Annotated in this window: 54 protein-coding genes and 1 tRNA gene (2 of these 55 running past the window's edge); 40 read left to right on the top strand and 15 right to left on the bottom strand. The window is 64.3% G+C overall.

Annotation, left to right across the window (positions count from 1 at the left end; genetic code table 11):
- Together NMB41_RS07445 and NMB41_RS07450 are read right to left on the bottom strand one after the other, a co-directional pair.
- Positions 1–452 carry the 5' end (the start) of a GGDEF domain-containing protein gene (locus NMB41_RS07445; RefSeq protein ID WP_494381836.1) on the bottom strand. 604 nt of this gene lie to the left of the window's left edge, so the window shows 452 of its 1,056 coding nt (coding positions 1–452); its start codon is at positions 450–452; its stop codon lies off the left edge, out of view.
- 88 nt (positions 453–540) lie between these two features.
- Positions 541–777 carry a hypothetical protein gene (locus NMB41_RS07450; RefSeq protein ID WP_494381837.1) on the bottom strand — a complete coding sequence of 79 codons (237 nt, stop codon included), beginning with the start codon at positions 775–777 and terminating at the stop codon, positions 541–543.
- A gap of 295 nt (positions 778–1,072) precedes the next feature.
- Here NMB41_RS07450 and NMB41_RS07455 point away from each other — a divergent pair, with 295 nt between their 5' ends.
- The 3 genes from NMB41_RS07455 (at position 1,073) to NMB41_RS07465 (ending at position 5,362) form a co-directional block, all read left to right on the top strand.
- Complete coding sequence (locus NMB41_RS07455) at positions 1,073–3,529, top strand: ligase-associated DNA damage response DEXH box helicase (RefSeq protein ID WP_494381838.1); 2,457 nt, start codon at positions 1,073–1,075, stop codon at positions 3,527–3,529.
- Complete coding sequence (gene pdeM / locus NMB41_RS07460) at positions 3,526–4,176, top strand: ligase-associated DNA damage response endonuclease PdeM (protein ID WP_494381839.1); 651 nt, start codon at positions 3,526–3,528, stop codon at positions 4,174–4,176. Before NMB41_RS07455 ends, pdeM begins: the two co-directional genes overlap by 4 nt.
- 73 nt (positions 4,177–4,249) lie before the next feature.
- Positions 4,250–5,362 carry a glycine zipper 2TM domain-containing protein gene (locus tag NMB41_RS07465; RefSeq protein WP_494381840.1) on the top strand — a complete coding sequence of 371 codons (1,113 nt, stop codon included), beginning with the start codon at positions 4,250–4,252 and terminating at the stop codon, positions 5,360–5,362.
- A 142-nt stretch (positions 5,363–5,504) separates the two neighbouring features.
- Here the strand turns inward: NMB41_RS07465 and NMB41_RS07470 are convergent, their stop codons facing one another.
- The 3 genes from NMB41_RS07470 to NMB41_RS07480 all read right to left on the bottom strand — a co-directional run bounded on the left by NMB41_RS07470 (position 5,505) and on the right by NMB41_RS07480 (position 7,939).
- On the bottom strand, positions 5,505–6,302 hold the full coding sequence (locus tag NMB41_RS07470; protein ID WP_494382807.1) for a Crp/Fnr family transcriptional regulator: 798 nt from the start codon (positions 6,300–6,302) through the stop codon (positions 5,505–5,507).
- Positions 6,303–6,749: 447 nt separating this feature from the next.
- Positions 6,750–7,394, bottom strand: coding sequence for a response regulator (locus NMB41_RS07475; RefSeq protein WP_056332929.1), 645 nt, complete (start codon positions 7,392–7,394; stop codon positions 6,750–6,752).
- A 77-nt stretch (positions 7,395–7,471) separates the two neighbouring features.
- Positions 7,472–7,939, bottom strand: coding sequence for a universal stress protein (locus NMB41_RS07480; protein ID WP_494381841.1), 468 nt, complete (start codon positions 7,937–7,939; stop codon positions 7,472–7,474).
- Between the two features lie 387 nt (positions 7,940–8,326).
- Between NMB41_RS07480 and NMB41_RS07485 the strand changes: the two genes are divergently transcribed.
- The 20 genes from NMB41_RS07485 to NMB41_RS07580 all read left to right on the top strand — a co-directional run bounded on the left by NMB41_RS07485 (position 8,327) and on the right by NMB41_RS07580 (position 30,680).
- Positions 8,327–9,199 (top strand): protein phosphatase CheZ, encoded by an 873-nt coding sequence (locus tag NMB41_RS07485; RefSeq protein WP_494381842.1) that lies wholly within the window; start codon positions 8,327–8,329, stop codon positions 9,197–9,199.
- Positions 9,199–11,061, top strand: a complete 1,863-nt coding sequence (locus NMB41_RS07490) for a chemotaxis protein CheA (protein ID WP_494381843.1) — start codon at positions 9,199–9,201, stop codon at positions 11,059–11,061. Before NMB41_RS07485 ends, NMB41_RS07490 begins: the two co-directional genes overlap by 1 nt.
- Positions 11,062–11,289: 228 nt before the next feature.
- Complete coding sequence (gene leuC / locus NMB41_RS07495) at positions 11,290–12,696, top strand: 3-isopropylmalate dehydratase large subunit (RefSeq protein WP_494381844.1); 1,407 nt, start codon at positions 11,290–11,292, stop codon at positions 12,694–12,696.
- A gap of 20 nt (positions 12,697–12,716) precedes the next feature.
- Positions 12,717–12,839: an entericidin A/B family lipoprotein gene (locus NMB41_RS07500; protein ID WP_494381845.1), complete on the top strand. Its 123-nt coding sequence runs from the start codon at positions 12,717–12,719 to the stop codon at positions 12,837–12,839.
- 13 nt (positions 12,840–12,852) lie between these two features.
- Positions 12,853–13,500, top strand: a complete 648-nt coding sequence (gene leuD / locus NMB41_RS07505) for a 3-isopropylmalate dehydratase small subunit (protein WP_494381846.1) — start codon at positions 12,853–12,855, stop codon at positions 13,498–13,500.
- 11 nt (positions 13,501–13,511) lie between these two features.
- Positions 13,512–14,588: a 3-isopropylmalate dehydrogenase gene (gene leuB / locus NMB41_RS07510; protein WP_494381847.1), complete on the top strand. Its 1,077-nt coding sequence runs from the start codon at positions 13,512–13,514 to the stop codon at positions 14,586–14,588.
- Between the two features lie 25 nt (positions 14,589–14,613).
- Complete coding sequence (gene asd / locus NMB41_RS07515; RefSeq protein ID WP_494381848.1) at positions 14,614–15,756, top strand: aspartate-semialdehyde dehydrogenase; 1,143 nt, start codon at positions 14,614–14,616, stop codon at positions 15,754–15,756.
- 287 nt (positions 15,757–16,043) lie between these two features.
- Positions 16,044–19,145, top strand: a complete 3,102-nt coding sequence (locus NMB41_RS07520) for a motility hub landmark protein FimV (protein WP_494381849.1) — start codon at positions 16,044–16,046, stop codon at positions 19,143–19,145.
- Positions 19,142–19,939, top strand: coding sequence for a tRNA pseudouridine(38-40) synthase TruA (gene truA, locus NMB41_RS07525; protein ID WP_494381850.1), 798 nt, complete (start codon positions 19,142–19,144; stop codon positions 19,937–19,939). The genes NMB41_RS07520 and truA overlap by 4 nt, the downstream gene beginning before the upstream one ends.
- A gap of 11 nt (positions 19,940–19,950) precedes the next feature.
- Entirely contained in the window at positions 19,951–20,676 is a 726-nt protein-coding gene (locus NMB41_RS07530; protein ID WP_494381851.1) for a phosphoribosylanthranilate isomerase, read from the top strand.
- Positions 20,627–21,904 (top strand): tryptophan synthase subunit beta, encoded by a 1,278-nt coding sequence (gene trpB / locus NMB41_RS07535; RefSeq protein WP_494381852.1) that lies wholly within the window; start codon positions 20,627–20,629, stop codon positions 21,902–21,904. Before NMB41_RS07530 ends, trpB begins: the two co-directional genes overlap by 50 nt.
- A 70-nt stretch (positions 21,905–21,974) precedes the next feature.
- Entirely contained in the window at positions 21,975–22,772 is a 798-nt protein-coding gene (gene trpA, locus NMB41_RS07540) for a tryptophan synthase subunit alpha (RefSeq protein ID WP_494381853.1), read from the top strand.
- Positions 22,773–22,896: 124 nt separating this feature from the next.
- The gene (locus tag NMB41_RS07545; protein WP_494381854.1) at positions 22,897–23,172 is read left to right on the top strand and encodes a hypothetical protein; all 276 of its coding nucleotides are present in this window, start codon (positions 22,897–22,899) and stop codon (positions 23,170–23,172) included.
- A gap of 84 nt (positions 23,173–23,256) precedes the next feature.
- Positions 23,257–24,129 carry an acetyl-CoA carboxylase, carboxyltransferase subunit beta gene (accD, locus tag NMB41_RS07550; protein WP_494381855.1) on the top strand — a complete coding sequence of 291 codons (873 nt, stop codon included), beginning with the start codon at positions 23,257–23,259 and terminating at the stop codon, positions 24,127–24,129.
- Positions 24,130–24,216: 87 nt separating this feature from the next.
- Positions 24,217–25,509 (top strand): bifunctional tetrahydrofolate synthase/dihydrofolate synthase, encoded by a 1,293-nt coding sequence (folC, locus tag NMB41_RS07555; protein ID WP_494381856.1) that lies wholly within the window; start codon positions 24,217–24,219, stop codon positions 25,507–25,509.
- Between the two features lie 11 nt (positions 25,510–25,520).
- Positions 25,521–26,486: an SPOR domain-containing protein gene (locus NMB41_RS07560; protein ID WP_494381857.1), complete on the top strand. Its 966-nt coding sequence runs from the start codon at positions 25,521–25,523 to the stop codon at positions 26,484–26,486.
- Between the two features lie 16 nt (positions 26,487–26,502).
- Positions 26,503–26,991, top strand: coding sequence for a CvpA family protein (locus tag NMB41_RS07565; RefSeq protein ID WP_494381858.1), 489 nt, complete (start codon positions 26,503–26,505; stop codon positions 26,989–26,991).
- Between the two features lie 69 nt (positions 26,992–27,060).
- Positions 27,061–28,584: an amidophosphoribosyltransferase gene (gene purF / locus NMB41_RS07570; protein ID WP_494381859.1), complete on the top strand. Its 1,524-nt coding sequence runs from the start codon at positions 27,061–27,063 to the stop codon at positions 28,582–28,584.
- Between the two features lie 15 nt (positions 28,585–28,599).
- A complete protein-coding gene (locus NMB41_RS07575) occupies positions 28,600–29,841 on the top strand; it encodes a cystathionine gamma-synthase family protein (protein WP_494381860.1) in 1,242 nt (413 codons plus the stop codon).
- 77 nt (positions 29,842–29,918) lie between these two features.
- On the top strand, positions 29,919–30,680 hold the full coding sequence (locus tag NMB41_RS07580) for a tetratricopeptide repeat protein (protein WP_494381861.1): 762 nt from the start codon (positions 29,919–29,921) through the stop codon (positions 30,678–30,680).
- A 57-nt stretch (positions 30,681–30,737) separates the two neighbouring features.
- Here the strand turns inward: NMB41_RS07580 and lexA are convergent, their stop codons facing one another.
- Positions 30,738–31,382: a transcriptional repressor LexA gene (gene lexA / locus NMB41_RS07585; protein WP_494381862.1), complete on the bottom strand. Its 645-nt coding sequence runs from the start codon at positions 31,380–31,382 to the stop codon at positions 30,738–30,740.
- Between the two features lie 244 nt (positions 31,383–31,626).
- On the opposite strand from lexA, the gene rpsF reads away from it, so the two are divergent.
- The 9 genes from rpsF to NMB41_RS07630 all read left to right on the top strand — a co-directional run bounded on the left by rpsF (position 31,627) and on the right by NMB41_RS07630 (position 38,667).
- Positions 31,627–32,031: a 30S ribosomal protein S6 gene (gene rpsF, locus NMB41_RS07590; RefSeq protein WP_494381863.1), complete on the top strand. Its 405-nt coding sequence runs from the start codon at positions 31,627–31,629 to the stop codon at positions 32,029–32,031.
- A gap of 30 nt (positions 32,032–32,061) precedes the next feature.
- Positions 32,062–32,355, top strand: a complete 294-nt coding sequence (priB, locus tag NMB41_RS07595) for a primosomal replication protein N (protein WP_494381864.1) — start codon at positions 32,062–32,064, stop codon at positions 32,353–32,355.
- Between the two features lie 34 nt (positions 32,356–32,389).
- Complete coding sequence (gene rpsR, locus NMB41_RS07600; RefSeq protein WP_091874943.1) at positions 32,390–32,680, top strand: 30S ribosomal protein S18; 291 nt, start codon at positions 32,390–32,392, stop codon at positions 32,678–32,680.
- Positions 32,681–32,716: 36 nt separating this feature from the next.
- Positions 32,717–33,169: a 50S ribosomal protein L9 gene (gene rplI, locus NMB41_RS07605; RefSeq protein ID WP_494381865.1), complete on the top strand. Its 453-nt coding sequence runs from the start codon at positions 32,717–32,719 to the stop codon at positions 33,167–33,169.
- A gap of 130 nt (positions 33,170–33,299) precedes the next feature.
- The gene (locus NMB41_RS07610) at positions 33,300–34,685 is read left to right on the top strand and encodes a replicative DNA helicase (protein ID WP_494381866.1); all 1,386 of its coding nucleotides are present in this window, start codon (positions 33,300–33,302) and stop codon (positions 34,683–34,685) included.
- 74 nt (positions 34,686–34,759) lie between these two features.
- On the top strand, positions 34,760–35,386 hold the full coding sequence (locus NMB41_RS07615) for a DUF47 domain-containing protein (protein ID WP_494381867.1): 627 nt from the start codon (positions 34,760–34,762) through the stop codon (positions 35,384–35,386).
- Positions 35,387–35,410: 24 nt separating this feature from the next.
- Complete coding sequence (locus NMB41_RS07620) at positions 35,411–36,421, top strand: inorganic phosphate transporter (protein WP_494381868.1); 1,011 nt, start codon at positions 35,411–35,413, stop codon at positions 36,419–36,421.
- Between the two features lie 99 nt (positions 36,422–36,520).
- Complete coding sequence (locus NMB41_RS07625) at positions 36,521–37,381, top strand: IS4 family transposase (RefSeq protein ID WP_494381869.1); 861 nt, start codon at positions 36,521–36,523, stop codon at positions 37,379–37,381.
- Between the two features lie 5 nt (positions 37,382–37,386).
- On the top strand, positions 37,387–38,667 hold the full coding sequence (locus NMB41_RS07630) for a putative bifunctional diguanylate cyclase/phosphodiesterase (protein WP_494381870.1): 1,281 nt from the start codon (positions 37,387–37,389) through the stop codon (positions 38,665–38,667).
- A 214-nt stretch (positions 38,668–38,881) separates the two neighbouring features.
- Here NMB41_RS07630 and NMB41_RS07635 read toward each other — a convergent pair whose 3' ends face one another.
- From NMB41_RS07635 to NMB41_RS07645, 3 genes are all read right to left on the bottom strand, one after another.
- Positions 38,882–40,660, bottom strand: a complete 1,779-nt coding sequence (locus NMB41_RS07635) for a PhoH family protein (protein WP_494381871.1) — start codon at positions 40,658–40,660, stop codon at positions 38,882–38,884.
- A 231-nt stretch (positions 40,661–40,891) separates the two neighbouring features.
- The gene (locus NMB41_RS07640; protein ID WP_494382808.1) at positions 40,892–41,314 is read right to left on the bottom strand and encodes a peroxiredoxin; all 423 of its coding nucleotides are present in this window, start codon (positions 41,312–41,314) and stop codon (positions 40,892–40,894) included.
- A gap of 317 nt (positions 41,315–41,631) precedes the next feature.
- A complete protein-coding gene (locus NMB41_RS07645; protein WP_494381872.1) occupies positions 41,632–42,009 on the bottom strand; it encodes an Mth938-like domain-containing protein in 378 nt (125 codons plus the stop codon).
- A 170-nt stretch (positions 42,010–42,179) separates the two neighbouring features.
- On the opposite strand from NMB41_RS07645, the gene NMB41_RS07650 reads away from it, so the two are divergent.
- Positions 42,180–43,406: a pyridoxal phosphate-dependent aminotransferase gene (locus NMB41_RS07650; RefSeq protein ID WP_494381873.1), complete on the top strand. Its 1,227-nt coding sequence runs from the start codon at positions 42,180–42,182 to the stop codon at positions 43,404–43,406.
- 17 nt (positions 43,407–43,423) lie between these two features.
- Entirely contained in the window at positions 43,424–44,743 is a 1,320-nt protein-coding gene (locus NMB41_RS07655) for a homoserine dehydrogenase (protein WP_494381874.1), read from the top strand.
- Here the strand turns inward: NMB41_RS07655 and NMB41_RS07660 are convergent.
- Positions 44,740–44,946 (bottom strand): hypothetical protein, encoded by a 207-nt coding sequence (locus tag NMB41_RS07660; protein WP_494381875.1) that lies wholly within the window; start codon positions 44,944–44,946, stop codon positions 44,740–44,742. The genes NMB41_RS07655 and NMB41_RS07660 overlap by 4 nt on opposite strands.
- Before the next feature lie 274 nt (positions 44,947–45,220).
- On the opposite strand from NMB41_RS07660, the gene NMB41_RS07665 reads away from it, so the two are divergent.
- The 3 genes from NMB41_RS07665 to NMB41_RS07675 all read left to right on the top strand — a co-directional run bounded on the left by NMB41_RS07665 (position 45,221) and on the right by NMB41_RS07675 (position 49,603).
- The gene (locus tag NMB41_RS07665) at positions 45,221–47,107 is read left to right on the top strand and encodes an MFS transporter (protein WP_494381876.1); all 1,887 of its coding nucleotides are present in this window, start codon (positions 45,221–45,223) and stop codon (positions 47,105–47,107) included.
- Positions 47,108–47,212: 105 nt separating this feature from the next.
- Positions 47,213–47,289: transfer RNA gene (locus NMB41_RS07670), tRNA-Pro, on the top strand.
- 121 nt (positions 47,290–47,410) lie between these two features.
- Positions 47,411–49,603 carry a patatin-like phospholipase family protein gene (locus tag NMB41_RS07675; protein ID WP_494381877.1) on the top strand — a complete coding sequence of 731 codons (2,193 nt, stop codon included), beginning with the start codon at positions 47,411–47,413 and terminating at the stop codon, positions 49,601–49,603.
- Here the strand turns inward: NMB41_RS07675 and NMB41_RS07680 are convergent.
- The 5 genes from NMB41_RS07680 to NMB41_RS07700 all read right to left on the bottom strand — a co-directional run bounded on the left by NMB41_RS07680 (position 49,579) and on the right by NMB41_RS07700 (position 54,661).
- Positions 49,579–50,625: a glycosyltransferase family 9 protein gene (locus NMB41_RS07680; RefSeq protein ID WP_494381878.1), complete on the bottom strand. Its 1,047-nt coding sequence runs from the start codon at positions 50,623–50,625 to the stop codon at positions 49,579–49,581. The two genes, NMB41_RS07675 and NMB41_RS07680, sit on opposite strands and share 25 nt — an antisense overlap.
- The gene (locus NMB41_RS07685; RefSeq protein WP_494381879.1) at positions 50,609–51,187 is read right to left on the bottom strand and encodes a D-glycero-alpha-D-manno-heptose-1,7-bisphosphate 7-phosphatase; all 579 of its coding nucleotides are present in this window, start codon (positions 51,185–51,187) and stop codon (positions 50,609–50,611) included. The genes NMB41_RS07680 and NMB41_RS07685 overlap by 17 nt, the downstream gene beginning before the upstream one ends.
- A gap of 17 nt (positions 51,188–51,204) precedes the next feature.
- Positions 51,205–52,482 (bottom strand): glycosyltransferase, encoded by a 1,278-nt coding sequence (locus NMB41_RS07690; RefSeq protein ID WP_494381880.1) that lies wholly within the window; start codon positions 52,480–52,482, stop codon positions 51,205–51,207.
- 7 nt (positions 52,483–52,489) lie between these two features.
- Positions 52,490–53,488 carry a glycosyltransferase family 2 protein gene (locus NMB41_RS07695; protein WP_494381881.1) on the bottom strand — a complete coding sequence of 333 codons (999 nt, stop codon included), beginning with the start codon at positions 53,486–53,488 and terminating at the stop codon, positions 52,490–52,492.
- 315 nt (positions 53,489–53,803) lie between these two features.
- Positions 53,804–54,661, bottom strand: a complete 858-nt coding sequence (locus tag NMB41_RS07700; RefSeq protein ID WP_494381882.1) for a hypothetical protein — start codon at positions 54,659–54,661, stop codon at positions 53,804–53,806.
- Between the two features lie 350 nt (positions 54,662–55,011).
- On the opposite strand from NMB41_RS07700, the gene NMB41_RS07705 reads away from it, so the two are divergent.
- The 3 genes from NMB41_RS07705 to NMB41_RS07715 form a co-directional block, all read left to right on the top strand.
- Entirely contained in the window at positions 55,012–55,302 is a 291-nt protein-coding gene (locus tag NMB41_RS07705) for a KGG domain-containing protein (RefSeq protein ID WP_494381883.1), read from the top strand.
- A gap of 202 nt (positions 55,303–55,504) precedes the next feature.
- The gene (locus NMB41_RS07710) at positions 55,505–55,873 is read left to right on the top strand and encodes a hypothetical protein (protein ID WP_494381884.1); all 369 of its coding nucleotides are present in this window, start codon (positions 55,505–55,507) and stop codon (positions 55,871–55,873) included.
- A 139-nt stretch (positions 55,874–56,012) separates the two neighbouring features.
- A protein-coding gene (locus NMB41_RS07715; RefSeq protein WP_494381885.1) for a M14 family metallopeptidase crosses the window boundary here: on the top strand, positions 56,013–56,163 show its start. Its footprint extends 986 nt past the window's final position; the window shows 151 of its 1,137 coding nt (coding positions 1–151); it begins with the start codon at positions 56,013–56,015; its stop codon lies beyond the right edge, outside the window.

Below are 56,163 nucleotides of genomic sequence, written 5' to 3' on the forward strand. Positions count from 1 at the left end.
GCGGCCGCCAGTTCCAGGATCATGGAGAGCGTGCGCCTGCACCGGCCGAGCTCCGCCTGGGTCAGGTCGTGGTCCCACGCGACGGCCAGGGCGGCGACCGCGGCATGTGCAGGCACAGCAAGGGTCAGCGTGCGCATGCCGACGTCTTCGCACTGGCCATCGGCGCGCGTATTGCCGGCCGTCGCTGCGGCGACGTCGGACATCAGGGCAATGCCTGCTTCATACAAGGGGTGCTCAGTGCTGGCTGCCTGCAGGGCGCCGCGAGCGTCGAACGCCGCGATCTCGAGCCGCTCTGCGCGCAACAGCAGCAAGGCCGAATCGGACCGGACTAGGTCGACCACGGTGCGGCCAACCAGCCGCAGCGAACTGCTCACCTCGTCGGCCTGGAACAGCTCGCGCGCCAGGCTGAGCATGATACGCATCTGGGCCGCGTCGAGTTGCTGCGCTTTCACCGCAATCTTCCTCCTTCGTCATTGCCCTGCGCCGCCTGCTGTTCGGGCCATGCTCTGGCGCCGAACGGCAGGCAAGCAGGCCCGTGGACTAGTCGTCGCGATGGCGCGCGGGGAGGGGCGTAATGGCTTCCGAAATCACCTGCGCCGCACTCGGTGCGCGCCGCGACCCGGGTTGGTCGAGCACACGCTTGACGACGCCGGCAGGGACATCCTTGCATTCCATGTAGTTCTGCGCCAGGGACCGGTCGCGCACGGCTAGGATGTTGACGCCGCGGCTAACGACGTTGGCGGTACCGATATCGGTTCGTTTTTGACGCTTGTTCATATTGTCTACCTCGATCAGGGCTGCGTATGCCAGGTTCAGGCATCCGCTGCTTGAATTGACCATACTCGCATGCCCCCACTTTCCCTAGCACTTTCTGGCGCGCGCCCGGTCCTTCAATCGGCCTCTTCCGCCAGGCACGGGAGGCTTGCGCCGCCTGACGGTCTCATTTGATAGACTCGGCCTGAGGCCCCGCGAGGAGGCATTTTTTTTTGAAGGCAGCTGAGGATAAGGCACGAATGTTGAAGCGCGATCAATCGAGAAGCATCCGCGTCCGGCCGGCGGGCAGCGCGGGTACATGAGCGGGCCTACCAAAACAGCGGTCAAGGAGTGGTTCGCGTCGCGCGGCTGGAAAGCTTTTCCATTTCAAAAAGAGGTCTGGAAGGCGGCGCTCGCCGGCCAGTCCGGGCTGCTGCACGCGAACACGGGCGCCGGTAAAACCTATGCCGTCTGGCTGGCGGCCCTGCAGCGCGGGGCCTTGAGCAAAGGCCGCATGAGCGGCCTGCGCGTGCTGTGGATCACGCCGATGCGCGCGCTCGCTGCCGATACCCAGCGCGCGCTCGAAGAGTCGGCGGCGGCGCTGGCGCCCGACTGGACCGTCGGCGCCCGCACCGGCGACACCGGCTCGGCCGAGCGCGCGCGCCAGTCGCGCAGCATGCCCTCCACGCTGATCACGACGCCGGAAAGCCTGTCGCTGCTGCTCAGCCATGCGGCGGCAAGCGAGCAGTTCAAGCATCTCGACATGATCATCATCGACGAGTGGCATGAGCTGATGGGCAGCAAGCGCGGGGTGCAGGTGCAATTGGCGCTGGCGCGCCTGCGCTACTGGCGCCCAGGCCTCGTCATCTGGGGCGTGTCGGCGACCATGGGCGACCTCGACCTCGCGCGCCAGGTGCTGCTCGGCGACGCGCCCGGCGTGCTGGTCGAAGGCGACACCAAAAAGCAGATCGTCGTCGACTCCCTGATCCCGAAGGACGTGGCGCGCTTCCCCTGGGGCGGGCACCTGGGCCTGCAGATGCTGAAACCCGTGATCGACGAGATCGAGCATTACGACGCGACCCTGGTGTTTACGAATACGCGCTCCCAGTCCGAGATCTGGTACCAGAACATCCTGGAAGCGCGGCCCGACTGGGCCGGCGTGATCGCGCTGCACCACGGCTCGCTCGCGCGCGAGGTGCGCGACTGGGTCGAGATGGGCCTGAAAAAGGGCGAACTGAAGGCCGTGATTTGCACCGCCAGCCTCGATCTCGGCGTCGACTTCCTGCCGGTCGAGCGCGTGCTGCAGATCGGCAGCGCCAAGGGTATCGCGCGCTTGCTGCAGCGCGCGGGGCGCAGCGGGCACGCGCCGGGACGCGTCTCGCGCGTGACCCTGGTGCCGACCAACAGCATGGAAATCCTGGAGGCGGCCGGCGCCAAGGTGGCCGTCGCCGCGCGCCGCATCGAGGGCCGCTATGTGCCGAACAAGCCCTTCGACGTGCTGGTGCAGCACATGGTCACCGTCGCCCTGGGCGGGGGCTTTCGCTCCGAGGAGTTTTATCAGGAAGTGCGGCGCGCCTGGTCCTACCGGCACCTGACCGAGGAAGAGTGGCAGTGGGCGCTCGATTTCGTCGCGCGCGGTGGCCAGAGCCTGACCGTGTATCCGGAATACAGGCGTGTGCTGCCGGACGAGGAGGGCGTCTACCGCGTGCCCGACACCGCCATCGGGCGCCGTCATCGGATGGGCATCGGCACCATCGTCTCGGATGCGACCATCCAGATCAAGTACATGAGCGGCGGACGCATCGGCAGCATGGAGGAGTCCTTCATCTCGCGCCTGAAACAGGGCGACCATTTCCTGTTCGGCGGGCGCATCCTCGAATTCATCCGCGTGCACGAGATGACGGCCTTCGTGAAGCGCGCCACGGGGTCGCGCGGGGCGATCGCGCGCTGGCAGGGAGCGAAGATGCCGATGTCGTCGGAACTGGCCCACGCCGCCCTCGAGCAGCTGCGCCAGGCCGCCGAAGGGCGCTTCGAGGGGCCGGAAATGCAGGCGATCCGGCCGCTGTTGGAGATCCAGGAAAGATGGTCGGCCCTGCCCACGCTCGACACCCTGGTGCTCGAATCGATGAAGAGCCGCGAGGGCTACCACCTGTTCGTCTATCCGTTCGCGGGGAGGTCGGTGCACATGGGTCTGGCCTCGCTGTTCGCCTACCGCATCGGGCGGCGCCAGCCGATCACGTTTTCGATTGCGATCAACGATTACGGCTTCGAGCTGATGGCACCCGAACCGGTCGACTGGGAGCGCGAATTTGCGGCGGCCACCGGGGCGGGCGTTGGCCTGTTCGACACCGAGCACCTGCTGGAGGACGTGCTGGATAGTTTGAACGCGACCCAGCTGTCGCAACAGCGCTTCCGGGAAGTGGCGCGCATTGCCGGGCTGGTGTTCCAGGGCTATCCGGGCCAGCCGAAATCGAACCGCCAGGTACAAGCTTCGTCCTCCCTGTTCTTCGAAGTCTTCCGCAAGCACGACGCGGGCAATCTGCTGCTGACCCAGGCGCAGCGCGAAGTGCTGGAGCAGGAACTGGAATTGACCCGCCTGCGCGATACGCTGTCCGAACTGCATGCACGCAAAGTGGCGTATCGTGTCGTTAAACGCGCGACGCCCTTCGGTTTCGCGCTGATGGTCGAGCGCTTCCGCGAAAAAATCAGTACAGAAAAACTGAACGACCGCGTGGCGCGCATGGTGCGCGAACTGGAGAAAGCTGCAGAAGTATGACGAGTTCGGTTGTTGAGATCGCGGGCGAGCGCTTATTGCTCCTGCCCGAAAAAGCCGTGTTCTGGCCGGCGCAACAGATGTTGATCATTGCCGATATCCACTTCGGAAAAGCCGCCTCCTTCCGCGCCCTGGGCATCCCGGTGCCGCGCGGCACCACCACCGAAAACCTGCTCGGGCTCGACGCCCTGATCGACCGCCATGGCGCGCGGCACGTGGTCTTCCTCGGCGATTTTCTCCATGCACGCGCGGCGCACGCGTCGAGCACCCAGCAGGCGATGCTGGCCTGGCGCGACCGGCGGCGCGACCTGCGCCTGACCCTGGTGCGCGGCAACCACGACAAGCACGCGGGCGACCCGGCCGCCGTGCTCGGCATCGAGCTGGTGGACGAGCCGCACAGGGTGGGGCCGTTCGCGTTCTGCCATCACCCGGATGTCGATACCGGCGGCTATGCTTTGGCCGGCCACATCCATCCGGCCTGGGTGCTGGCGACGCGTTTTGACTCGCTGCGCCTGCCGTGCTTTGTCGTCGGCAGCGAGCGCATGATCCTGCCTTCGTTCGGTTCCTTTACCGGCGGGCACGTCGTCACGCGCGAAGCCGGCGATGCCATTTTCGTCACCTCAGGCGAGGCCGTGCACAGCGTACGGTAGCGCACTGTTTCCTCGTGGGCATTGGCGTACCGTGTAAGTACGATAAGTCTGGCCCACCATAAGGAGACGCACCATGAAACTTCGCCGCACCCTGACCACCACGCTGGTCGCGCTATTACCGCTGTGCTCGCTGACGCTGGCGCCGACCGCCGCGCATGCCCAGCAATATGACCGCGACCGTTCCGCTCCCGCCATCCGCGGCTTCAATGTCGACGAAGTGCGGCGCCTGGCGCCCGGCGTCGAACTGCATTTCGACCTGTACGGCACCCCTGGCGGCAATGCGACACTGCGCATCGACGGCGCCACGCGCAACCTGTATATGACGGAAACCGAACCCGGCCAGTACGTCGGCACCTATACCATCGGCGTGCGCGACCGCATCACGAACAGCAGCGCCGTCACCGCCAACCTGCGCATAGGCAACCGTGTTGCGACCGACGTGCTGAGCGAATCGGTGGTGCGCCGCGGCGGCCCGCGCCAGGAACGCCGCGGCGACCTGGCCGGCGTGCCGCGCATCGAGCGTTTCGAAGTGCGCGCCAGTGACGAGCTGGCACCGGGCAATGAGCTCGGCTTTTCCGTCTTTGGCACCCCAGGCGCCCGGGTCGAGCTGACCATGGTCGGCGCGCGCGGCGTGTTCTTCCTGCCGGAAGTGCGTGCCGGCGAATATTCGGCCGATTACCGGATCCGCCGCGACGACCGCATTTCCCCGGACAGCCGCGTGACGGCCACCATCCGCGCCAACGGCCGCTACACGACGCAGGTGCTGGGCCGTCCGCTGCTGGCCAGCACGCCGCGCCAGGTGGCGGCGCCCATCGTCGCCACAGCCGCGCCGCGCGCTGCGCGCTATTGCACCAGCTGCGCGACCGTCGAGGCCGTGAACGTGGTGGAAGTGGCCGGTAACGGCAATTATCTTGGCACTGCGGCGGGTGCCGTCATCGGCGGCCTGCTCGGCAACCAGGTCGGCAGCGGCAGCGGCCGCAAGGCGGCCACGGTGGCCGGCGCCGTCGCCGGCGGGGTGGTGGGCAACAACGTCCAGCGCAACCAGGGCCAGAGCCAGCGCTATGAAGTCGTGGTGCGCTACACCGGCAATGGCGCGACCCAGACCCTGCAGTATGAAAACGATCCGGGCTTCCGCGCCGGCGACGCGGTGCGCGTCAACAATGGGGTGCTGTCGCGCGATCAATAAAACGGGCTTTACCGATGGTGGGCACGCCGTGTCCACCATGCAAATCCGCGACCGCAATAAAAAACAGCTCCGACAGGATGGTCTCTTGAAGAAACCACCGTGTCGGAGCTGTTTTCATTTACCGGACTGAACCGGCTGCCAATCACGCCGTTGCAAGCACCTGGTCGTCGCCGGCCGCGTCGAGCTCGGCCTTCGCCTTGGCGCCGGCGGCCTTGGTGCGCGAGCGCGAGGGTGGCAGGCGGCGCAGGGTTTTCAGGGCTTCCGCGTCCTTGATGCCGATGGTGCGCTGGTCGACCGTGATCAGGCCGATTTCGTTGAAGGCCGACAAGGTGCGGCTCACCGTTTCCAGCGTCAGGCCCAGGTAGCTGCCGATCTCGTGGCGCGTCATGCGCAAGTTGAACAGCTTGCTCGAATAGCCCATGGCGGCGAAACGGTCGGCCAGCGAGACCAGGAAGCGGGCCACGCGTGCCTCGGCGGAGAGGGCGCCGAGCATGCCGATCATGGCTTGCTCGCGCACCAGCTCGCGGCTCATGACGCCGTACATCAGGTTTTCCAGCTCCATGTGCACGCGGCCCAGTGCCGTCAGTTTCTTGAATGGCAGCAGGATCAGGTCGCAGTCGGACAGGGCCACGGCTTCGGAGGCATAGTGGCGGGTATGGATGCCGTCGACGCCGAGCATGTCGCCCTTCATCGGGAAGCTCAGCACCTGTTCGTTGCCGAACTCGTCGATCAGCACCGTTTTCAGGAAGCCGGAGTTGACGATGTACAAGGTATCGAAGGCCTGGCCAATGGTGTGGACGCGTTGGCCGGTCTTGAACTGTACGTGCTGGAACAATAATTCTTCGGAATTGATCGATACCGCGGTCGGGATGTGCAGCAGGTCGCACACTTCCTTCAGGTTGGACCACAGGCGGCCCTGGCGTTGGCGTCCTGCCTCCATTGGCGTGGAGTGCATGGTCGACGTGGCGTTGCGTTGTTCTGGCGTTTGCTGGGACTGCATGCTCTTCTCCAGTGAAGAAATCTGTCGGTGCGGCCCAGTCAGTGAATGCCGCTTCCGGGTGCTTCAATAGGATTCATCAAGCGGCAGGCTTGGCTTACGGAGAAAAATTAGATCGCAAGCAAGTCGATACGCTGAATTCAGTATGCCAACACGAGTTCGGCATTGGTATCAGCAATGGCTGAATGTATCGGTAGGAGAGGGCGCAGCAGTGTAGGAATATTCTTACTAAATCGGGGCGTTGCGGGGCGAAATCTGGTCCGAATACTTGCTGCAGATGCAGTGATCCTGAACGGTCAGCGTGGCGGGCAAGGCACAATGCCCGCCCGCCGCTGTCAAACGTTTTTCGCCCTGAAGCAGGGCGCCTGCCAACAAACATACAACACCTGCCTAGGCCTTCAGCGGCGCCAGCAGCCGGTGGGCAACGGCATACTGCACCATTTCCGACAGCGAGGTCATGCCCATCTTTTGCATGATGCGCGTCTTGTGGGTGCTGACGGTCTTGACCGACAAATGCAGGTTGTTGGCGATCTCGGTGATCGATTTTCCTCCCACCAGCAGCGAAAACACCTCGAATTCGCGGTCCGACAACTGTTTGTGCAGGAGCTGCTCGTTGGGCGCCATGATGTTCAGCGCCAGCTGCTCGGCCACTTCGGTACTGATATACGGCCGGCCCGAGGCGACCTTGCGGATCGCCCCCACCAGCTGGGTGCCCGCGCTTTCCTTGGTGAGATACCCCTGGGCGCCGGCGCGGATCGCGCGCACCGCATACTGCTCTTCCTCGTGCATCGTCAGGATGAGAATGGCCAGCTTGGGCGCCTCGCTGCGTACCTGGCGGATCAGGTCGACGCCGCTGCGCCCGGGCATCGAGAGGTCGAGCAGCAGCAGGTCGAAGCCTCCCTGGCGCACCAGCGACAGTACTTCGAAGCCGTTGGTGGCCTCGCCGACGATTTCGACGTCGAGCGCACCGTCGAGGATTCGCTTGAGCCCCTCGCGCATGATCGTATGATCATCTGCAATGACGATTCTTATCATGAATGCTTCCCCCTGCGCCGCGGCGCACCGCGGCTTCTATATAGTGCACGCCGCGGCGCGGCGTGCCGGCGCCGGCGTCAGGCTGAGGCTGGCTCGTTGATCAGCCGGTGCACCAGCACCGGCTTGGTAGTATGCGACAACACTTTATTCGTGACGCTGCCCAGCAGGATCTGGCCCCAGCCGCTGCGCCCGTGCGAGCCCATGAAGATCAGGTCGCAGGCTTCCTGTTCGGCGACGTCGACGATTTTCAGGGCCGTAGCGTCGGAAAACGCCGTCATGCAGCTGTGCTTGAGCCCAGCCTGCTCGCAGGAGCGCATGATCTTGCCCATGTAGTCTTCGCCGGTGCGCCGCATTTGTGCAATATAGTCCTCCTCGCTCGGGTAGGAAGGCGGGATGATCTCGACGTAGACCGGATACTGGTAGTCGGGCGCGACGAACAGGGCCAGTACCTCGGCCCCCATCTGGTGCGCGAACTTGACCCCGGCGCAGGCCGTGTGCTGGGAGACGGCGGAACCGTCGGTGGTAATCAGGATTTTCCGGTACATGATGAGCCCCCCATGAAACGCCACGCCATTGTGGCTGCTACTCCGTGTTCCGGGCTTGCGATAGCGCAACCTGTTGACTTTGCTCAAACACGAGCTCGCTTCGCCGGAACGCCTAGAAAAAGCTTACACAATCGACGCGACCACAAAACAACACCTGACTTGTGAAAATATTCAGTAAGTGCACGGTTTTATTGTCGCGGAATTAAGATTCCTTGTCCATTTCGACGTATTGCTTTTTCCGAGATTTACCTACGGCAACTACGCTGCTACACTCACTTTCTGAATTCTGGGGCTTCCAGCGACTGCATGACGCGCGCGGAAGTCCGCACCACCGGACCGAAGCACGCAAAAATTGCGACACATTCATATTATGGAGAAGCAGGGACTATGACCGACGCCGCCGACGATTTCGACGCCTTATTCGAGGAAGTGGCTGCCCAGCGCGCCAGCGCGCCGGCTCCCGCGCCCGCTCCTGCGGCCGCGCCGGCGCCTGCCGCCGACGAGGATGACCTGGAAGCCCTGTTCGACCAGGTTGCCTCCGCCGTCCCGGCGCAGGCCGCCGACAACAACAATGGCAATGCCGCCGCCGTCGCCACCGCGGCGGTCGCCAGTGTTGACATGGCATCCGTCGCCGCCGGCGAAGGCGCCGAGACCGACAAGAACATGTACGAACGCCTGGGCGGCATCGTGCGCCTGCTGCACGACTCGCTGCGCGAACTGGGCTACGACCGCGCGCTGACCGAAGCGTCCTCGCAGATCACCGACGCCCAGGACCGCCTGGAATACGTCGCCACGCTGACCGAGCAGGCCGCGAACAAGGTATTGAATACCCTGGACGAAGGCATGCCGGCGCAGGACAAGCTGTCCAAGCAGGCGCAGGACATGTCGGGCCGCTGGGACGCCCTGTTCGCAGGCAAGCTGAGCCTGGACGAGTTCAAGGCCCTGGCCGGCGACTCGCGCCAGTTCGCGCAAGCCGTCTCGGACGCGACCGAAGCGGAAAAAGCGCGTTTGCTGGAAATCATGATGGCCCAGGACTTCCAGGACATCACCGGCCAGCTGATCAAGAAAGTCGTGACCATCACCAAGACGGTCGAGCACGAACTGGCTCAGCTGCTGCGCGACAATGCACCGCCGGCAACGCGCGCCAAGCTGGCCGAGAAGGAAGCCGCACCAGTGGAACTGATGCAGGGACCGTCCGTGCCGGAAGCGGCGATGGACCAGGATAACGTCGACGACCTTCTTGCCGATCTGGGATTCTAATGGACGATATGCTCAAGGACTTCGTCGTCGAGGCGATGGATCTGGCAGTCAATGTTGAAGAGCACCTCCTGCGCCTCGAACGCGATCCGGAGAACAAGGAAACGCTGAACGCGGTGTTTCGTTCGTTCCACACGATCAAGGGCGGTGCCGGTTTCATGGGCCTGCCCGCGCTGGTCGCGGCCTGCCACCTGACCGAGAACCTGTTCGACGCGCTGCGCACGGGCGCCGCGCCCGTCACGCCGCTGTCGATCGAAGCCGCGCTGCAGGCCTCGGGTTTTGTTGCCGACCAGCTGAACGACCTGAACAACGGCGCCACGCCGGAACAACTGGCGCCGATGCCGGCGGACCTCGAGCGCATCCTGACCGACGCCATCGAAGGCAAGGCGCAGGTGGCCCCGGCCGCGGCGCCTGCCGCTGTCGCTCCCGTTGCCGTGCAGGCGCCGGTGGCCGCCACTGCAGCCGCCGGTGAAGATGGTCTCGACTGGCCTGCGATGTACAACGCCGTGGTGCCGGCGGGCTTCGCCATCGCGGCGGACGCTGCCCCTGTGACCGCCGCGCCGGAAACGGCCGCGGTTGCCGCAGCCCCGGCCGCGCCCGGCGAAGCCGCCCCGGCGGCCAAGGCCGGCTGGGACGGCGTCGACCGCCGCAACGAAGCAAAGGTCGCCGCCACCGCGCCGGCCAAAGACGAAAGCATCCGCATCGATGCGGTGAAACTCGACGCGCTGCTGGAAGTGGCGGGCGAATCGGTGCAGGCCGCCAACCAGGCCGCCGTGCTGCTCGAACGCCTGGCGCAGTTCAAGTTCGAAGGCCAGGCCGCAACCCTGATGGCGACGCTGACCGAAACTCTGGAACGCGCCTCGCGCTATTCGGCCGAACTGCAGCGCGCCACGCTGGCCACCCGCATGCAGCCGGTCGGGCGCCTGTTCCAGAAGTTCCCGCGCATGGTGCGCGAACTGGCGAAAGACCTGGGCAAGGAAGTCGAACTGACCATCGAAGGCGCCGAGACCGAAGTTGACCGCGTCGTCGTGGACAGCCTCTACGATCCGCTGGTGCACATGCTGCGTAACGCGCTCGACCACGGCGTCGAATCGCCGCAGGAACGCGTCGCCGCCGGCAAACCTGCGAAGGCCTTCATTCTCTTGAAAGCCTGGCAGGAAGCCAACAGCGTTATGATCGTGCTGCAGGACGACGGCAAGGGCATGGACCCGATCAAGCTGCGCCGTAAAGCCATCGACAAGGGCCTGATCGGCGAAAACGGCGCCCAGAGCGACGAAGACGCGTATCAGCTGGTGTTCCTGCCGGGCTTCTCGACCAAGGAAGTCGCTTCCTCGGTCTCGGGCCGCGGCGTGGGCATGGACGTTGTGAAAACGGCGGTGGAAAAGAACCGCGGCGCGATCCGCATCGATTCCTCGCTCGGCCACGGCACCAAGTTCGCGATTCGCTTGCCGATCGAACTGTCGATCGTGCCGACGATGCTGGTCTCCACCTCGGGCGCCTCGCTGGCGCTGCCGATGGCGGTGGTCGAGCGTGTCGTCGAACTGCCGGAAACCTTCTCGATGGTCGGCGGCGCTCCGGTGCTGAAAGACCAGGGCCGTCCGCTGCCGGTGCGTTCGCTGGCCGGCTCGCTCGGCTACGAAGAAGCCATCGAACGCGTCGGCATCGTCATCAACGCGCCGCAGCCATATATCCTGGCGGTGGAAGCGGTCGATGGCACGGCCGATCTGGTGATCAAGCCGATGACGGCGCTGACGGTGGAAGGCATCACCGGCACCGCACGTTCGGCCGAGGGCGAGCTGGTGCTGGTCGTGGGCCTGTCCTTCCTGATGGATGGCTGCCGCAGCACGGTGCGCATGGCTGCATAAAGTGCACTGATTAAGTGAAAAAGGGCGAAGCCGGCCCTTGCAATAAAAGCCTGTGCATCTGATGCGCAGGCTTTTTTTATTTGAATCGCGTGCTCTGCTTGCAAATATTGTTTGCAAGTATCGAATTTTATTGGCAGAAAATTGCAAAAGAAGCCTGCTTCTGCCGCAGTGCACAATTATGGCATAATCAAAATCCACTCTTCCAGCGGCCGGTTCACAGGACACAGCATGTTAAAGACGCTCTACGACAAACTCTGGGAATCGCACGTGGTGCGTGCCGATGCCGATGGCACCACCGTGCTGTATATCGACCGTCACCTGGTGCATGAAGTCACCAGCCCGCAAGCCTTCGAAGGCCTGCGCGAAGCCAACCGCGGCCTGTGGCGCACCTCGGCCAACCTGGCCGTGGCCGACCACAACGTGCCGACCACGGACCGCCGCGAAGGCATCGCGGACCCGACCTCGCGCCTGCAGGTCGAAACGCTGGACGCCAACGCCAAGAGCTTCGGGCTCACCTATTTCAACATGAACGACAAGCGCCAGGGCATCGTCCACGTGATCGGGCCGGAGCAGGGCGCGACCCTGCCGGGCATGACCGTGGTCTGCGGCGACTCGCACACTTCGACCCACGGCGCTTTCGGCTGCCTCGCGCACGGCATCGGCACCTCGGAAGTCGAGCACGTGCTGGCCACCCAGACGCTGCTGGCGAAAAAGTCGAAAGCGATGCTGGTGCAGGTCGACGGCGCGCTGCCGCTGGGCGTCACCGCGAAGGACATCGTGCTGGCCGTGATCGGCCGCATCGGCACCGCCGGCGGCACGGGCTATGCCATCGAATTCGGCGGCTCGACCATCCGCGCACTGTCGATGGAAGGGCGCATGACAGTCTGTAACATGGCGATCGAAGCGGGCGCACGCGCCGGCATGGTGGCCGTGGACGACACCACGATCGACTACGTGAAAGGGCGCCCCTATTCGCCGGCCGGCCCGCAGTGGGAGCAGGCGGTCAGCTACTGGCGCACCCTGCACACCGACCCGGGCGCGAAATTCGACATGGTCGTCACCTTGGATGCGGCCCAGATTCGTCCGCAGGTCACCTGGGGCACCTCGCCCGAAATGGTGACCTCGATCGACGGCCGCGTGCCCGATCCCGACCAGGAAAAGGACGCCGTGCGCCGCGACGCGATGGAAAAGGCGCTGGTCTACATGGCCCTGCAGCCGAACACGCGCATCGAAGACATCCGCATCGACAAGGTCTTCATCGGTTCCTGCACCAATTCGCGCATCGAAGACTTGCGCGCAGCGGCCAGCGTCGTGCGCGGCCGCCAGCGCGCCTCGAACGTCAAGCTGGCGATGGTGGTGCCCGGTTCGGGTCTCGTAAAAGAACAGGCCGAACGCGAAGGCCTCGACAAGATCTTCAAGGCCGCCGGCTTCGAATGGCGCGAACCGGGCTGCTCGATGTGCCTGGCGATGAACGCCGACCGGCTGGAGCCGGGCGAACGCTGCGCCTCGACCTCGAACCGCAATTTCGAAGGACGCCAAGGGCAGGGCGGACGCACCCACCTGGTGTCGCCGGCCATGGCCGCCGCGGCCGGCATCGCGGGCCACTTCGTCGACGTGCGCACCTTGAACAATTAAGACCGGACTACAGGACCACCATGAAAAAAGTATTCGCTCTCTCGCTGCTTGCCCTCGTCCTTGTGGGCTGCAATACGGTGTCCGGCTTCGGCCGCGACGTGCAGAAGGTCGGCAAGGTCGTCACCGGCGCCGGCGGCAAATAAACCGGGAGAGGACATGGACAAATTCACCGTACACGAAGGCCTGGTGGTGCCGCTCGACCGCGCCAATGTGGACACCGACGCCATCATCCCGAAGCAGTACCTGAAGTCGATCCGGAAAACGGGATTCGGCCCCAACCTGTTCGACGAGTGGCGCTACCTGGACCATGGCGAACCTGGCCAGGACAACACGCACCGCCCGCTCAATCCGGACTTCGTGCTGAACCAGCCGCAGTACCAGGGCGCTTCCATTCTCCTCACGCGCAAGAACTTCGGCTGCGGCTCCTCGCGCGAGCATGCGCCCTGGGCGCTGCAGCAGTACGGCTTTCGTGCGATCGTCGCGCCGAGCTTCGCCGACATCTTCTTCAATAACTGCTACAAGAGCGGCCTGCTGCCGATCGTCCTGACGGAAGCGCAGATCGACCAGCTGTTCAACGAGGTCAAGGCGGCCAGCCAGTTCCGTCTCGTGGTCGACCTCGAAAACCAGGTGCTGCGCAGTGCCGACGGACGTATCGGTTTCGGCTTCGCGATCGACGACTTCCGCAAATACTGCCTGCTCAACGGCCTGGACGACATCGGCCTGACCCTGCGTCACGCCGACGAGATCCGCGCCTTCGAAGAACGCCACCTGGCACGCCAGCCCTGGCTGGCCAACGTGATTTAACAAGAGCGCACATGTCAAAAAAAATCGCAATCCTGCCGGGCGACGGCATCGGCCCCGAAATCATGGCGCAAGCCGTGCGCGTACTCGAAGCGCTGGGCGAATCCTTCGAGATGGAGCGCGCGGAAGTGGGCGGCGCGGGCTACGCCGCGCACGGCCATCCGCTGCCGGAATCGACCCTGAAACTGGCCAAGGAAGCTGACGCCGTGCTGTTCGGCGCCGTCGGCGACTACCAGTACGACACGCTCGAGCGCGCGCTGCGTCCCGAACAGGCGATCCTCGGACTGCGCAAGGAGCTCGGCCTGTTCGCCAACCTGCGCCCGGCGATCCTGTATCCCGAGCTGGCCGGCGCCTCGACCCTGAAGCCTGAAGTCGTGTCGGGTCTCGACATCCTGATCATCCGCGAGCTGACCGGCGACATCTATTTCGGCAAGCCGCGCGGCGTGCGCGAGTGCCCGGACGGCCCCTTCAAAGGCCAGCGCGAGGGCTTCGACACGATGCGCTATGCCGAAGGCGAGATCCGCCGCATCGCCCACGTCGCCTTCCAGGCCGCGCAGAAGCGCGGCAAGCGCGTGACCAGCGTCGACAAGGCCAACGTGCTCGAGACCTTCCAGTTCTGGCGCGACATCGTCACCGACGTGCACAAGGAGTACGCCGACGTCGAGCTCGAACACATGTATGTCGATAACGCCGCGATGCAGCTGGTGCGCGCGCCGAAGAAGTTCGACGTCATCGTCACCGGCAACATGTTCGGCGACATCCTGTCGGACTGCGCCGCGATGCTGACCGGCTCGATCGGCATGCTGCCCTCGGCTTCGCTCGACGCCAACAACAAGGGTTTGTATGAACCCTCGCACGGCTCGGCGCCTGACATCGCGGGCAAGGGCATCGCGAACCCGCTGGCCACCATTTTGTCGGCCGCGATGATGCTGCGTTTCTCGCTCGGCAAGCTCGAGCAGGCCGATCGTATCGAAGCGGCTGTGAAGCGCGTCCTCCAGCAAGGATTGCGTACACCGGATATATTCGAGGATGGCACGCAGCGCGTGAGTACAGAACAAATGGGCGACGCAGTGGTGCGCGCGCTCGGGTAATTCATACAAAACAACGGGGAATAAAATGAAGTTAGTAGGCCTGGTAGGTTGGCGCGGCATGGTAGGTTCGGTCCTGATGCAGCGCATGCAGGACGAGGGCGATTTCGACCACATCGAGCCGGTGTTCTTCACCACCTCGAATGCGGGCGGCGCGGCGCCGAAGATGGCGAAGAACGAAACCACCCTCAAAAGCGCGTTTGATGTCGCCGAGCTGTCGAAGTGCGAGATCATCATCTCCTGCCAGGGCGGCGACTACACGAGCGAGGTCTTCCCGCAACTGCGCGCCAGCGGCTGGAATGGCTACTGGATCGACGCTGCCTCGACCCTGCGCATGAACGACGACGCGGTGATCGTGCTCGACCCGGTCAACCTCGACGTCATCAAGAATGCAATTACGCGCGGCGTGAAGAACTACGTCGGCGGCAACTGCACCGTCTCCTGCATGCTGATGGGCCTGGGCGGCCTGTTCGAACAAGGCCTGGTCGAGTGGATGACCTCCATGACCTACCAGGCGGCATCCGGCGGCGGCGCCCAGCACATGCGCGAGCTGCTCACGCAATTTGGCACCATCAACGGCGCCGTCAAACCGCTGCTGGACGACCCGGCCTCGGCCATCCTCGAGATCGACCGCGCGGTGCTGGCGACCCAGCATGGCTTCTCGCCTGAAGAGATCAAGCAGTTCGGGGCGCCGCTGGCCGGCAACCTGATCCCGTGGATCGACAAGGACCTGGGCAACGGCCAGTCGAAGGAAGAGTGGAAGGCAGGCGCCGAGACCAACAAGATCCTCGGCCGCGGCGAAGGCTTTGGGACGAGGCCTGGCGAGGCACCGGCGATTCCGGTCGACGGCCTGTGCGTGCGCATCGGCGCGATGCGCTGCCACTCGCAGGCGCTGACCATCAAGATGACGAAGGACGTGCCGTTAGATGAGATCAACGACATCATTGCTTCGCACAACCAGTGGGTGAAGGTGGTGCCGAACACGCGCGAAGCATCGATGCGTGACCTGTCGCCGGCGGCGACGACCGGCAGCCTCACGATTCCGGTGGGCCGCCTGCGCAAGATGTCGATGGGCCCAAGCTACCTGTCGGCCTTCACGGTCGGCGACCAGCTGCTCTGGGGCGCGGCCGAGCCGCTGCGGCGCATGCTGCGCATCGTGCTCGACAAGTAAGAATCGACCAACGCCCGCACCCCGGGCGTTTTCTTTATTCCACCCTACGTACCGCAGCGCATCCACCATCCCGGCCGCATATCTCTTATCGTTCCGACCAGACCTGTTGGTGCCCCGATAATCAAGCATTGCAAGAGACGATATCGAAACGTTATCGATCACGCATCCACCCCACAGAATCACAAGCCTACGCCCCGCAGAGCTTGCATGCTCCAGTGCATGATGATATGTTGAGACCTCCGGGAAACCGTCCTTTCCTTCCTGCCAACCATCTCGCATCGAACTCTATGCCATTGAACCGCCGCCCTCAGATCATGTCGTCCGCGTTGAAAACGCTTACCGCAGCGGTCGCCAGTGCAGTGTTGTTGACGTCAGTTGCGAACGCGGCAGGCCTGGGCAAGCTGACAGTCCTGTCGAGCCTCGGCCAGCCGCTGCGCGCCGAGATCGAACTGACCGCCGTCTCGAACGAAGAAGCGTCGAACCTGGTCGCCAAACTCGCGACCCCGGAAGCCTACCGCGCCGCCAACGTCGAATTCAATCCTGCCCTGCTGTCGCTGCGTTTCGCTGTCGAGCAGCGCGGTGGACGCCAGTTCGTGCGCATCACCTCGCCGCAGCCGCTGAACGAACCTTTCATCGACCTGCTGCTCGAGCTGTCCTGGGATAACGGGCGCCTGGTGCGCGAATACACCTTCCTGCTCGACCCGGCCGAACTGCGCACGACGCAATCGGCGCAGGTGGCGCCGGTACCGGCTGCGCGTCCCGCACGCGGCACGGCCGCGTCGCCCGCGCCGACGCAGGCGAGCGAAGCTGCGCGCCCGCAGCGCGGCGCACGCGCGGAAGAAACTGCAGGCGAGCCGGCCGCACGCGGCGCTGCTGCGTCGCGCTACCGCGTCAAGGCAGGCGACACGCTCGGCCGCATCGCCGGCAAACTGAAACCCGTCGACGTCTCGCTCGACATGATGCTCGTCGCCCTGTACCGGGCGAATCCGGACGCCTTCATCGGCAACAACATGAATCGCCTGAAGTCGGGCCAGATCCTGTCGGTGCCCGACGCCGACGGCCTGCGCGGCCTGGATGCCGGCGACGCGCACGGCACGGTGGTCGCGCACGCCGCCGACTTCAACGCCTACCGCGCCAAGCTGGCCGGCCAGGTCGCCACCAGCGCCCCGGCGCGCGAGGCGCAGGCAGGGCAGAGCGCGACCGGCCGCATCACCTCCAGGGTCGAGGAACGCCCGACCGCCGCCAACGAATCGCAAGACCAGCTGCGCCTGTCGAAAGCGACGCCGAGCCGTCCGGCCACGGGCGCCGCAACGGCGAATGCCGAAGACGTGGTGGCCAAGGAAAAAGAACTGGCCGACGCCCAGACCCGCGTGAAAGAGCTGGAAAAGAACGTCAACGACCTCGAAAGCCTGATCACGGTAAAGAGCCAGACCGGCGCCAGCGCAACCCAGCGCGCCGCCGGCGCGCCGGTGTCGACGCCTGTCGTCCCCGGCGCGCCGACCGTCGTGGCCCAGGCCGACACCCAGCCGAAACCGGCGCCGCGCATCAAGACCGCGCCCAAGCCTGCTGCCGTCGAAGCGCCGGCCGAGACCAGCCTGGCCGATACGCTGATGGACAATATCCTGTACCTGGGCGCGGGCGCCGCCGTGCTGCTGCTGGCCGCCCTCGGCCTGTCGCAGCGCCGCAAGAAGAAGGTCGTCGTCGAGACCACGCCGACGCCGCCGACCATCCTCGGCAGCGCGGCCCAGCCGGCGCAGGCAATGTTCGCCGAAACCGGCGGCCAGAGCGTCGACACCCACGACAGCGTGTTCAACTCGAGCTTCGCGCCATCGGCCAGCCAGCTCGACACCAACGAAGTCGATCCGCTCGCCGAAGCCGAACTGTACCTCGCATACAACTTCGACACCCAGGCCGAAGACATCCTCAAGGAAGCGCTGCGCAACGATCCGTACCGCCATCCGGTGCGCCTGAAGCTGCTCGAGATCTACGCGGCGCGCAAGGACGTGCGTGCCTTCGAGACCCAGGCGACCGAACTGTATAGCCTGACGGGCGGCAAGGGCGACGAATGGGCGCAAGCCGCCGCGCTCGGCCACACGCTCGATGCGGCCAATCCGATGTATGCCGCCGGCCTGCAGGGCGCGGCGCTGGCCGCCGGCGCCGCCGTTGCTGGCGCCGGCATCGCCGCGGCCACCATCGACAGCGACAGCGGCCCGCAGACAATGCTGTCGCAGCAGCTCGAGCAAGCCTTCCGCAGCCGCGCCGACACTGCCGAAGCCATCGAGCCGGCGTCCACCGTCGACGCCGTCACCGGCGCGCCGCTGGACAATGGTTTCGACCTCGACAGCCTGGGCCTGGACCACGACGCCACCGCACTCCCGCAGGCGACGCTGGCGAAAGCCGACGCCAAGGCGGACGACAACCTGCTCGACTTCGACCTCGGCGGCCTTTCCTTCGAGCCGGTCGCGGCCACCGGCACGGCCAATGCCGTGCATGACGACGCCACCGCGGTGCCTGACCTGCAGTTCGATATGGAGCCGTTCGCGCCGCTCGAGACCCCGGCCGGCGCCGCGCCATCCGGCGCCCCGGCAGCCGCCGGCAGCGAAAGCCTGGACGACCTCGCCTTCGACATGAATTTCGACGCGCCAGTGGCCAGCCCGTCCGCGGCGACCCTGGTGGAGAACGAAGACGACGCGTTCGTGCTCGACCTGTCCAGGAGCGGCCCGAACACCGACATCGGCATGGCCCAGCTGGCGAGAGAATTCGACCTGAACGAGCTGCCGCCGCTGCCGGAAGCACCGGCCACGGCGCCGGCGTCTGCCGACCTGAAGGATCCGCTGTTCGACCTCGACGCGATGGACTTCGGCCTGTCCGACACCACGCCGGCGACGCCTGTGGGCGAGCGCCAGGACCCGGTCTTCGATTTCGGCGCGACCGGCCTCGACCTGACCGCGCCGGCCGGCGAAGCCCCGGCGCAGGAAGCCCCTGCGCTGGCGGCAGCTGAAAAGGATCCGCTGTTCGACCTCGACATGATGGACTTCGGCCAGCCGGCCGCACCCGCTGCGCCGCAGGACGATCCATTCGCGCTGTCGGACGTGCCGGCGATCCCGAACCCGGGCACCCCGGTGCCGCGTTTCGACCTGTCGAACATGGACCTCGACCTGCCTGCCAACGACTTCGCCTCGAGCGAGCCGCAAGCGCCTGCCGGCGCCACGGCGACGGCCGAGCTGAGCGCAGCGCAGATGGAAATGGAAACCAAGCTGGACCTAGCCATCGCCTACCAGGAGATCGGCGACAAGGAAGGTGCGCGCGAATTGCTCGACGAAGTCATCAAGGGCGGCAACGTCGAACAGTCCAGCCGGGCCAGCAGCATGCGCGCACAGTTGGCGTGAGACGCATCGCACTCGGACTCCAGTACGTCGGCACCGGCTGGAATGGATACCAGAAACAGCCTTGCCGTCACACCATCCAGGACAGCCTCGAGATCGCCCTCGAGAAGTTCGGCCGCACCAAGTTTGCCACCACCTGCGCCGGCCGCACCGACGCCGGCGTGCATGCGATCGAGCAGGTAGTCCACTTCGATACCGAACTCGATCGGCCGATGCCGAGCTGGGTGCGCGGCACGAATACCTTCCTGCCCGATTCGATCGCCGTGCGCTGGGCGGCAGAAATGCCGCCCGAGCTGGACGGCCAGGAATTCCACGCGCGCTATTCGGCGCGCTCGCGCACCTACCATTACGTCTTGTACAACAATGCCCAGCCCTCGGCGCTGCTGTCCGGGCGCGCCGGCTGGGTATTTCGCCCGCTCGATGTCGAGCGCATGATCGAGGCCGCGCGCCACCTGATCGGCCTGCACGACTTTTCCTCCTTCCGCGCGGCGGGCTGCCAGGCCAACACGCCGATCAAGGACATGCAGGAGATCCGCATCGAGCGCCGCGGCGACATCATCGTCTTCACCGTGCGCGCGTCCGCCTTCCTGCATCACATGGTGCGCAACCTGGTGGGCGCGCTGATCTATGTCGGCCTGGGCCGCCAGGAGCCGGGCTGGATGGCCGAGGTGCTGGCAGCGCGCAACCGCGACGCCGCCGCGCCGACCTTCATGCCCGACGGCCTGTACTTCGCGAAAATCGATTACGATCCACGATGGGGACTGCCGCAGGAGGCGGTCTCGCCCCTGCCTTTCTGAGTTAGCCGACCATGCACCGTACCCGTATCAAAATCTGCGGCATCACCCGCGAAGAAGACCTGCGCGCCGCCGTCTCGTGCGGCGCCGACGCCCTCGGCTTCGTCTTTTATCCGAAGAGCCCGCGCTACGTCTCGCCCGAGCGCTTCGCGACGCTGGCCGCCAGCCTGCCGCCTTACGTCAGCTCGGTCGCGCTGTTCGTCAACGCCAGTCTGGACGAGGTGAGGGCGGTGGTCGATGCCGGTCCGGTGGCGCTGCTGCAGTTCCACGGCGACGAGGGCATAGACGAGTGCGCGCGCATCGCCGACGCCGTGAAGCGCCCCTTCGTGCACGCTTACCGGATGAAGCCGGACACGGCGCCGAATGATTTGCTAGAATGCGAACTCGCATACCGCGCCGCCAGTCCCTGGTTCTCGAGCCTTCTGCTCGACACCTATGTGGACGCCTACGGTGGCGCTGGAAAGGTCTTCGATTGGTCTCTTATCCCAAAAGAGCTCGCGCCTCGGGTCGTTTTGAGTGGTGGCTTGAGCGTTCAAAACGCGACTAGCGCGGTCGCACGCGTACGCCCCTGGGCCGTCGACATCAGCAGTGGTGTCGAATCCGCCAAGGGGATCAAGGACGCCCGCAAGATCGCGGACTTCATCGCCGCGGTGCGGGCAGCCGATGCCACCATTGAAAGCGATCACCCCCATGAAATCAGTACAGGAAGCAGCCCTGGAGAACCAAGAAGCGGTGCTTGAACGGTCGATTAACGCCCTGTTCCAGACTACCGATTATCAATTCCCCGACGCGAAGGGCCATTTCGGCCCGTATGGCGGCAGCTTTGTCGCCGAGACGCTGACCCACGCGCTGGCCGAGCTGAACGAAGCCTACGCGCGTTATTCGCAGGATCCCGAATTCCTCGAAGAATTCCGCTACGAGCTGGCCCACTTCGTCGGCCGTCCCTCGCCGGTTTACCACGCCAAGCGCTGGTCCGAAATCGCCGGCGGCGCGCAAGTCTTCTTCAAGCGCGAAGACCTGAACCACACCGGCGCCCACAAGATCAACAACGTGATCGGCCAGGCTTTATTGGCGCGGCGCATGGGCAAACCGCGCATCATCGCCGAAACCGGCGCCGGCCAGCATGGCGTGGCCACGGCCACCATCTGCGCGCGCTTCGGCCTCGAATGCGTGGTCTACATGGGCAGCGAAGACGTCAAGCGCCAGGCGCAGAACGTCTACCGCATGAAGCTCCTGGGCGCGACCGTGGTGCCGGTCGAATCGGGCAGCAAGACCCTGAAGGACGCGCTCAACGAAGCGATGCGCGACTGGGTCACCAACATCGAAAACACCTTCTACATCATCGGCACGGTGGCAGGTCCCCACCCGTATCCGATGATGGTGCGCGATTTCCAGTCCGTGATCGGCGAGGAATGCCGCGTCCAGATGCCGGAAATGACCGGGCGCCAGCCTGACTACGTGCTCGCCTGTATCGGCGGCGGCTCGAATGCGATGGGTATTTTCTATCCCTATATCGACGAGCCGGGCGTGAAACTGGTCGGCGTCGAGGCGGCGGGCGAGGGACTCGATTCGGGCAAGCATTCAGCCTCGCTGACGGCCGGTATCCCGGGCGTCCTGCACGGCAACCGAACTTATTTGCTGCAGGACGCGAACGGCCAGATCATCGAGACGCACTCGGTGTCGGCGGGCCTGGACTATCCGGGCGTCGGTCCCGAGCACGCCTGGCTGAAGGATTCGGCGCGCGCCGAGTATGTGTCGATTACCGACGACGAAGCGCTGCAGGCCTTCCACGATACCTGCCGCATCGAAGGCATCATTCCGGCGCTGGAATCGGCGCACGCGATCGCCTACGCCTTCAAGCTGGCGGCGACGCTGCCGAAGGACAAGCTGATCCTGGTGAATCTGTCGGGACGCGGGGACAAGGACATGCACACGGTGGCCGAACGGATGGGGCTCGATTTCAGCTGATGCCCTTGAACGCGTGGACGGCATCGCCTTCCACGCTACCGTTATTCATCACCCAACATATAAAAACACCATGTCCCGAATCGAATCGACTTTCGCCGCCCTGCGCGCGAACAAAAAAACCGGCCTCGTCACCTTCATCACCGCCGGCGACCCCGGTCCCGAGATGACCGTCCCCCTGATGCACGCGCTGGTCGCGGGCGGGGCCGACGTCCTGGAACTGGGCGTTCCGTTTTCCGACCCGATGGCCGAGGGCCCGGTCATCCAGCGCGCCTGCGAGCGCGCCCTCAAATTCGGCATCGGCTTGAACGATGTCTTCAACTACGTGCGCGAGTTCCGCCAGACCGACCCGGACACCCCGGTCGTCCTGATGGGCTACGCCAATCCGATCGAGCGCATCGGCCCCGACAACTTCATCCGCCTGGCAAAAGACGCGGGCGCGGACGGCGCCATCGTGGTCGACTATCCGCCCGAAGAATGCGAAGCCTTTGCCGACGCCATGCGCGCCAACGGCCTGGACCTGATCTTCCTGCTGGCGCCGACCTCCACCGAGGAGCGCATCCGCCAGGTGGCGCGCTATGGCAGCGGCTTCAGTTATTACGTCTCGCTCAAGGGCGTGACCGGCGCCGGCACCATCGACACCGACGACGTGGCGCGCCGCGTGGCCGCGATCCGCGAACACGTCAGCCTGCCGATCGGCGTGGGCTTCGGCATCCGCGACGCCGCCACGGCCAAAGCGGTGGCCTCGGTGGCGGACGCGGTCGTGATCGGCAGCCGCATCATCCAGGAGCTGGAGGACACGCCGAAGGAGGGCGGCCCGGAAGCGGTGCGCGCCTTCTGCGCCGGCATCCGCGCCGCGCTCGACAGCTAGTAACACCGCACGCGCGCAACACCCCACGCCGGCATGGCCCTCGCCATCGCCGGCGTTTTCACTTGTCTCCTTGCTCCCGAGTACGGTACATTAACCAAACTCAATCTTGCATGGAAGACACAGCATGAAGAAGCAGCTCGCCAGCGTATCCACCTTCCACAACGCCAAGCTGATGGCGGTGATCTACCTGCTGTTCTCGATTCCCTTTGTCCTGATCATGGCCATTCCCATCCTGATGAGCGAAGGCGCGGGCGGCTCGCTGTTCGTCATGCTGCTCATGCCGGTGCTGTACACCATCTTCGGGTTCGTGTTCACCCTGATTGGCGCATGGGTGTATAACTTCATTGCGGCCCGCATCGGCGGCTTCGAATTCACGACAAGCGAGGTCGGCAAGCAATAATTGCCAAGCTGGCAAGCGGTCGACAAGCTGGACACTAGCGGCTACACTACGCCCAACTTTTAGATTGCCGCACAGGAGAAACATATGAGTTGGTTGGAAAAACTGCTGCCCCCACGAATCCAGCGCTCCGATGCCGCCAACCGCAAGACCATGCCCGAGGGCCTGTGGGTCAAGTGCCCATCGTGCGAAGCGGTGCTCTACCGCTCCGACCTCGAGTCGAACCTGCATGTCTGCCCGAAGTGCGACCACCACATGCGCATCCGCGCACGCAGCCGCCTCGACGGCCTGCTCGACGAAGGCGGCCGCTATGAAATCGGCCAGGAAACGCTGCCGGTCGATACCCTGAAGTTCAAGGACAGCAAGAAGTATCCGGACCGTCTCAAGGCCGCCATGGAAGCCACCGGCGAAACCGATGCGCTGATCGTCCAGGGCGGCTCCATCATGAGCCTGCCGGTCGTCGTGGCCTGCTTCGAATTCGAATTCATGGGTGGCTCGATGGGCTCGGTCGTCGGCGAGCGTTTCGTCCGCGGCGCCCAGGTTGCCCTGGAACAGAAAGTGCCGTTCATCTGCATCACCGCCACGGGCGGCGCGCGCATGCAGGAAGGCCTGCTGTCGCTGCTGCAAATGGCCAAGACCACCGCCATGCTGACCAAGCTGTCGGAAAAGAAACTGCCATTCATCAGCGTGCTGACCGATCCGACCATGGGCGGCGTCTCTGCCTCGTTCGCCTTCATGGGCGACGTCGTGATTGCCGAACCGAAAGCGCTGATCGGCTTTGCCGGCCCGCGCGTGATCGAAAACACCGTGCGCGAAAAGCTGCCGGAAGGCTTCCAGCGTGCCGAGTTCCTGGTGCAAAAGGGTGCCGTCGACATGATCGTCGACCGCCGCAAGATGCGTGAAGAAATCGCGCGCCTTCTGGCCCTGCTGCAGAACCAGCCTGCCGAAGTCGTCGCTTAAGGGCGCTTCGCATCACGGACATTCCAGCCGGCGATCTGCAATGCGGGTCGCCGGTTTTTCGTTTCAACGCATTTACCTTTCCATTCCATGCTTCCCAACACCTTGCCCGAGTGGCTGGCGCTGATCGAGTCGCGCCACGCCGAAACCCATATCGACATGGGCCTGGACCGCGTCCGCGCCGTCAAGGAACGCATGGCGCTGCAGTTTGCCTGTCCCGTCATCATGGTGGCCGGCACCAACGGCAAGGGCTCGACTTGCGCGATGCTCGAGTCGGTCCTGCTGCATGCTGGCTACCGCGTGGGCCTCTACATCAAGCCGCACTTCCTCGACTTTAACGAGCGCGCCCGCATCAATGGCGAGATGGCCAGCGACGCCATGCTGGTGGAAAGCTTCGATTTCGTGGAAAGCCGGCGCGGCGATATTGCGCTGACCTATTTCGAATTCACGACGCTGGCGATCATGCACCTGATCTCGCAAGCCGGCGTCGATGTCGCCATTCTCGAAGTGGGCCTGGGCGGACGGCTGGACGCGGTGAACGTGGTCGACGCCGATGTGTCGATCGTCACCAGCATCGACATCGACCATTCGGCTTATCTGGGCGACACGCGCGAGGAAATCGGGTTCGAAAAAGCGGGTATTTTCCGCGCTGGCAAAACCGCGATCTGCAGCGACCCGCTGGCGCCGCAATCGCTGATCCAGCACGCCGCCGATATTGATGCCGACCTGTGGCTGATCGGGCGCGATTTCAACTTCCAGGGCGACCAGCAGCAGTGGAGCTATGGCGGGCGCACCCAGCGTCGCAATTCGCTGGCCTATCCGGCCCTGCGCGGCGCCAACCAGTTGTTGAACGCCTCGGCCGCGCTGGCCGCCCTTGAAGCGCTGCGCATGCAATTGCCATGCGGCGCGCAGGAAGTGCGCACCGGGCTTGCACTGGTGGAGCTGCCGGGCCGCTTCCAGGTGCTGGCCGGGCGTCCGACCACGGTGCTCGACGTCGCCCACAATCCGCACGCCTCCGCCACCCTGGCCCAGAACCTCGGCGCCATGGGCTTTCACCGCTATACCTATGCCGTGTTCGGCATCATGGACGACAAGGACATCGCCGGCGTGATTGCGCCGATGGCCGGCTTGGTCGACCACTGGTGCGTCACCGACCTGCCGTCGCCGCGTTCCGCCGGGAGCGTGCTGCTTGCCGAAAAGGTCGCCGCATTGCGCCCGGCCGGCGCCAAGGACGCCGACTTTTCAGTCACCGCCTTCGCCGATCCGGCCGCCGCTTTCGCAAATGCGGTGAGCCGTGCCGAGGAGAATGATAGAATTGTGGTCTTTGGCTCGTTCTACACCGTCGCCGGCGTGATGGCCGCCCGAAAAAACTCTCTTCACTGACATACAGACGCATGGGCTTGTTCTCGATTTTCAGTAAAAACAAGCAAGAAAGCACCGCCCAGGACAGTGGCCGTTTTTCGCGCGACGATGACGACTTCGGGCAGCAGGCCCGCGCCAAGCGCGCCAGCCACGCCAATTCCGCGAACGAAAGCGGGCAGGGCGGTTCGCGCCGCAGCCGCAGCGGAGGCGACCCGATGCTGCCGGAAAAGAAGCGCGCACGGCGCCGCCTGGTAGGGGCTGTCGCGCTGGCACTGGCCGCCGCAATTGGCTTGCCGATGCTGCTCGATTCCGAACCGCGTCCCCTGGCCGGCGACATCGCCATCCAGATTCCCTCGAAAGATAAAGCGCCCCCGCTGCCGATGCCGGCCAGCCCGGTGCCGGCCGCCGACAGCGTCGACCAGGACGAGGAAATCATCGCACCGCCGCCGCTGACGACGCCGGACGCGCGCAGCACCGAACCGGCCACCGCCAAGGCGCCCGCGGCCGTGGACGAGCCGCCGCCCCTGGTCTACAGCGAGCGCGAGGTCAAGCCCGTCAAGCCGGAGCCGAAGCTCGTCGAGCGCAAGCCCGAACCGAAGCCCGAGCGCAAGCTTGCCGACAAGCCGGTCGAGAAACCGGCTGCGAAAAAGCCGGAAGAAAAACCGGTCGCCCCGCGCCCGAAAGAGTCCGATGCCGCGCGCGCCCTGGCGCTGCTGGAAGGCAAACCTGCCGCCAAGCCGGCCGAGACCCACCCGCGCGCGGAGAACAAGGCCGAGGCCAACCAGCGCTATGTGGTGCAGGTGGCGGCCCTGGCGACCCAGGAAAAAGTCGACGAATTGCAGGCACGCCTGCGCGCCGGCGGCATCAGCTCCTTCACCAAAAAATCCGGCGCCCTGATCAAGGTGCAAGTGGGACCCTTCAGCAGCCGCGAGGAAGCCGATAAGGCGAAGGCCAGGTTGAGCAGCCTGGGCCTGGGTGGCTTCCTGGTTCCGGTCTGATGCGCATTTGCTTACTGTGACAATTTTCGATTACCTCGTCCTGTTCGTGCTGGTGGCCTCGGTGGTGATCAGCACCATGCGCGGCCTGGTCAAGGAAATCCTGTCGCTGACAGGCTGGATCGTCGCTTTCGTGGTCGCCAATGCATATGGCGCGCGCCTCGCGCCGCTGTTACCGGATATGATTCCCGGCGACACGGCGCGCCTGATCGTGTCCTTCGTCGCCCTGTTCCTCGGCGTGCGCATTCTGATGGGCCTGTTATCCCTGGCCATCGGCGCCCTGATCGAAGCGTCCGGCCTGTCCCTGGCGGACCGGGGCCTCGGCGGCCTGTTCGGCCTGGCGCGGGGGATTGTAATCGTGCTTGCCGCCGTCATATTGTGTTCCATGACCGCCATTCCCCAGCAAGCTTTCTGGAAAGACGCGCTGTTGGCCCCCCTGGCCGAGGCCGGCGCGCGCACCGTCAAGCCCTTTCTCCCTGCTGCGCTGGCGCAGCACCTGAAATTTTGACCTCATCGCGTTTTAAGATTTCCATTTTTTAAATCTTCCGTAACAGCATTCAGTTTTTAGGAGCGCACCATGTGTGGCATCGTCGGCGTCGTCTCGCAAACCCCCGTCAACCAGTTGTTGTATGACGCATTGTTGCTGTTGCAGCACCGCGGCCAGGACGCAGCGGGGATTGCAACCAATCACAGCAGCATGTTTTCGATGTACAAGGCCAACGGTCTCGTGCGTGACGTGTTCCGCACCCGTAACATGCGTTCGCTCCAGGGCAATACCGGTATCGGCCACTGCCGCTATCCGACGGCCGGCTCGTCGAGCGAGGAAGAAGCGCAGCCCTTCTACGTGAACGCCCCCTTCGGCATCACGCTGGCGCACAACGGCAACCTGACCAACCAGGCCGAATTGAAGGAAGCGCTGTTCCACAACGACCGCCGCCACATCAATACCGGCTCGGACTCGGAAGTGCTGCTCAACGTGCTAGCGCACGAGATCCAGGAAGCGGCCGACGGCTATTCGCTCGACGCCGACGCCGTCTTCAAGGCGGTCGGCGAAGTGCACCGCCGCGTGCGCGGCGCCTACGCGGTGGTGGCGCAGATCGCCGGCCACGGCTTGCTGGCTTTCCGCGATCCTTACGGCATCCGTCCGCTGTGCCTGGGCATGAACGAGGGCGAAAACGGCGTCGAATACATGGTGGCCAGCGAATCGGTCGCCCTGGAAGGCATTGGTTTTCGTTTCGTGCGCGACATCGCGCCGGGCGAAGCCGTGTTCATCGACTCGAACAGCGTCCTGCACGAGCGCCAATGCGCCGAGAATCCGTCGCTCAATCCCTGCGCTTTCGAGTACGTGTATCTGGCGCGTCCGGATTCGGTGATCGACGGCGCCTCGGTCTACGCGACGCGCCTGAAAATGGGCGAATACCTGGCCGATAAAATTCGCAAGGAAATCCCGGTCGAGGAGATCGACGTCGTGATGCCGATCCCGGATTCCTCGCGCCCGGCGGCAATCCAGCTGGCCCTGAAACTGGGCATCGAATACCGCGAAGGCTTCATTAAGAACCGCTACATCGGCCGCACCTTCATCATGCCGGGTCAGGGCATGCGCAAGAAATCCGTGCGCCAGAAGCTGAACGCCATCGGTTCCGAGTTCAAGGACAAGAACGTGCTGCTGGTCGACGACTCGATCGTGCGCGGCACCACCAGCCGCGAGATCGTGCAGATGGCGCGCGAAGCGGGCGCACGCAAAGTGTTCTTCGCGTCGGCGGCGCCGCCGGTGCTGTTCCCGAACGTCTACGGCATCGACATGCCGACCCGCGACGAGCTGATCGCCTACGGGCGCACGGTGGAAGAGGTCTGCGCCGAGATCACGGCCGACCGCCTGGTCTACCAGGACATCGAGGCCCTGAAGCGTTCGATCTCGGACGTCAACCCGGCGCTGACCAACTTCGAGGCCTCGTGTTTCGATGGCGTGTACGTGACGGGCGACGTGACGCCGGCCTATCTCGACCAGCTCGAATCGGCGCGCCACAATGGCGGCAAGCCGAAGCAGGAAGACGAGGTAAGGACCCAGTTGAACCTGAACCCGCCGGTCGCCGCCGAATAAGCCGGGCGTGACACCATGAGCGACAAGAAAAACTACGGTTTCACGACCACCATCCTGCACAACGACCGCCGCAAGGCGATCGAGCAGGGCTCGCTGCACAAGCCCGTCCATACCTCGGTCGCGTTCGGCTACAACGACGCGCGCCAGCTGGCTTCGGTGTTCCAGGGCAAGGAGCCGGGCTTCCGCTATGGCCGCCAGGGTAATCCGACGGTGTCCGCGCTCGAGGACAAGATCACGAAGATGGAAGACGGCGTGGCCAGCCTGTGCTTCGGCACCGGCATGGCGGCCATCGGCGCGCTGTTCCAGGCGCTGCTGAAGGAAGGCGACCACATCGTCTCCTCCTCCTTCCTGTTCGGGAACACCAACAGCCTCTGGCAGACGGTGGCGGGGCAGGGCGTGGCGGTCGACTTCGTCGATGCGACCGATGTGGGCAATGTCGAAGCGGTGTTGAAATCGAACACCCGCATGGTGTTCGTGGAGACGATCGCCAATCCGCGTACCCAGGTCGCCGACCTGGCCCGCATTGGCGAGCTGTGCCGTGCGCGCGGCATCCTGTACGTGGTCGACAACACGATGACCACGCCGTATTTGTTCCGTCCGAAAGCCGTCGGCGCCGGCCTGGTCGTCAATTCCTTAACGAAATCGATCGCCGGCCACGGCATCGCGCTCGGCGGCGCACTCACCGATACGGGTCTGTTCGACTGGAGCGCTTTCCCGAACATCGCCGCCAATTTCCGCAAGCAGCCCAGCAGCGCCCAGGGCATGGCCCAGCTGCGTGCGAAAGCCCTGCGCGACTTCGGCGCGGCCCTCGGGCCGGAAGCGGCGCACCACATCGCGGTCGGCGCCGAAACCCTGGCGCTGCGCATGGAGCGCACCTGCGCCAATGCGCTGGCGCTGGCGCAGATGCTGCAAGGCGACCAACGCGTATCGGCTGTCCACTACCCGGGCCTGGCCTCGCATCCGCAGCATGGCCTGACGAGCGAGCTGTTCCGCTCCGCCGGCTCGCTGCTGAGCTTCGAGCTGCGCGAGGACATTGATCCCTTCGACTACCTGAACCGCCTGCAGCTGGCCATCCCCGCCAGCAACCTGGGCGACACGCGCACCCTCGTCATTCCGGTGGCGCACACGATCTTCTTCGAGATGGGCGCCGAGCGCCGCGCCAGCATGGGCATCGCCGAATCGCTGATCCGGGTGTCGGTGGGTATCGAGGACCCGGCGGACTTGCTGGAAGACTTCAGGGCCGCCCTGAGCGCCTGATGTAAAGCCGTGCAACCCCGGTTGAGCAGGGTGGGGCTGCGCGGTATGATGAGCCTTTACCCGGAAGCGTCTGTCACATGAAGAAACTGTTGCTGTGCCTGGCATTGAGCCTGTGCATCCCGGCCTACGCCGATGAGCTGGCCGACGCGAACGCCCTGTTCGCAAAAAAATCCTACCCGGAAGCGCTGCGCCTGTATACCAAGCTCGGCAATGCAGGCAATGTCGAAGCGCAGCAGCACCTGGGCGAAATGTACTGGTATGGCGAAGCCGGTGCCGTCGACGAGGCCAAAGCGGAGAGCTGGTTCCGCAAGGCCGCGGCCAAAGGCAATGCGGTGGCAATCGCCTCGCTCGACCTCATGAAGCAACGCCTTGCACGCCAGGCCGAGATCACGCAATGGGTCGAGCGTTACCAGGGCGAGGATCTCAAGAGCGGCAAGTTCAGCTGCGCCGCGCCGCGCATTCCCGCCATTTCGAAGCAGAGCGACGAGATCGATCGCGTGAATGCCAACATTTCCAAGTGGCAGAGCTGCTACAACGCCTATGTGGCGAACCTGAACGCTGCGTTCCCCCTGACCAAGCGCATTCCGCCTGACATCGCCAAGCTGATGAACCAGGTCGAAACGACGCGCGTCAACGAGCGCCTGCGCCTGGTGCAGGAAAACCTGGCCGAGGAAGCGCGCGTCAGCTCCAAGCTGGTGCTGGCGGACCTGGATGCCTGGCGCGCGGCGACCGAGGCCTATGTCAAGGAGCACAACGCCATCGTCGGCACAGCACCGTCTGCCGAGCGTGCGCGCGACATCGAGGCGCGCAAGAGCAACTACAGTCAGGGCGGCAAATAAGCAGCCGCAAGACGAAAAAAAAGTCGCGCGAGCGACTTTTTTTTACGTCCGGCTTTCTTAATGCCAGCTGCGCATCAGGCCAACGGCCAGGCCTTCGAGCGCGAACTCGTCGCCCGGTTCGACCCGGATCACCTTGAAGTCCGGATTTTCCGGCAGCAGTTCGATCGTCTCGCCGGTCTTGCGGTAGCGCTTGACGGTGACGTCGTCGCCGATGCGGGCCACGACGATCTGGCCGTTCTTGGCGCTGTCGATCTTTTTGACGGCGAGGAAATCGCCATCCATGATGCCGGCGTCGCGCATCGACCAGCCGCGCACCTTCAGCAGGAAATCGGGACGGGCGCCGAACATGGCCGGGTCGACGTTATAGGTGGCTTCGACGTGTTCCTGCGCCAGGATGGGCGAGCCCGCTGCGACGCGGCCGACCAGCGGCAGCGACATGAGCAGGGCGGCCGGCACGTGCGGCACATCCGGCACGGGATCGCGCAGCGAGGCGCCGATCAGGCGGATGCCGCGCGAGGTGCCGGAAACGATTTCGATCGCCCCTTTGCGCGCCAGCGCCTGCAGGTGCTCCTCGGCGGCATTGGCCGACTTGAAGCCCAACTCCCTGGCGATTTCGGCGCGGGTCGGCGGGAAGCCGGTATTGTCGATCGCTTCCCGAATGAGGTTCAGGATCTGTTCTTGCCTTGCGGTGAGCTTGAGCATGGTGATACGGGCACGGTTGTATGAGTAGACTGTATTTTTGTACAGTATTTCGGGGAATGCAAGGGAAATCCGCGATTTTTAACATTTCCTTGTCGGCAAGGTGTCGCAGCGCAGCGACGCGGGGTCCTTCGGCGCTGGTGATTGCGCTGACGGGCCAGGCGCGCTATAATTGCCGGCTTTCCCTTCCCACACTCGTCTTGACGCCGAGGTGGGCATTTGTTTAAACGTCCTCAAGGAGTGTTGCATGCGTCATTATGAAATCGTTTTTATCGTCCACCCGGACCAAAGCGAGCAAGTCCCGGCGATGATCGAGCGTTACAAAGCCAGCGTCACCGCACGCGGCGGTAACATCCATCGCGTCGAAGACTGGGGCCGTCGTCAGATGGCTTACCAGATCCAGAAGCTGCCGAAGGCACACTACATCTGCATGAACATCGAGTGCGACAACGAGACCCTGGTCGAGCTGGAAACCGCATTCAAGTTCAATGATGCCGTGCTGCGTCATCTGACCGTGAAGATGAAGAAAGCTGAAACGACCCCATCGCCAATGATGAAGTCGGTCCAGCGCGAAGACGCAGCCAAGAGCCACCGCGCAGAAGCCCCAGCCCCATCGGCTCCTGCTGCTGCTCCGGCCCCAGCTGCTGCCTAATTTTTCTTCGCCAGGAATCGTGAACCCGCAGTGAACCAGTTACAAGTCGTCGCGACGATTGCTGAACGCGACGTACTGCGCTACACCCCCGCCGGCGTGCCGGTCGTTTCGGCAATCCTGATGCACAGTTCGCAACAGGTCGAGGCAGGGGTGGGCAGGCTGGTCGAGTTCGAAATTGCCGCGTTCGCCGCGGGTGAAATTTCGGGCCGCTTCGCCAGCGCAGAGCTGGGCGCCGCGCACCAGTTCACGGGATTTTTGGCCAGGAAGAACCGCAACAGTAAAGCCCTGGTGTTTCACATCATTGATTTTAGTGCCGCCGCTTGAATGAGCGGCCACCTTTTAGATACAGGAGCCTCAAATGGCATTCGGTAAAAAGTTCGACAAAAACAAAGCAAAAGAAAAACTGAAGCGCAAACAGCAGAATCCGCTGTTCAAGCGTAAGAAATTCTGCCGCTTCACCGCTGCAAACGTGGAACAGGTCGATTACAAAGACGTCGACACCCTGAAGGACTTCGTCCAGGAAAACGGCAAGATCATGCCGGCACGTCTGACCGGCACCAAGGCGCACTACCAGCGCCAGGTCGACACCGCGATCAAGCGCGCACGCTACCTCGCGCTGCTGCCGTACACCGACCTGCACCACGGTTAATCCGCGGCGTACAGATCAGAACTTCTGGAGAAAAATATGCAAATTATCCTTTTGGAAAAAGTTGTTAACGTCGGCAACCTGGGCGACGTGGTCAAGGTCAAGGACGGTTACGCACGTAACTTCCTGATCCCGCAAAAGATGGCCCGCCGCGCTACCACCTCGGCTGTCGCCGAGTTCGAAGTCAAGCGCGCCGAGCTGGAAAAAGCTGCTGCTGAAAAGCTGTCGGCTTCGCAAGCCCAGGGCGACAAGCTGACCGGCATGACCATCACCATCGGCCAGAAAGCCGGCGTTGACGGCCGTCTGTTCGGTTCGGTCACCAACTTCGACATCGCCGAAGCGCTGAGCAAGCAAGGCTTCGCAGTTGAAAAAGCACAGGTTCGCATGCCTACCGGTCCTCTGAAGAGCACCGGCGAGCACCCAGTTGCTGTTGCCCTGCACACCGACGTCGTCGTGGAAATCACGGTTGCTGTCGTTGGCGAAGCTGCTTAATAAAGCATCGACGCACACCGCGCAAGAGGTTGTTGCGTGAAAGAAAAAGCCGGGTTCGCCCGGCTTTTTTTATTGTCAGAATCTCCCCAATTATTTCAGCCGTGTGACGGGAGAGGTTATAATGCCCGCCATGAATAACCCCGCAGATCCGCAGATCGAGTCGCTGCGCATTCCCCCGCATTCCATCGAAGCAGAACAGTCCGTCATCGGCGGCCTGCTGCGCGATAATGCGGCGTGGGACCGCATTGCCGACTTCAGCCACGCGGACGACTTCTACCGCTACGATCACCGCATCATCTTCGAACAGATGGTGCGCCTGATTAACAGCGGCAAACCAGCCGACGTCATCACTGTCTACGAAGCCATGGTTTCGCTGGGCAAGGCCGAGGACGTGGGCGGCCTGCAATACCTGAACGCGATGGCGCAAAACACGCCGTCCGCCGCCAACATCCGCCGCTATGCCGAGATCGTGCGCGACCGCGGCATCCTGCGCAAACTGATCACCGTGGCCGACGAAATTTCCGGCAACGCGTTCAATCCCCAAGGCAAGGAAGTCAAGCAGATGCTTGACGAAGCCGAGTCGAAAATCTTCGCCATCGCCGAATCCGGCGCGCGCGGCGCCCAGGGCTGGAATCCGATCCAGCCGCTGCTGACCCAGGTGGTCGAGCGCATCGATGAACTCTATTCGCGCGAAAACCAGGGCGAAATCACGGGTGTGCCGACCGGCTTCATCGACCTCGACCGCATGACTTCAGGCCTGCAGCCGGGCGACCTGGTGATCGTCGCCGGCCGTCCGTCGATGGGCAAGACCGCGTTCTCGGTGAACATCGGCGAGAACGTCGCGATCGAAGCGGGCTTGCCGGTGGCGATCTTCTCGATGGAGATGGGCGGCACCCAGCTGGCCATGCGTATGCTCGGCTCGGTCGGCCAGCTCGACCAGCACCGCCTGCGTACCGGCCGCCTGAACGACGAGGATTGGCCGCGCCTGACGCACGCCATCCAGAAAATGAACGACGCCCAGGTCTATATCGACGAGACGCCGGCGCTGAACCCGATCGAGATGCGCGCTCGCGCGCGCCGCCTTGCCCGCCAGTGTGGCAAGCTCGGCCTTATTATCGTCGACTACCTGCAGCTGATGCAGGGTAGCCAGCCGGGCGATAACCGCACCGCCGAGATCTCCGAGATTTCTCGCTCGCTCAAGGGCCTGGCCAAAGAACTGCATTGCCCGGTCATCGCCCTGTCGCAGCTGAACCGCGCGCTGGAACAGCGCCCGAACAAGCGTCCCGTGATGTCCGACTTGCGCGAATCCGGCGCAATCGAGCAGGATGCGGACGTGATCATCTTCCTGTATCGCGACGAGGTCTACAACCCCGACTCGCCCGATAAAGGTACCGCCGAAATCATCATCGGCAAACAGCGTAACGGTCCAATCGGCGCGGTCCGCCTGACCTGGATCGGCCAGTACACCAAGTTTGGCAACTACAGCGGTAACCTCGCCGTCTACCAGGGCGATTAAGCCGATATTGCGCCGCCGGGACCGCTGGTCCCAGCCCCTCGCAGTCCCAAGAGTTTTATCACGGAGAATCTTTAATGTTTGGACGCCTGATGCCCACCGAGGGCAAGTTTTTTGATTTGTTCAACCAGCACGCCGCGCTGTGCGTGAAGGGTGCGCATGAAATGGTTGGCCTGATGACCAACTTCGACGACCTGGAAACCCGCACCCATGCCGTCGAGAGCATCGAAAAGCAGGCGGACAAGGTCACCTACGCATGCGTGGACCTGCTGCACAAGACTTTCATTACCCCGATCGACCGCGACGACATCCACAAGCTGATCACCCGCATGGATGACATCCTGGACATGATGGAAGACGCGGCCCAGACCGTCTCGCTGTACGACCTGCACGGCGTCACGCCGGAAGCCAAGCGCCTGGCCGAGCTGTGCCTGGCCTGCTGCGAACGCGTGCAGGCGGCCGTCGGCCTGCTGCACGACATGGGCAACGCCCAGAAGATCGTCGCCATCTGCGAAGAAATCGACCGCCTGGAGTCGGACGCCGACCACGTGATGCGCGCCGCCATGAGCAAACTGTTCCGTGACGAACCGGACGTGCGCAACCTGATCAAGATGAAGGCGATCTACGAGATCCTCGAGACCGTCACCGACCGCTGCGAAGATGTCGCCAACATCATCGAAGGCATCATCGTCGAGAACGCGTAACGCGCGCGTACAACAAGAACAATTATGGAACATTTAACTATCAGCATTTATGTGCTGGGCGGGCTCGTGCTGCTCGCACTGATCTTCGACTTCATGAACGGCTTCCACGACTCGGCGAACGCGATCGCCACCGTGGTGTCGACCGGCGTGCTGAAGCCGCAGTCGGCGGTTGCGATGGCCGCCTTCTTCAACTTCATCGCCATTTTCGTGGTCAGCATGAAGGTCGCGCAAACGATCGGCAAAGGCACGATCGATCCGGCGGTGGTGGACCATTACGTGATTTTCGGGGCGCTCGTGGGCGCCATCGTCTGGAACATCATCACCTGGTACTACGGCATTCCATCCTCGTCCTCGCATGCGCTGATCGGCGGCCTGGTCGGCGCCGCTGTGGCCAAGTCGGGTACCGGCGCCCTGATCTCTGCCGGCCTGCTGAAGACGGTGATGTTCATCGTGATCGCGCCGATCATGGGCTTCCTGCTGGGATCGATCATCATGCTACTGGTGGCCTGGATTTTTGTGCGGTCCACGCCGCGCAAGGTTGACGTCTGGTTCCGCCGTCTGCAGCTGGTCTCGGCGGCCGGCTACTCGCTGGGCCACGGTGGCAACGACGCGCAAAAGACCATGGGCATCATCTGGATGCTCCTGATCGCCGCCGGCGTCACCAGCCCGGACGACGCGCTGCCACCGGCCTGGGTGATCATCTCCTGCTACGCGGCAATCGCCTTCGGGACGCTGTTCGGCGGCTGGCGCATCGTCAAGACCATGGGCCAGAAGATCACCAAGCTCAAACCGGTCGGCGGCTTCTGCGCCGAAACGGGCGGCGCGATCACGCTGCTGATGGCCAGCTTCTTCGGCATCCCGGTCTCGACCACCCACACCATCACCGGCGCCATCGTCGGCGTGGGCGCCTCGCAAAAGGCCTCGGCCGTGCGCTGGGGCGTGGCGGGCAGCATCGTCTGGGCCTGGATCTTCACCATTCCGGCGTCGGCCTTCATGGCGGCGATCGCCTGGTGGGTCGGCAAGCACATCATGTAAGCGTTTCTGATTCATGCGAAAGCCCGGCATTGCCGTAATGCCAGTCAGTTAAGGGCTTGACGAGCTGACGGCAGCGACTAAAACGGATTCACGATCAACGTGAATCCGTTTTTCATTATGGCTCGCCAACTCGACATGGACTATGCAGCAACCCTGGCACCGCATGAGTTCGACCGTTTTGCCAGTCTGATCGATCCAACTTGGATCGATGAAGCACTGCAGCAAACCAAGACCGTTTCAGTTCGACGCCGTCGTTTGCCTGCAGAGCGCATGGTTTGGCTAGTTATCGGCCTCGCCTTGTTTCGCAACGAACCGATATGGCACATCGTGCAGCAGCTTGATCTTGCTGAGGGTCCGACTTCAACTGCGCCCGTCCCTAGTGCCGCAGTGGCTGGACGGGAACGGCTGGGGGAAGCACCACTAGCGTGGTTGTTCGAGCGGTTGGCAAGTACGTGGAGTAATCAGGACACGCCGAACCGAGAGCTTTTTCAAGGCCTACGCACCTACGCAGTTGATGGCGTAGTCTGGTCAATTCCCGATACACCGGCCAATGCTGCACAATTTGCTCACCCCAATGGCGGCGGCGGCAGTGGTGCTTGGCCGCAGCTGCGCGCTGTGTGTTTGATGGATACCTATAATTACTTGGTTCGTGGTGCCAGTTTTGGCGACTTCCTTACCGGCGAACTTACTCTTGCAAAGCCACTCGTGCAGAAAGTCCCGGATAATTCGTTGACGATCTTCGATCGCGCCTACTTCTCTGCTGCGTTTCTACTCGATTGGCAGCAGGCGGGCGAGCAAAGGCATTGGCTCATGCGCGCCAAGACACCATTGCGCTACGAAGTCGTGCACGAATTTTCTCCGGACGACTACTTGGTACGTCTACCCGTATCGCAGCCGACATCGGCGAAGCCAAGGCCCATTTCACTGAGCTCGAGCGCAGGAGCAACCTCGATGCGCTGACCGGCTTGCCGAACCGCTACTGGGTCCAGCAGTACCTGCCGCAGGCGATCGAGCGCGCGCGGGTCGATGGACGCGGCCTGGCCGTGCTGTTCATCGACCTCGACGGCTTCAAGACGGTCAACGACGCACTCGGGCATGCCGCCGGCGACGAGCTGCTGCGCACCGTCGGCAAGCGCCTGAAGATCGCGGTACGCCCGCGCGACCACGTGGTGCGCCTCGGCGGCGACGAGTTCGTGGTCGTGCTGGAACAGGTCGGCGGCCACGACGACGTCGAGCACGTTGCCGGGCGCCTGCTGGCGTCGTTTCGCGACGGCTTCCATTTGCAGCATGCGACCCATGTGCTGGGTGCATCGATCGGCATCAGCCTGTTTCCCGAGCATGGCGAGGACGCCGAGACCCTGCTCAAGCATGCGGACATCGCGATGTATTCCGTCAAAACGGAAGGCAAGGGCGCCTTCCGCTTCTTCCAGGCGCGTTTTTTCGAGGCGATCCGCACCCGGCTCGAGCTGGAAATGGAGCTGCGGCGCGCGCTCGACCAGCACCAGTTCGTTGTCCACTACCAGCCGCGCGTGGACCTGGCCACCGGCACGGCCTCGAGCATGGAGGCGCTGGTGCGCTGGGAGCGGCCGGGCAGCGGGCTGACAGGGCCGGACCACTTCATTCCCCTGCTCGAAGAAACCGGCCTCATCATGCGGCTGGGCGAACAGGTGATCGACAGCGTCTGCCGCCAGCTGGCGCGCTGGGCGCGCGACGGCGCGGTGCTGCTGCCGGTGTCGGTGAACGTCTCGCCGCGCCAGTTCAGCCAGTCCGACATCCTGGCCCAGTTCCGCAGCGCCATTGCACGCCACGGCATCGATCCGGCGCTGCTGGAAATCGAAGTCACCGAGTCCTCGATGATGCAGGAGGGAATTGGCGAATCGGCCGTGTTCGGTCAACTGCGCGAGCTCGGCATCAAGCTGTGCATCGACGACTTCGGCACCGGCTATTCGTCGCTCTCGCAGCTGCAGAAGCTGCGTTTTGACGTCCTCAAGATCGACCGCGCCTTTATCCAGCGCATCGAGCAGGCGGAAGGCGACACCCTGATCGCCTCGATGATCGCGATGGCCCATGCACTGGGCATGCGGGTGGTCGCCGAGGGCGTCGAGAACCGCCGGCAGATGGTGCTTCTCAGGACCTTGGGCTGCGACGAAGGGCAGGGCTATTTCTTTTCGCGGCCGATGGCGCCCGGGGAACACCAGCCGGCCAGCGAACGCGAGTTCGAGCCGGCGATCTGGGTGAAGTCGTGATTCCGCGCGTGCGCGAGCCGGTTGAACGCGTGGGCGGGGGACCCGCCCACCCTACGGCTCGATCGGGAATGTGTCTGGCATACCGGTAGGGTGGGCGGGTTCCCCGCCCACGCGTCGATAGGTAGTGCTTGAACGAGCGCCTGACGTTCCGGCGGACGTAAAAAAAAACCTGCGGGCCTTGCGGCGCGCAGGTTTTTGGTGAAGCGAAAAACGCTTACAGCACGTCGCTCGCGTGATCCGCCAGGCGCGAACGCTCGCCGCGGGCCAGCGTCACGTGGCCGCTGTGGCTCCAGCCCTTGAAGCGGTCGACCACATAGGTCAGGCCGCTCGAACCTTCGGTGAGGTAAGGCGTATCGATCTGCGCGATGTTACCCAGGCACAGGATCTTGGTGCCGGGACCGGCGCGCGTGACCAGGGTCTTGACCTGTTTCGGCGTCAGGTTCTGCGCCTCGTCGATGATCAGGAACTTGTTCACGAAGGTGCGGCCGCGCATGAAGTTGAGCGACTTGATCTTGATGCGCGAGCGGATCAGGTCCTGCGTGGCAGCGCGGCCCCAGTCGCCGGCGTCGGAATCGGACTTGTTCAGCACTTCGAGGTTGTCGTCGAAGGCGCCCATCCATGGCGACATCTTCTCTTCCTCGGTACCCGGCAGGAAGCCGATGTCTTCGCCGACCGGCACCGTCACGCGGGTGACGATGATTTCGTTGTAGAGCTTCGTTTCCAGCACCTGCGCCAGGCCCGCCGCCAACGCCAGCAGGGTCTTGCCCGTACCGGCCTGGCCGAGCAGGGTGACGAAATCGCATTCCGGGTCCATCAACAGGTTCAGCGCGAAGTTCTGCTCGCGGTTGCGCGCGGTGATGCCCCAGACGCTGTTCTTGGTGTGGCTGTAGTCGCGCAGCACGCGCAGGACGGCGGTCTTGCCGTTGATTTCCTTAACCTGCGCATACATCGGCGCTTCGCCGCCGGAAGGCTCGAGGAAGACGAACTGGTTGGTCAGGAGGCTGGGAATGAAGGGGCCGTTCACGCGATAGAACGTCGCGTTGTTGCCGTTCTTGTTTTCCTGCCAGGACTCCATGTTCTTGCTGTGCTTGTCCCAGAAATCGTCCGGCAGCTGGACGATGCCCGAGTACAGCAGGTCGGTGTCTTCCAGCACGTGGTCGTTGAAATAATCCTCGGCCGGCAGGGCCAGCGCGCGCGCCTTGATGCGCATGTTGATGTCTTTCGACACCAGCACGATGGCACGGTCCGGCTGTTCGGCGGCCAGCGCCTTGACGACGCCCAGGATCTGGTTGTCGGCCTTGCCGACCGGAAGGCCTTCGGGCAGCAGGGGGCCGCTGTGCAGCTTGGTCTGGAAGAACAGGCGGCCCTTCGCATCCTTGTTGCCGAGCTTGGACAGTTCGATGCCGGACTCGATGCCGTCGTCGTCGATGTCGGCGATCAGGGCGTCGAGCGTGCGCGAGACCTGGCGGGCGTTGCGCGCCACCTCGGACATGCCTTTCTTGTGGTCGTCGAGTTCTTCGAGCGTCATCATCGGCAGGTAGACGTCGTGTTCCTCGAAACGGAACAGGCTGCTTGGATCGTGCATCAGGACATTCGTGTCGAGCACGAACACCTTGGTCTTGCCCGACCGGTCGGCCTTGCGGCTGGTCGAGGACTTGACGTTGACTTCGACCGGCTTGTGCTTGGCCGGATGCGGCTCGGCGATGTCGGTGTCCTTGAGCTTGGAGACCGTGCCGGTGTCGGCACGGGCCGGCCAGGTGGCCGACTCGCCTTGCGTGGATGGAACGGCGGCCAGCGGTGCGTTCTTTTCCTTGCGCGCGCGGCTCGATTTGGAAGCAGGTACGGCTTTACCGCTGATCAGGTCTTCGACAGGATCGGCTTCCACCGGCGCTGCGGCAATGGCGCGCACGGGGGATTTGCCGGCTTCGGCTTTCGGGTATTCATTTACCGGCAACAGCGTGGCCGGTTTGCTGGGCATTTTTGGTAGTGGCATCAGGTTCTCAATCTAAAAAAGTGGAGGACGCCTCGCGCCAGCGCGTCGTGCGACGCGCTGCCGGGCGGGATCGATGCAACTCGGGAGTAAAGCTGGAAACACGTTGGGGCGCAGGCCAGGGCTTGACGAGCCGGCGTGGCAGGCTGCGGGGTTGGAATGATGCTGAGATAAAAACGGTTGACTCAAAATGACGGGGTTCGTCCAGAAAGTTGAGCGATTAAGCCCGCCGTTTCAAGGCAGGCTCTTCACAAATTCGAGCACTTCATCGACGTGATCAGGAACCTTCACGCCACGCCATTCTTTCACCAATCGGCCGTGAGCGTCAACGACAAACGTACTGCGCTCGACCCCGCGCACTTGCTTTCCATACATCATTTTATTCTTCATCACACTGAACTGCTGGCACACCAGTTCGTCCGGGTCGGAGATCAGTTCGAAGGGCAGGCCGAGCTTGGACTTGAAACCCTCGTGCGAACGCAGCGAATCGCGGCTGATGCCATACACTTCGGCCCCGGCCGCCAGGAAAGCATCGTGCGCATCGCGAAACGCCAGGCTCTCGGTGGTGCAGCCCGGTGTGTTGTCTTTCGGGTAGAAATACAGCACCGTGTACTTGGCCGGACGCCCGCCGAGCTGGAAGGTCTGGTCGCCGGTCATGGCGGCGGAAAAGTTCTCTACGGTTGCTGCGCTGGGGCTGACGGCCACGGGGTTCTCCTGGTAGGGCAGGATCGGCCTCGTGCCATCCTGCATGGCGCTCATCATAATCGGGCTTCAAGACGGAGACCAGTCTAGCATGTCGATATGTCAATAGCCCATCCAATATGAGGGCTAAGTGCCACCATTCAATAGAGCAAGTTAGAGCGCCCAAGAAACCTGCCATGGCTGCGTTGCAGCGCCTCGCCGTACCTTCGTACTGTCTTCGCGGTCCGCCGATGCGGCACTGCGCCTTGCCCTGCCAGGTTTCTTGGGCGCTCTCAGACGCTCTCGATAATCAGCGCCAGCGTCACCTTGCGTCCTTCGCCCATCAAGACGTTATAGGTACGGCAGGCGGCCTGGCTGTCCATCGACTCGACGCCGGTGTGGCGCGCCGACAGGGCTTGGATCAGGCGCGGATGCACGAAGCGCTGGCGCTCGCCCGTGCCGAGGATGACGACATCCGGGGCGTCGAGCGCAATCTGCTCGAAGTGGGACGCCTCCAGGTCCTCGAAACGCTTGACCGGCCAGGCGCGCGGCGGGGCCTCCGGCATCACGATCAGGCTGTAGTCGAAACGCTGGGCGTTGATTTCCACGCCCGCGGCATCATAGCCGGTGACGGTCTGGTATTGTTGGGTGCTGTCGGAATGGAGCTTCATCGTAATAAACGCTGTCGGCGGGATGGGTTGCCATTGTAAGCTTTTCGTCACGTTTTCTGCAGCGCGCGCGCGGGGCGGGCCATAGGTTGCTTAAATCTGGCGCTTTCGGCAGAATGGTATTTTTCGCACTGCAACATGCGGGCAACGGCTAGTACCAAAAAGGTGACAATTTGCGACCGATTCTGAAATCGAACAAGCTCGACGACGTTTGCTACGAAATCCGCGGCCCGGCGCTGGAGCAGGCGCGCCAGATGGAAGACGACGGCCACAAGATCATCAAGCTCAATATCGGCAACCTCGCCGTATTCGGTTTCGATCCGCCCGATGAAATCATGCAGGACATGATCCGGAACATGCACGGCGCGGCCGGCTACACGGATTCGAAAGGCATGTTCGCCCCGCGCAAGGCGGTCATGCACTACACCCAGCAAAAGAAGATCGCCAATGTCGGCATCGACGATATTTATCTGGGCAATGGCGCCTCCGAACTGATCGTCATGTCGATGCAGGGCCTGCTCAATAACGGCGACGAAGTGCTGGTGCCGGCGCCGGATTATCCGCTGTGGACGGCGGCCGTGAGCCTGGCCGGCGGCGCGCCCGTGCATTACGTCTGCGACGAGCAGGCCGACTGGATGCCCGACATCGCCGACATGCGCAGGAAGATCACGCCGAACACGCGCGCGATCGTCGTCATCAACCCGAACAACCCGACCGGCGCGCTGTACCCGCGCGAAATCCTGCTCGAGATCGTCGAGCTGGCGCGCCAGCACAGCCTCATCATCTACGCCGACGAAATCTACGACAAGGTGCTTTACGACGGCCACCAGCACGATTCGATCGCCTCGCTGGCCGACGACGTGCTGTTCGTGACCCTGAACGGCCTGTCGAAGAATTACCGTTCCTGCGGCTACCGTGCCGGCTGGATGGTGGTCTCGGGCGAAAAGCGCCATGCGAAAGACTATATCGATGGCCTGAACATGCTGGCCTCGATGCGCCTGTGCGCGAATGCCCCGGGGCAGTTCGCGATCCAGACCGCGCTCGGCGGCTACCAGAGCATCAACGACCTGGTCGGCCCCGGCGGGCGCCTGCTCAGGCAGCGCGACCTCGCGCATAAATTACTGACCGATATTCCGGGTGTGACCTGCGTCAAGCCAAAAGCGGCCTTGTACATGTTCCCGCGCCTCGACCCGGCGATGTACCCGATCGCCGACGACCAGCAGTTCATCTGCCAGCTGCTGGGCGAGGAAAAAGTCTTGCTGGTGCAAGGCACGGGCTTCAACTGGAAGTCGCCAGACCACTTCCGGCTCGTGTTCCTGCCCAATTCCGACGACCTGACGGATGCCTGTGCACGCATCGCACGCTTCCTCGACGGTTACCGACGACGCCACGCGCGCTAATTCAATACGAATCGATCATGAAACCCATCAAAGTTGGCCTCCTCGGCATCGGCACCGTCGGTGCAGGCACCTTCAACGTGCTGCAACGTAACCAGGAAGATATCCGCCGCCGCGCCGGCCGCGGTATCGAGATCACCATGGTTGCCGCCCGCAACACCGAGCGTGCCGCACGCCTGACCAATGGCAGCTGCCAGATCGTCGACGATCCTTTCCTGGTGGTCGACAGCCCGGACGTCGACATCGTCGTCGAACTGATCGGCGGCTACGAATTGCCACGCGAACTGGTGCTGCGGGCAATTGCCAACGGCAAGCACGTGGTCACGGCCAACAAGGCCTTGCTGGCCTTGCACGGCAACGAGATCTTCGCCGCGGCGCAGGACAAGGGCGTGATGGTGGCCTTCGAGGCGGCCGTCGCCGGCGGCGTGCCGATCATCAAGGCGCTGCGCGAAGGGCTGACGGCCAACCGCATCGAATCGGTGGCCGGCATCATCAACGGCACCACCAATTTCATCCTGTCCGAGATGCGCGACAAGGGCCTGGATTTCGCCACCGTGCTCAAGCAGGCGCAGGAACTCGGCTATGCCGAAGCCGACCCTACCTTCGACATCGAAGGCGTCGACGCGGCCCATAAACTGACCATCATGTCGGCGATCGCCTTCGGCATCCCGGTACAGTTCGACAAGGCCCACGTCGAGGGCATCAGCGCGCTGCAGGCCGACGACATTCGCTACGCCGAACAGCTCGGCTACCGCATCAAGCTGCTCGGCATTACGCGCCGCGCCACGGTGGACGGCGTCGAAGGGATCGAGCTGCGCGTGCACCCGACCCTGATCCCGGCCGCGCGCCTGATCGCCAACGTCGAAGGCGCGATGAACGCGGTGCTGGTGGAAGCCGACGCGGTCGGTTCCACCCTGTACTACGGCAAGGGCGCCGGCTCGGAGCCGACCGCCTCGGCGGTGATCGCCGACCTGGTCGACGTGACGCGCCTGGCGACGGTGGACCCGTATTGCCGCGTGCCGCACCTTGCCTTCCAGCCGAACCAGATGACCGACGTGGCCATCCTGCCGATGTCGGACATCGTGACCAGCTACTACCTGCGCGTCTATGTGAACGACCAGCTCGGCGTGATGGCGGACCTGACCCGCATCCTGGCCGACGCCGGCATCTCGATCGACGCCGTGCTGCAAAAGGGCACCCGCGGCGACGCCCGGACCGACATCATCATGATCACCCACGAGACGCCCGAGAAGAAGGTCGACGCGGCGATCAAAAGCATCGAGGCGCTCGGTTCGGTCGTCGGGAAGGTGATCCGGATCCGCCTGGAAACGCTGAGCTAACAGGACCCGGCCGCCGAACCGCCCGGACAGGGCGGGCGGCTGCATTCGATCAGGAATTCAAGCGCGAATTCGTCGACCGTGGAGGCGGGCAGGTCGTCCTCGTCGAGCGAAGCGGTGGTGAGATCGAGCAAGGCTTGCTCGATGTCGTCATACGGTGCGTCAAGCGCGCCGTTCAGGATGGAGGGGAGCTTGGGCGAATTCATCCGAGCATTCTACTCACGCTGCGCTGCACAACAAGCAATCGAGACTACACGTTTGAGGGCCATCAATTGGGTTTCCTGCGCACACTCCACTTGCTTTCGCGAACAACGCCTGGCCTTGCGTTAAGTCATCTGCTTTTTTCGGTCTGTCGCGGCTCGCGGTACCGACAGTACTGCCGGGCTAGCATTCCAATTTAAAGATGACTTAAAGCAAGAAGAGATTGTAGCGCGCCCTTCCGTGTTGTAAATTACCTAACTCTCCACCAGGGCCTACCGCATGAGTCAGTCGAGTCAATTTTCCCTGCTGTCGCAACGCCGTTTCGCGCCGTTCTTCTGGACCCAGTTCCTCGGCGCCTTCAACGATAACCTGTTCAAGACTGCGCTGCTCGTCGCCCTGACCTATGACGCCCTGTCCTGGACCACGCTCGACCCAAGCCTGCTGAACAACCTGATTCCCGGCCTGTTCATCCTGCCCTATGTCGTCTTTTCGGCCACCGCCGGACAGATCGCCGACAAGGTGGAGAAGGGCAGGCTGGCGCGCTTCGTGAAATTGCTCGAAGTGGGCATCATGCTCATCGCCGGCATTGGCTGGATGACCCATACCCTGTGGCTCCTGATCACCGCCGTGGTCGGCATGGGCGTGCATTCGACCCTGTTCGGGCCGGTCAAATACGCCTACCTGCCGCAGCACCTGAAACAGGAAGAGCTGGTTGGCGGCAATGGCGTGGTCGAAATGGGTACTTTTGTGGGCATCCTGCTGGGCGAGGTGGTGGGCGCCTTGCTGGTGGCCCACAAACCCTTCGGTATCGAACTGGTCGCCGGCGCCAGCCTGTTGATGGCCTTGTTCGGTCTAGCCGCCAGCTGGCGCATCCCGCTGTCGCCGGCGCCGGTGCCGGAATTAAAAATCAACTACAACTTCGTCACTGAATCGGTACGCAACCTCAAATTCTCGAGCCAGAACCGCACCGTCTTCCTGTCGATGCTGGGCAATTCCTGGTTCTGGTTCTACGGCGCCTTGGTGCTGTCGCAATTCCCCGTGTATGCCAAGGATTACCTGCACGGCGACCACAGCGTCTTCGTGCTGCTCTTGACCGTGTTTTCGCTCGGCATCGGCGTCGGCTCGCTGCTGTGCGAGAAGCTCTCCGGCCGCAAGGTCGAGATCGGCCTGGTGCCCTTCGGTTCGATCGGCCTGTCCCTGTTCGGCATCGACCTGTATTTTGCGAGCATGGCCTATACCAACACGGCCACGGTCGATGCCTTCGCCCTGATGGCCCAGCCGGGCGCGCTGCGCATTCTCGCCGACCTGGTCTTGATCGGCATCTTCGGCGGCCTGTTCATCGTGCCGCTGTTCGCGCTGATCCAGACCCGCTGCGACCCGAAACACGTCTCGCGCACGATCGCCGGCATGAACATTTTGAACGCGCTGTTCATGGTGGCCGCGGCCGGGGTCGCCATCCTGCTGCTGGGGCAGGGCTTCTCGATTCCCGAGATGTTCCTCGTCACGGCCCTGCTCAATGCCGTGGTGGCGATCTACATCTTCTCGCTCGTGCCCGAATTCCTGATGCGCTTCCTGGCCTGGCTGCTGATCCACACCATCCACCGGGTGCATACCGAGGACGTGGAGCGCATTCCCCACGAAGGGCCGGCGGTGCTGGTGTGTAACCACGTCAGCTATGTCGATGCCCTCGTGATCGGCGCGGCCAGCCCGCGTCCGATCCGTTTCGTGATGGACCACCGCATCTTCGAGACGCCCTTCCTGGGCTGGATCTTCCGCGCGGCGAAAGCCATTCCGATCGCCCCGGCCAAGGAAGACCCGTTCATGATGGAACGCGCCTTCATCGACATCGCCGAGGCGCTGCACGAAGGCGACCTTGTCTGCATCTTCCCGGAAGGCAAGCTGACCTCGACCGGCGAAATGAGCGAGTTCCGCGGCGGCATCTCGAAAATCGTCGAGCGCAGCAAGGTGCCCGTGATCCCGATGGCCCTGCGCGGCCTCTGGGGCAGCGTGTTTACGCGCGATTCGGGCAACCTGTTCGAGCGTTCGTTCGCGCGCGGCTGGCGTTCGAAGCTGGCGCTGGCGGTCGGCGTGCCGGTGGCGCCGCAGGAGGCGACGCCGGAATACCTCTACGAGCTGGTCAGGGTATTGCGCGGGGAATGGAAGTAAGCCTGGCGCCCGGTTTGCGCTGCATCAGCGGGTGCTGGAAACTTGCTTTAGGCATCACAAAAACCTGAGAAAAATTTTTCGTCTCAGGTATAATTGCTGGCTAGTCGGGGCGTAGCGCAGCCTGGTAGCGTACGTGCATGGGGTGCACGGGGTCGGAGGTTCGAATCCTCTCGCCCCGACCAAGAGAATCAATCGGAAAGGCCAGTCTTCGGACTGGCCTTTTTCGTTTTCAGCCGCTTTTTCCGGAACAAACCTGTCGAGTTCGGGTCTTATCCGAGGTGTAGCTCAACCATAGGACAGGGCATGGCGATCTCGTACCGGCCAACCGTTTCGATGCTGGCCCTGGCGCTTGGCTGCCTGGCTGCCTGGCCCATTGCGGCAGCGGAACTTGCCCGGCCGCGCATCGGCCTCGTGCTCGGCGGCGGTGGCGCACGTGGTACCGCCCACGTCGGCGTGCTCGAGGTAATGGAGCAATTGCGGGTGCCGGTCGACTGCATCGCGGGCACCAGCATGGGGTCGCTGGTGGCCGGTGCCTATCTTAGCGGCGTCAGGCCAGGGCAGATGATGGAGCGCCTGGCCCAGGTCGACTGGTACGACCTGTTCCGCGACGATCCGGCCCGCGGCGAGACCAACTACCGCGAACGGCGCCTGGCGCAGAGCTATTATCCCGGCCTCGAAACAGGGCTCACGCGCGAGGGCATGCAGATGGCGCGCGGCGTCGTCGGTGGCCAGAAAATCAAGCTGTTCTTCAACACCCTGGTCGGTGCCGACCGCGCCGAGCGCACGATCGGGACCCTGCCGCTGCCGCTGGCGATCATCGCCACCGACATCGGCAGCGGCGAGCGGGTGGTCTTTCGCGACGGCGAGCTGGCCCTGGCAATGCGCGCGAGCATGAGTGTGCCCGCGGTGCTCACGCCCGTGCCCTACCAGGGGCGCTACCTGGTCGACGGCGGCCTGGTCGACAATTTGCCGGTGGCGGAGGCGCGCGCACTGTGCAAGGCCGATATCGTCATCGCGGTCGATGTCGGCTCGCCGCTGCGTAGTCCCGAGGAGGTCGATTCCCTGCGCAGCGTCGCTGGCCAGATGGTCAGCATCCTGACCGAACAGAATGCCATTGCCTCGCGCGCCCTGATCCGGCCCGGCGACATCTACATGCGTCCCGACCTGACCGGCATCACCGCGGCCGATTTCGACAAATTCCGCGAGGGCGCCGCGCGCGGCCGCGCCGCGGCGCTGGCGCAAAGCGAGGCGCTGCGGCGCCTGGCCATCCCGCAGGAGCAATACGCGGCCTGGGCCGGGAAGCTGCAAGGCCCGTTGCCGCCGCCGCCGCGCATCGACGCCGTCCAGATTGCCGGCCTGCGCACGGTCAATCCCGCACTGGTGCGCAAGCACCTCGACGTCCAGCCTGGTCAGCCGCTCGACACCGCGCGCCTCGAAGCGGGCCTGGCGCGCGTGTATGGCGAAGGCGACTTCGAGAGCGTCGACTACGCCTTGCTCGGCACGCGAGAGCGCCGCATTTTGCAAGTCACCCCCACCGAAAAGCGCTGGGGGCCGAATTACCTGCGCTTCGGCGTCGAGCTCGAAGGGTCGAACAATGAAAACAGCCATGCGCTGCGTGCGGCCTATCATCGCAAGTGGGTCAATTCCCTCGGCGGCGAATGGCTGTCCGGCGGCCAGTTCGGCGAGCGCTCGACCCTGTTCACTCAGTTCTACCAGCCGCTGGATGCGCGCCAGCGGTTTTTCGTGCAGCCAACGCTGGGCGTGGTGCGGGACAGCCTGAACGCCTACCAGGACGACCAGCGTATTGCCCAGTATCGCCTGCGCAGCCGCGACGCCAATCTCGGCGTCGGTGCCAACGCCGGCACCCTGGGCCAGGTGCGCCTCGAGTACACGCTGCGCAAGCGCGATGCGTCGCTCGAGACCGGCGCGCCGACCTTGCCCACCGGCGAGTCGCTGTTGCGGGGCTTTCAGCTGGCGCTTGATTTCGACCAGTTCGACCGCGCCTTCTTTCCGACCAGTGGCTGGCTGGCCCGCGCTACCTGGTTTCGGGAAAAAGATGGCAGCTACAGCCGCCTGGCGGCGGAACTGCGTGCGGCCCGTACCTGGAACGATTACGTGATCAACGCACGCCTGAGCCACACCGGCTCCACGAGCGGGCGCTTGCCGCTGGCCAACGCCGCCGCGCTGGGCGGCTTCCTCAACCTGTCGGGCTATGTGCGCAACCAGATCCTGGCCGACGACGTCCGTTATGCCAGCCTGCGCGGCGAGAAGATCATCGGCAAGATGCCGCTCGGTCTACGGGGCGACCTGCGCCTTGGCGTGGCACTCGAGGCGGGAGATGCGCGCAACCGGTTTACCGAGACGCAGGACCGGGGCTGGCAGCAGGCGGCGGCGGTCTACTTTGGCGGAGAGACCCCGGTCGGTCCGCTGTTTCTCGGCTATGGCTATGCGCGCGGCGGACATTCGTCCTTCTATCTGTTCATCGGCTTGCCTTGAACTTCGGTCTGCCGCAGCAGGCCGCGCACGGCGTCAAACACGGGGGCTAGTGCCAACTTGCCGACAGGAGGGTCGGCAAGGCCCACCATGCGCGCGCTCACCCGCCAGGGCGTGTGCTGCGGGTGCGTCAGCGCGTGCACGAGGACGGCCGGGGTGCCGACCGCCGCTGCCAGGCAGCTTGTCTCGGCGCTGGTGCTGATGAGCGCCGAGGCCTGCGCCAGCAGGGCGCCCTGTTCGCCGATGCCCAGCTCGCCGGCCAACGACGCGATACGCATGCCTGACGCGCTGCCGATGGCATCGATCAGCGCCTTTTCGTGCACGCCGCCGGTCAGCAACAGCGGGCAGCCGATATTCTCCTGCAGCGCACGCAGGAGATCGCACCAGGCCTGCTGGGGATAGCGCCTGGCCATGGCGCCGGCGCCGGGATGCACGGCCAGCCAGCGACGTGCCGGATCGATGCCGGCGGCGTGCAGGCGCGCACCCACGGCCGCCATGTCACGGGGACTGGGCAGGAATGCGAGACGCTCGTCGGCGATGTGCGCGCCGAGGCGGCCTGCCAGGTCGAGCTGGCGCTGCACCGGATGGCGCAGCATGGCGCCCGGCTCGGGATCGGCGACCGGGTGCGTCAGCAGCTGGCAGGGCCGTTCATTGCACCAGGCGGCGCGCAAGGGGATGCCTGCCAGCCGGCACAGCAGGGCGGCGGGCAGGGCGCTCTCGCCAGGGCGCGTGAAGATCACGGCGCCGTCGAAAGCGTGCACTGCCAGCGTGGCGATCCAGTCGAGGTGGGCTGCCGACGCCGTGCTGTCCAGCCAGGGCGCCACGTAGGCGAGCACGGCATCGGCGTCCGGCAGATACGGGCCGAGCGCTGCACCGGCAGGCGAAGCGAGCAGGGTCACCCGGCGCCCGGGACACTGGGCGCGCAGCGCGCGCAGTGCCGGCGTACAGGCAAGCACGTCGCCAATGGCGCCGAACTGCACGCACAGCAGGCTGGCGGCGCCGTTCCACTCATTCATCATGGTCATGGTGCCCGGCAATCAGGACGGCCGCCGCATACAGGTCGGGCGCCATCCGGGTGGGGACACGGCGCGGGCCCAGGCGCCATTCCGCCTCGACGCCATTGTCGAGCAACACGGTGCGGCAGCCGGTGCGGTTGCCGGCTTCGACATCGTCCAGGAGATTGCCGATCATCCAGGAGGCGCGCAGGTCGATGCCATGTTCGGCCGACGCCTGGAGCAGCAGGCCGGGCAGCGGTTTGCGGCAGTGGCAGGTAATGGCGTAGGGGGCGACGCTGCCGAGCGGATCGTGGGGGCAATAATAAAAGCCGTCGAGGCTGAGGTTTTCGCGAAACAGCAGGTCGGTCAGGCGGTCGCCCACCGGGCCCATGGCGTCCTCCAGGAAGCGGCCCTGGGCCACGCCGGGCTGGTTGCAGACGACGAAAAAGCGGTAGTCGAGCCGTGCCAGCAGGCGCAGGGCAGGGCCGGCGCCGCTGCTGAGGCGGATACGGCGCGGGTCGATGCACTGCTGCGGTTCTAGCGGCAGCCTGTCGACCAGCGCGCCGTCCTTGTCGAGAAAAATCGCTTTCATTCCTGGATCACCATGCGCTAGAAAGGGATGAAGCCGGACGCGATGCCGGGCCGGGTTTCGTCGAGCACCGTGGCATACACGGCGCTGGCCTGTTGGGCGACGGCGCGCCAGGTGTAGTGGCGCCAGGCCTGCAACAGGCCTTCCTCGCCCATGCGCCGCGCCAGCGCCGGGTCGGCATGGAGCAGGGCCAGGCGCGCCGCCAGCGCCCGCGGGTCGCGCGAGGGGATCAGGAAGCCGGTGAGGCCGTCCACCACCGTGCTTGTGATGCCGCCCACTTCCGACCCGATGACGGGGCGGGCGCAGGCCATCGCCTCGACCGGGGTGATGCCGAAAGGCGCGTACCAGGGCGTGGTGACGAACACGTCGGCGGCGCCGTACCACAGGCGCAAGGCGCTGCGCGGCACCTGCCCGGCGAAGCGCACCTGTTCGCCGACGCCGAGCTGGCCGGCCAAGGCGCGCAGGCGCGCTGCTTCCACGCCGCCGCCGGCGCCAGCGACCACCAGCTGCGCATCGATCCCGTGCCGCTCGCGCAGCAGCGCCAGGCCCTGGATGACGGTGTCGACGCCCTTGTGCGGCGCCAGGCTTCCCAGCTGCAGCACGGTGAAGCGCGCCAAGGCCAGGCCCAGCTGCGCGCGTGCCGCGGCGCGCGGCAAGGGCCAGAATTCGTTCGGGTCGAAGCCGCGCGGCGCGACCGTGATGCGCTGCGGCGCCGCCCCGTACAGCTGTTCCATGTCGAGCCGGTCTTGCGCGCATGCGGCAATGATGTGGCCGGCCTGGCGCATCAGCTCCGCCTCGATGCGGACCTGCTCGGGCGGGAAGGCGTCGGGCGGGCCCTGGGCCAGGCGGCGCGCGTCGCCGAGGGCGTGGAAGCTGATGACGAAGGGGAGGCCGAGTGCCAGCTTGAGCTCCTGGGCGACCATGCCCGACATCCAGCAATTGGCGTGGACGATGTCGTAGGGCGCCGCCTGGCGCCGCGCAAAGTGCGTCACGAAGCGGGCGAACCGGGGCATGCAGGGCAGCAGCAGCTCCTTCGGCACGGGGCGAGCGGGACCGGCCGGCACGTGGATGAGGCGCAGCTTCTCCCCCAGCTGCACGACCGGTTTTTGCCCTGGCCCGTCGCGCCGCGTGAAGATGTCGACGTGCACCCCCGCCAGCGCCAGTTCGCGCGCCAGGCTGGCGGCATGCAGGTCCTGGCCGCCCTCGCCGGCGCCCGGCGCCGCGTGCTCGCTGATGAGGGCCAGGTGGCCAGCGCAGCTGCTTGGCGGCGCGCGCAGCAGCGCTTCGTTCAGTCGCATGGCGGCCTTAAGTGAAACGGACGCGGTAGCGGATCGCCCCGGCCAGGCGCCAGAACACGGCCAGCGGCGGGATCAGGGCCGAGGTGACGACGATGTCGGCCACCTGCGCCGCGCTGTGCGCAATGCCGCGCAGGCGCTGCCGGCACAGCCGCGCCGTGAGCGCCACCCAGCCCAGGCCCGCGAGCAGGGCGCCGGCGCTGCTGCCGGCGGCGAGGAAACCCAGTGCGGCCAGCAGCGCGCCGACCGCAAGGTAGTAATCCCAGGGCGGCGCGGCGGCGATGCGTTCGCGGTAGAGCTGCGGATGCTTCTTGTAGAGCAGGGCGTCGAAGATGCCCGCGCGCGTGCGGCGCAGGCTGGCGCCCCAGGGCGCCTGCTGCAGCGGCAGCACCACCAGCGCCTCGGGTGCGCGGGCAATGCGCGCGTCGAGCGCGAGCAGGCGGAAATACAGGTCGGCGTCGCAATGGCCGGCTTGTTCGAAGCGTTCGTCGAAGCCCTCGAGCCGCTCGAGCAGGCTGCGCCGGCAAAAGCAGTTGGCAATGCTAAATTGTTCGTCCGGCTCGTCGCGGTTGGCATGCCCGGCTTCGGCAAGGCGCGCCGGCAGGCGCAGGTCGAGCCGCCCGCACAGCACGTCGACGTCGTCGCCGAAGGCGGCCAGTCCCTGCGCCAGCCAGGTGGGCGCGGGCACCGCGTCTTCATCGGTGAAGGCGAGGAGAGGGGCCTGGGCGCTGCGCCAGCCAAGGTTGCGCGCGGCGGCCGGGCCGTGCCGGTTTGAATTCGGGAGGTAGACCAGGCGCGGGCCGCGTTCGAGGGTACGGGCGCGCCAGCCGGCCACCAGGTGCAGGGTGTTGTGGTTGGGTTCGTCGTCGACGACGATGACTTCGTAGGACGCGCCGGGCAGGGTCTGGCGCGTGAGCGCGTCGAGGCAGCGGTCGAGCAAATCCATTCGCCCGCTGGTCGGCACCACGACCGAGATTCCGATCGTGCCGCTGGCTGTCCTTGGCGTCATACCTCGCATGCTGCTCTCCGGTAAATGAACGGGGGCGTTTACTTGATGCGAGTGGTTCGATTGCACGACGAGCCGCGGAGTTCCGTGCCTGTCGCGGGCGCTGAATCTGGATCAAGTGATGACGCCGCTTATGCGGTATTTGGCGAGCAAGGGAGCTGAACTGTTGCCCGACAGGCGCAGGATTGGTCCTACACGGTCTGCTCGCGGCAAGGGCGGTCAAAATGTTGTAGGGACGAAAAAAAGCCCGCGCGCGGCGGGCATGATGTGCGCTCGGCGGCGCTTGCACGCCGCCGAGCTTGGGTCAGAAAAATCCGATCACCCGCGCGAAAAGCCGGTGTCGTCGTCCATCTTGCGGTCGCCCGCCAATTTGTTCGCGCCGGCCGGGCTCTTCGGATAGCCGCCGGCGGCATCGTTCGATTCGTGCACGCGGTCCGGATCCTGTTGCATGCTGCCGCCCGGCTTCCAGCCCGGATTGTCGCCGCGCGGTCCCGAGTTGCCGGGGCTGCGCGGCAGGCCGCCCATGGTGTCGTTCGACTCGTGCATCTGCGCATTGCCTTCGCTGCCGGCTGCGCCCGTTTGCGAGCCGGCGCGGTCGGTGCTTTGCTGCGCGTCGCCTGCCGGGTTGGTTTGGGTACGTCCGGACGGCGTGTCCTGGCTCGACTGCATCGATTGCCCCACGCCGTGGTGGTGGCCGAGCGAGCCGCCCTGCAGCTCGGGTTGGCGCGGATCCTGCGGATTCATGCCCTGGGCCGCCTGCATGCTGCCGGCGTGCTCGCCATGCTGCAGGAGCGAGGTGCCGCTGTCGCGCGCACGGCGCCCCACCGGCAGCTCGAGTTCGCCATAGGCCTCGGAGTGCTGCTCCATCTGGCGCTGGTGGCTGTCGGTGATGCCCTGTTGCGGGCCGCTGCCACCGCTCTGCTGGGTCTGCATCGAGCCGCCCGGCAAGTCCCAGCGGCTGCTGTCCTCGGCAAACTGTCCCGGTCCCATGCCGCTTTGCGGGTTGTCCATCTGGTCCACGCCCTGGTGGCCTCCCTGCTGCAGCGAGGCGCCGTTCGGGTAGGTATGGTCGAGCGGCGCGTCGGGCGCGGTCTTGCCTTTGGCGTTTTCATTCCATTTTTCGTTGTCGCCGTTGTTCGTCTGGTTGTTCATTTCGCTGCGTTGATTCGCATCCATGTCATTTCCTTTCAAAAACGTTTTGCGCGCGGGACGGGGCCGGAAACTGCCCGTCGGCGCCGCCTGATCCTGCCATGATGCGCCCGTCCGCCTAGGTCCAGTATAGGAAGACGCAGCGGTAGTGTGTAGGACAACTACTGATGGGAATAGTGATCAAAAGAACCCTATTGCGTAAGTGCATTTTCTGTCGCGTGTTGTCCTACAAAGTCATCTGAAAATGTCCTATACCCTCATCTAATTCGCATGCCTACTATGAGTTGACGTTCGCTCATCTGCGTTATAGCAAAGAGTGGAGGCCAGGCCTGCCGCAGGACGCGGCGGTTTTATAAGTGAACAGGGAGAAAACGATCATGGCTTCGAGTAATCAGGGTAACAAACAGGGCGGTAACCAGTCCAACAGCCAAAGCGCCGGCGGCACCCGTAACCGCGGTTTCGCGTCGATGGATCCACAGCGCCAGCGCGAAATTGCCAGCCAGGGTGGCAAGGCAGCGCACCAGAAAGGTACTGCGCACGAATTCACCTCCGAGGAAGCACGCCGCGCCGGCAGCATGAGCCACGGTAACCGTCAATCGGCCAGCGCCGGTTCGGGCAGCGCCTCGCGCAGCTCGTCCAAGAGCGGCAGCCGCGGTTCGAAAGAGTAAGACAGGCCAGGCGGCCTTGCCGCCGGCCTTTACCGCCGGCGCGGGCCGCAGCAGGAACATCCACGGGGAGCGATTGCTCCCCGTTTTCATGCCAAGAACCTATCTCAGTGCCGCCCGGATGGGGTAGAATCGCTGCGCCTTTTTAAACAAACTCCTGAGGAACATCGTGGTGAAAGAAGCGGTCATTCGTCAAGTAAAAAGCATGTCCATGTCGTGCGATCGCGTCGGCAATTCGCTGCTCGCCAAGTTTTCGGCAGAAGGCGCCGCCGATGTCTGCCTGCACATCCCGGCCTCCATCGTGTTCTGGCTGCTCAAGCACATGCCGGTCAACCAGGATCCGTCCCTGCAGCCGCCGCCGGCGCCGCCCCTGCTCACCCAGCAGGACTGGGCGAACCCGAACAACCCGCGCGCGCTGAGCCTGAGTTGCCGCGAACTGCCGGGCAAGCTGCGCATGCAGTTCAACCTCGACCGTACGCCGAACCTGGTGCTGGTGCTCGACCGCAGCAACGTCGAGCTGATGCGCCAGATCATGGCCCTGTACAGCCGCGAGCTGATCGATCTCGACGCGTAAAAGCGTCGCTTCGACGCCCTGGCCTGCTCATGCACACGAGGCCACGGCGCCGGGCCCGCGTAGTCAAGCTGCGCAGCCGTGCAGCCTGGTGAATCCGGTATCATCTTCCTTCGTGACCAGGCCTAAAAAAGGATCAGCCATGCCCATCAAAATCAGCCAGCATTTCGATTCGGGCGCCATCGAGGTGGTGCAAGCAGAGAATGCGAAACAGATCGACCTGAACCTGCGCCGCGACAATAACGCGGACATTCACCAGTGGTTCCACTTCCGCCTGCAGGGCGCGCGTGGCC

This window comes from Massilia sp. FBCC-B171 (genome assembly GCF_059134155.1).

Excerpts from the sequence above, each read along its gene's own strand:
- NMB41_RS07450 (WP_494381837.1), bottom strand. The coding sequence starts at position 777 with ATGAACAAGCGTCAAAAACGAACCGATATCGGTACCGCCAACGTCGTT.
- NMB41_RS07455 (WP_494381838.1), top strand. The coding sequence starts at position 1,073 with ATGAGCGGGCCTACCAAAACAGCGGTCAAGGAGTGGTTCGCGTCGCGC.
- pdeM (WP_494381839.1), top strand. The coding sequence starts at position 3,526 with ATGACGAGTTCGGTTGTTGAGATCGCGGGCGAGCGCTTATTGCTCCTG.
- NMB41_RS07465 (WP_494381840.1), top strand. The coding sequence starts at position 4,250 with ATGAAACTTCGCCGCACCCTGACCACCACGCTGGTCGCGCTATTACCG.
- NMB41_RS07470 (WP_494382807.1), bottom strand. The coding sequence starts at position 6,302 with ATGGAGGCAGGACGCCAACGCCAGGGCCGCCTGTGGTCCAACCTGAAG.
- NMB41_RS07475 (WP_056332929.1), bottom strand. The coding sequence starts at position 7,394 with ATGATAAGAATCGTCATTGCAGATGATCATACGATCATGCGCGAGGGG.
- NMB41_RS07480 (WP_494381841.1), bottom strand. The coding sequence starts at position 7,939 with ATGTACCGGAAAATCCTGATTACCACCGACGGTTCCGCCGTCTCCCAG.
- NMB41_RS07485 (WP_494381842.1), top strand. The coding sequence starts at position 8,327 with ATGACCGACGCCGCCGACGATTTCGACGCCTTATTCGAGGAAGTGGCT.
- NMB41_RS07490 (WP_494381843.1), top strand. The coding sequence starts at position 9,199 with ATGGACGATATGCTCAAGGACTTCGTCGTCGAGGCGATGGATCTGGCA.
- leuC (WP_494381844.1), top strand. The coding sequence starts at position 11,290 with ATGTTAAAGACGCTCTACGACAAACTCTGGGAATCGCACGTGGTGCGT.
- NMB41_RS07500 (WP_494381845.1), top strand. The coding sequence starts at position 12,717 with ATGAAAAAAGTATTCGCTCTCTCGCTGCTTGCCCTCGTCCTTGTGGGC.
- leuD (WP_494381846.1), top strand. The coding sequence starts at position 12,853 with ATGGACAAATTCACCGTACACGAAGGCCTGGTGGTGCCGCTCGACCGC.
- leuB (WP_494381847.1), top strand. The coding sequence starts at position 13,512 with ATGTCAAAAAAAATCGCAATCCTGCCGGGCGACGGCATCGGCCCCGAA.
- asd (WP_494381848.1), top strand. The coding sequence starts at position 14,614 with ATGAAGTTAGTAGGCCTGGTAGGTTGGCGCGGCATGGTAGGTTCGGTC.
- NMB41_RS07520 (WP_494381849.1), top strand. The coding sequence starts at position 16,044 with ATGCCATTGAACCGCCGCCCTCAGATCATGTCGTCCGCGTTGAAAACG.
- NMB41_RS07530 (WP_494381851.1), top strand. The coding sequence starts at position 19,951 with ATGCACCGTACCCGTATCAAAATCTGCGGCATCACCCGCGAAGAAGAC.
- trpB (WP_494381852.1), top strand. The coding sequence starts at position 20,627 with ATGAAATCAGTACAGGAAGCAGCCCTGGAGAACCAAGAAGCGGTGCTT.
- trpA (WP_494381853.1), top strand. The coding sequence starts at position 21,975 with ATGTCCCGAATCGAATCGACTTTCGCCGCCCTGCGCGCGAACAAAAAA.
- NMB41_RS07545 (WP_494381854.1), top strand. The coding sequence starts at position 22,897 with ATGAAGAAGCAGCTCGCCAGCGTATCCACCTTCCACAACGCCAAGCTG.
- accD (WP_494381855.1), top strand. The coding sequence starts at position 23,257 with ATGAGTTGGTTGGAAAAACTGCTGCCCCCACGAATCCAGCGCTCCGAT.
- folC (WP_494381856.1), top strand. The coding sequence starts at position 24,217 with ATGCTTCCCAACACCTTGCCCGAGTGGCTGGCGCTGATCGAGTCGCGC.
- NMB41_RS07560 (WP_494381857.1), top strand. The coding sequence starts at position 25,521 with ATGGGCTTGTTCTCGATTTTCAGTAAAAACAAGCAAGAAAGCACCGCC.
- purF (WP_494381859.1), top strand. The coding sequence starts at position 27,061 with ATGTGTGGCATCGTCGGCGTCGTCTCGCAAACCCCCGTCAACCAGTTG.
- NMB41_RS07575 (WP_494381860.1), top strand. The coding sequence starts at position 28,600 with ATGAGCGACAAGAAAAACTACGGTTTCACGACCACCATCCTGCACAAC.
- NMB41_RS07580 (WP_494381861.1), top strand. The coding sequence starts at position 29,919 with ATGAAGAAACTGTTGCTGTGCCTGGCATTGAGCCTGTGCATCCCGGCC.
- lexA (WP_494381862.1), bottom strand. The coding sequence starts at position 31,382 with ATGCTCAAGCTCACCGCAAGGCAAGAACAGATCCTGAACCTCATTCGG.
- rpsF (WP_494381863.1), top strand. The coding sequence starts at position 31,627 with ATGCGTCATTATGAAATCGTTTTTATCGTCCACCCGGACCAAAGCGAG.
- rpsR (WP_091874943.1), top strand. The coding sequence starts at position 32,390 with ATGGCATTCGGTAAAAAGTTCGACAAAAACAAAGCAAAAGAAAAACTG.
- rplI (WP_494381865.1), top strand. The coding sequence starts at position 32,717 with ATGCAAATTATCCTTTTGGAAAAAGTTGTTAACGTCGGCAACCTGGGC.
- NMB41_RS07610 (WP_494381866.1), top strand. The coding sequence starts at position 33,300 with ATGAATAACCCCGCAGATCCGCAGATCGAGTCGCTGCGCATTCCCCCG.
- NMB41_RS07615 (WP_494381867.1), top strand. The coding sequence starts at position 34,760 with ATGTTTGGACGCCTGATGCCCACCGAGGGCAAGTTTTTTGATTTGTTC.
- NMB41_RS07620 (WP_494381868.1), top strand. The coding sequence starts at position 35,411 with ATGGAACATTTAACTATCAGCATTTATGTGCTGGGCGGGCTCGTGCTG.
- NMB41_RS07635 (WP_494381871.1), bottom strand. The coding sequence starts at position 40,660 with ATGCCACTACCAAAAATGCCCAGCAAACCGGCCACGCTGTTGCCGGTA.
- NMB41_RS07640 (WP_494382808.1), bottom strand. The coding sequence starts at position 41,314 with ATGACCGGCGACCAGACCTTCCAGCTCGGCGGGCGTCCGGCCAAGTAC.
- NMB41_RS07645 (WP_494381872.1), bottom strand. The coding sequence starts at position 42,009 with ATGAAGCTCCATTCCGACAGCACCCAACAATACCAGACCGTCACCGGC.
- NMB41_RS07655 (WP_494381874.1), top strand. The coding sequence starts at position 43,424 with ATGAAACCCATCAAAGTTGGCCTCCTCGGCATCGGCACCGTCGGTGCA.
- NMB41_RS07660 (WP_494381875.1), bottom strand. The coding sequence starts at position 44,946 with ATGAATTCGCCCAAGCTCCCCTCCATCCTGAACGGCGCGCTTGACGCA.
- NMB41_RS07665 (WP_494381876.1), top strand. The coding sequence starts at position 45,221 with ATGAGTCAGTCGAGTCAATTTTCCCTGCTGTCGCAACGCCGTTTCGCG.
- NMB41_RS07675 (WP_494381877.1), top strand. The coding sequence starts at position 47,411 with ATGGCGATCTCGTACCGGCCAACCGTTTCGATGCTGGCCCTGGCGCTT.
- NMB41_RS07680 (WP_494381878.1), bottom strand. The coding sequence starts at position 50,625 with ATGACCATGATGAATGAGTGGAACGGCGCCGCCAGCCTGCTGTGCGTG.
- NMB41_RS07685 (WP_494381879.1), bottom strand. The coding sequence starts at position 51,187 with ATGAAAGCGATTTTTCTCGACAAGGACGGCGCGCTGGTCGACAGGCTG.
- NMB41_RS07690 (WP_494381880.1), bottom strand. The coding sequence starts at position 52,482 with ATGCGACTGAACGAAGCGCTGCTGCGCGCGCCGCCAAGCAGCTGCGCT.
- NMB41_RS07695 (WP_494381881.1), bottom strand. The coding sequence starts at position 53,488 with ATGACGCCAAGGACAGCCAGCGGCACGATCGGAATCTCGGTCGTGGTG.
- NMB41_RS07700 (WP_494381882.1), bottom strand. The coding sequence starts at position 54,661 with ATGGATGCGAATCAACGCAGCGAAATGAACAACCAGACGAACAACGGC.
- NMB41_RS07705 (WP_494381883.1), top strand. The coding sequence starts at position 55,012 with ATGGCTTCGAGTAATCAGGGTAACAAACAGGGCGGTAACCAGTCCAAC.
- NMB41_RS07710 (WP_494381884.1), top strand. The coding sequence starts at position 55,505 with ATGTCCATGTCGTGCGATCGCGTCGGCAATTCGCTGCTCGCCAAGTTT.